The organism is Streptomyces axinellae, assembly GCF_039532135.1.
GTDB classification, from domain to species: domain Bacteria; phylum Actinomycetota; class Actinomycetes; order Streptomycetales; family Streptomycetaceae; genus Streptomyces; species Streptomyces axinellae.
In genome coordinates, this window is record NZ_BAAARJ010000012.1 from 1 (window position 1) to 55,860 (window position 55,860).

The 55,860-nt window shown below is 73.0% G+C and carries 54 protein-coding genes and 2 pseudogenes; 27 read left to right on the plus strand and 29 right to left on the minus strand.

Going from position 1 to position 55,860, the window contains the following annotated elements:
* Window positions 1–301: 301 nt before the first annotated feature.
* From ABD339_RS18690 to ABD339_RS18720, 7 genes are all read left to right on the plus strand, one after another.
* Window positions 302–1,432, plus strand: a complete 1,131-nt coding sequence (locus ABD339_RS18690; protein ID WP_344567503.1) for a DUF5954 family protein — start codon at window positions 302–304, stop codon at window positions 1,430–1,432.
* A gap of 756 nt (window positions 1,433–2,188) precedes the next feature.
* Window positions 2,189–3,007, plus strand: coding sequence for a HipA family kinase (locus tag ABD339_RS18695; protein WP_344567505.1), 819 nt, complete (start codon window positions 2,189–2,191; stop codon window positions 3,005–3,007).
* The gene (locus ABD339_RS18700; RefSeq protein ID WP_344567507.1) at window positions 3,007–3,417 is read left to right on the plus strand and encodes a DUF3037 domain-containing protein; all 411 of its coding nucleotides are present in this window, start codon (window positions 3,007–3,009) and stop codon (window positions 3,415–3,417) included. The genes ABD339_RS18695 and ABD339_RS18700 overlap by 1 nt, the downstream gene beginning before the upstream one ends.
* 181 nt (window positions 3,418–3,598) lie before the next feature.
* Window positions 3,599–4,360 carry a 3-oxoacyl-ACP reductase FabG gene (gene fabG, locus ABD339_RS18705; protein WP_344567509.1) on the plus strand — a complete coding sequence of 254 codons (762 nt, stop codon included), beginning with the start codon at window positions 3,599–3,601 and terminating at the stop codon, window positions 4,358–4,360.
* Between the two features lie 23 nt (window positions 4,361–4,383).
* Window positions 4,384–5,157 (plus strand): SDR family oxidoreductase, encoded by a 774-nt coding sequence (locus tag ABD339_RS18710; RefSeq protein ID WP_344567511.1) that lies wholly within the window; start codon window positions 4,384–4,386, stop codon window positions 5,155–5,157.
* A gap of 308 nt (window positions 5,158–5,465) precedes the next feature.
* Window positions 5,466–6,134, plus strand: a complete 669-nt coding sequence (locus ABD339_RS18715; RefSeq protein WP_344567722.1) for a uracil-DNA glycosylase — start codon at window positions 5,466–5,468, stop codon at window positions 6,132–6,134.
* A gap of 112 nt (window positions 6,135–6,246) precedes the next feature.
* Window positions 6,247–6,738, plus strand: coding sequence for a hypothetical protein (locus ABD339_RS18720; RefSeq protein WP_344567513.1), 492 nt, complete (start codon window positions 6,247–6,249; stop codon window positions 6,736–6,738).
* 301 nt (window positions 6,739–7,039) lie between these two features.
* Here ABD339_RS18720 and ABD339_RS18725 read toward each other — a convergent pair whose 3' ends face one another.
* On the minus strand, window positions 7,040–7,615 hold the full coding sequence (locus ABD339_RS18725; protein ID WP_344567515.1) for a hypothetical protein: 576 nt from the start codon (window positions 7,613–7,615) through the stop codon (window positions 7,040–7,042).
* Window positions 7,616–7,782: 167 nt separating this feature from the next.
* Entirely contained in the window at window positions 7,783–8,352 is a 570-nt protein-coding gene (locus ABD339_RS18730) for a DinB family protein (protein WP_344567517.1), read from the minus strand.
* 342 nt (window positions 8,353–8,694) lie between these two features.
* On the opposite strand from ABD339_RS18730, the gene ABD339_RS18735 reads away from it, so the two are divergent.
* The gene (locus tag ABD339_RS18735; RefSeq protein WP_344567519.1) at window positions 8,695–9,600 is read left to right on the plus strand and encodes a Gfo/Idh/MocA family protein; all 906 of its coding nucleotides are present in this window, start codon (window positions 8,695–8,697) and stop codon (window positions 9,598–9,600) included.
* 13 nt (window positions 9,601–9,613) lie between these two features.
* On the opposite strand, the gene lnt is transcribed toward ABD339_RS18735, so the two are convergent.
* The 4 genes from lnt to ABD339_RS18755 form a co-directional block, all read right to left on the minus strand.
* Window positions 9,614–11,140: an apolipoprotein N-acyltransferase gene (lnt, locus tag ABD339_RS18740; RefSeq protein WP_344567521.1), complete on the minus strand. Its 1,527-nt coding sequence runs from the start codon at window positions 11,138–11,140 to the stop codon at window positions 9,614–9,616.
* 158 nt (window positions 11,141–11,298) lie between these two features.
* Entirely contained in the window at window positions 11,299–12,303 is a 1,005-nt protein-coding gene (locus tag ABD339_RS18745; RefSeq protein WP_344567522.1) for a DMT family transporter, read from the minus strand.
* 341 nt (window positions 12,304–12,644) lie between these two features.
* Window positions 12,645–12,911: a hypothetical protein gene (locus tag ABD339_RS18750; protein WP_344567523.1), complete on the minus strand. Its 267-nt coding sequence runs from the start codon at window positions 12,909–12,911 to the stop codon at window positions 12,645–12,647.
* A gap of 149 nt (window positions 12,912–13,060) precedes the next feature.
* Window positions 13,061–13,294 carry a chaplin gene (locus ABD339_RS18755; protein WP_425576026.1) on the minus strand — a complete coding sequence of 78 codons (234 nt, stop codon included), beginning with the start codon at window positions 13,292–13,294 and terminating at the stop codon, window positions 13,061–13,063.
* A gap of 168 nt (window positions 13,295–13,462) precedes the next feature.
* On the opposite strand from ABD339_RS18755, the gene ABD339_RS18760 reads away from it, so the two are divergent.
* Both ABD339_RS18760 and ABD339_RS18765 read left to right on the plus strand, forming a co-directional pair.
* Window positions 13,463–13,720, plus strand: coding sequence for a DUF6011 domain-containing protein (locus ABD339_RS18760; protein WP_344567524.1), 258 nt, complete (start codon window positions 13,463–13,465; stop codon window positions 13,718–13,720).
* Window positions 13,721–13,835: 115 nt separating this feature from the next.
* Complete coding sequence (locus tag ABD339_RS18765; RefSeq protein ID WP_344567525.1) at window positions 13,836–14,180, plus strand: DUF6343 family protein; 345 nt, start codon at window positions 13,836–13,838, stop codon at window positions 14,178–14,180.
* Here ABD339_RS18765 and ABD339_RS18770 read toward each other — a convergent pair.
* Window positions 14,177–15,049 (minus strand): undecaprenyl-diphosphate phosphatase, encoded by an 873-nt coding sequence (locus ABD339_RS18770; protein ID WP_344567526.1) that lies wholly within the window; start codon window positions 15,047–15,049, stop codon window positions 14,177–14,179. The genes ABD339_RS18765 and ABD339_RS18770 overlap by 4 nt on opposite strands.
* 146 nt (window positions 15,050–15,195) lie before the next feature.
* Window positions 15,196–15,906 carry a TVP38/TMEM64 family protein gene (locus ABD339_RS18775; RefSeq protein WP_344567527.1) on the minus strand — a complete coding sequence of 237 codons (711 nt, stop codon included), beginning with the start codon at window positions 15,904–15,906 and terminating at the stop codon, window positions 15,196–15,198.
* Between the two features lie 456 nt (window positions 15,907–16,362).
* Here ABD339_RS18775 and ABD339_RS18780 point away from each other — a divergent pair, with 456 nt between their 5' ends.
* Window positions 16,363–17,601: a GTP-binding protein gene (locus ABD339_RS18780; RefSeq protein WP_344567528.1), complete on the plus strand. Its 1,239-nt coding sequence runs from the start codon at window positions 16,363–16,365 to the stop codon at window positions 17,599–17,601.
* Window positions 17,588–18,451 carry a spermidine synthase gene (locus ABD339_RS18785; RefSeq protein ID WP_344567529.1) on the plus strand — a complete coding sequence of 288 codons (864 nt, stop codon included), beginning with the start codon at window positions 17,588–17,590 and terminating at the stop codon, window positions 18,449–18,451. Before ABD339_RS18780 ends, ABD339_RS18785 begins: the two co-directional genes overlap by 14 nt.
* Window positions 18,452–18,546: 95 nt before the next feature.
* Here ABD339_RS18785 and ABD339_RS18790 read toward each other — a convergent pair whose 3' ends face one another.
* Window positions 18,547–19,662, minus strand: a complete 1,116-nt coding sequence (locus ABD339_RS18790) for a DUF8017 domain-containing protein (RefSeq protein WP_344567530.1) — start codon at window positions 19,660–19,662, stop codon at window positions 18,547–18,549.
* 136 nt (window positions 19,663–19,798) lie between these two features.
* Between ABD339_RS18790 and ABD339_RS18795 the strand changes: the two genes are divergently transcribed.
* From ABD339_RS18795 to ABD339_RS18810, 4 genes are all read left to right on the plus strand, one after another.
* Entirely contained in the window at window positions 19,799–20,257 is a 459-nt protein-coding gene (locus ABD339_RS18795; RefSeq protein ID WP_344567531.1) for a DUF4442 domain-containing protein, read from the plus strand.
* 108 nt (window positions 20,258–20,365) lie between these two features.
* Entirely contained in the window at window positions 20,366–21,181 is an 816-nt protein-coding gene (locus ABD339_RS18800; protein WP_344567532.1) for a DedA family protein, read from the plus strand.
* 35 nt (window positions 21,182–21,216) lie between these two features.
* Window positions 21,217–21,780 (plus strand): gamma carbonic anhydrase family protein, encoded by a 564-nt coding sequence (locus tag ABD339_RS18805; RefSeq protein ID WP_425576035.1) that lies wholly within the window; start codon window positions 21,217–21,219, stop codon window positions 21,778–21,780.
* Window positions 21,781–21,861: 81 nt separating this feature from the next.
* A complete protein-coding gene (locus ABD339_RS18810; RefSeq protein WP_425576027.1) occupies window positions 21,862–22,701 on the plus strand; it encodes an acyltransferase in 840 nt (279 codons plus the stop codon).
* A 151-nt stretch (window positions 22,702–22,852) separates the two neighbouring features.
* Here ABD339_RS18810 and ABD339_RS18815 read toward each other — a convergent pair whose 3' ends face one another.
* The gene (locus ABD339_RS18815) at window positions 22,853–23,734 is read right to left on the minus strand and encodes an EamA family transporter (RefSeq protein ID WP_344567534.1); all 882 of its coding nucleotides are present in this window, start codon (window positions 23,732–23,734) and stop codon (window positions 22,853–22,855) included.
* A gap of 106 nt (window positions 23,735–23,840) precedes the next feature.
* Between ABD339_RS18815 and ABD339_RS18820 the strand changes: the two genes are divergently transcribed.
* Both ABD339_RS18820 and ABD339_RS18825 read left to right on the plus strand, forming a co-directional pair.
* Window positions 23,841–24,413, plus strand: a complete 573-nt coding sequence (locus ABD339_RS18820) for a helix-turn-helix domain-containing protein (RefSeq protein ID WP_344567725.1) — start codon at window positions 23,841–23,843, stop codon at window positions 24,411–24,413.
* A gap of 33 nt (window positions 24,414–24,446) precedes the next feature.
* Window positions 24,447–25,010 (plus strand): YbaK/EbsC family protein, encoded by a 564-nt coding sequence (locus tag ABD339_RS18825; RefSeq protein ID WP_344567535.1) that lies wholly within the window; start codon window positions 24,447–24,449, stop codon window positions 25,008–25,010.
* A gap of 101 nt (window positions 25,011–25,111) precedes the next feature.
* Here the strand turns inward: ABD339_RS18825 and ABD339_RS18830 are convergent, their stop codons facing one another.
* Complete coding sequence (locus ABD339_RS18830; RefSeq protein ID WP_344567536.1) at window positions 25,112–25,612, minus strand: GNAT family N-acetyltransferase; 501 nt, start codon at window positions 25,610–25,612, stop codon at window positions 25,112–25,114.
* 292 nt (window positions 25,613–25,904) lie between these two features.
* A complete protein-coding gene (locus ABD339_RS18835) occupies window positions 25,905–26,312 on the minus strand; it encodes a CoA-binding protein (protein ID WP_344567537.1) in 408 nt (135 codons plus the stop codon).
* A 117-nt stretch (window positions 26,313–26,429) separates the two neighbouring features.
* Between ABD339_RS18835 and ABD339_RS18840 the strand changes: the two genes are divergently transcribed.
* The 4 genes from ABD339_RS18840 to ABD339_RS18855 all read left to right on the plus strand — a co-directional run bounded on the left by ABD339_RS18840 (window position 26,430) and on the right by ABD339_RS18855 (window position 32,210).
* Window positions 26,430–27,095: a YigZ family protein gene (locus ABD339_RS18840; protein ID WP_344567538.1), complete on the plus strand. Its 666-nt coding sequence runs from the start codon at window positions 26,430–26,432 to the stop codon at window positions 27,093–27,095.
* 82 nt (window positions 27,096–27,177) lie between these two features.
* Window positions 27,178–28,485: an exonuclease SbcCD subunit D gene (locus ABD339_RS18845; protein ID WP_344567539.1), complete on the plus strand. Its 1,308-nt coding sequence runs from the start codon at window positions 27,178–27,180 to the stop codon at window positions 28,483–28,485.
* Window positions 28,482–31,658 (plus strand): AAA family ATPase, encoded by a 3,177-nt coding sequence (locus ABD339_RS18850; RefSeq protein WP_344567540.1) that lies wholly within the window; start codon window positions 28,482–28,484, stop codon window positions 31,656–31,658. Before ABD339_RS18845 ends, ABD339_RS18850 begins: the two co-directional genes overlap by 4 nt.
* Before the next feature lie 90 nt (window positions 31,659–31,748).
* Entirely contained in the window at window positions 31,749–32,210 is a 462-nt protein-coding gene (locus ABD339_RS18855) for a hypothetical protein (RefSeq protein ID WP_344567541.1), read from the plus strand.
* Here the strand turns inward: ABD339_RS18855 and ABD339_RS18860 are convergent.
* From ABD339_RS18860 to ABD339_RS18875, 4 genes are all read right to left on the minus strand, one after another.
* Window positions 32,166–33,914, minus strand: coding sequence for a DUF885 domain-containing protein (locus ABD339_RS18860; protein WP_344567542.1), 1,749 nt, complete (start codon window positions 33,912–33,914; stop codon window positions 32,166–32,168). The genes ABD339_RS18855 and ABD339_RS18860 overlap by 45 nt on opposite strands.
* Window positions 33,915–33,979: 65 nt before the next feature.
* Window positions 33,980–35,452 (minus strand): GNAT family N-acetyltransferase, encoded by a 1,473-nt coding sequence (locus ABD339_RS18865; protein WP_344567543.1) that lies wholly within the window; start codon window positions 35,450–35,452, stop codon window positions 33,980–33,982.
* Between the two features lie 176 nt (window positions 35,453–35,628).
* Window positions 35,629–36,177, minus strand: coding sequence for a DUF1990 domain-containing protein (locus tag ABD339_RS18870; protein ID WP_344567544.1), 549 nt, complete (start codon window positions 36,175–36,177; stop codon window positions 35,629–35,631).
* Between the two features lie 38 nt (window positions 36,178–36,215).
* Window positions 36,216–37,823, minus strand: coding sequence for an alkaline phosphatase D family protein (locus ABD339_RS18875; protein ID WP_344567545.1), 1,608 nt, complete (start codon window positions 37,821–37,823; stop codon window positions 36,216–36,218).
* 348 nt (window positions 37,824–38,171) lie between these two features.
* Between ABD339_RS18875 and ABD339_RS18880 the strand changes: the two genes are divergently transcribed.
* A complete protein-coding gene (locus ABD339_RS18880) occupies window positions 38,172–41,474 on the plus strand; it encodes a hypothetical protein (protein WP_344567546.1) in 3,303 nt (1,100 codons plus the stop codon).
* A 107-nt stretch (window positions 41,475–41,581) separates the two neighbouring features.
* On the opposite strand, the pseudogene ABD339_RS18885 reads toward ABD339_RS18880, so the two are convergent.
* Window positions 41,582–42,374, minus strand: a pseudogene (locus ABD339_RS18885) (alpha/beta fold hydrolase).
* Here ABD339_RS18885 and ABD339_RS18890 point away from each other — a divergent pair.
* Both ABD339_RS18890 and sigJ read left to right on the plus strand, forming a co-directional pair.
* Entirely contained in the window at window positions 42,327–42,509 is a 183-nt protein-coding gene (locus tag ABD339_RS18890) for a hypothetical protein (protein ID WP_344567735.1), read from the plus strand. The pseudogene ABD339_RS18885 and the gene ABD339_RS18890 sit on opposite strands and share 48 nt — an antisense overlap.
* A 120-nt stretch (window positions 42,510–42,629) precedes the next feature.
* Complete coding sequence (sigJ, locus tag ABD339_RS18895; protein WP_344567547.1) at window positions 42,630–43,550, plus strand: RNA polymerase sigma factor SigJ; 921 nt, start codon at window positions 42,630–42,632, stop codon at window positions 43,548–43,550.
* 41 nt (window positions 43,551–43,591) lie between these two features.
* Here the strand turns inward: sigJ and ABD339_RS18900 are convergent, their stop codons facing one another.
* Entirely contained in the window at window positions 43,592–44,365 is a 774-nt protein-coding gene (locus ABD339_RS18900; protein WP_344567548.1) for an SDR family oxidoreductase, read from the minus strand.
* 193 nt (window positions 44,366–44,558) lie between these two features.
* On the opposite strand from ABD339_RS18900, the gene ABD339_RS18905 reads away from it, so the two are divergent.
* Window positions 44,559–45,314, plus strand: coding sequence for a GntR family transcriptional regulator (locus ABD339_RS18905; RefSeq protein WP_344567549.1), 756 nt, complete (start codon window positions 44,559–44,561; stop codon window positions 45,312–45,314).
* A 143-nt stretch (window positions 45,315–45,457) separates the two neighbouring features.
* Here ABD339_RS18905 and ABD339_RS18910 read toward each other — a convergent pair whose 3' ends face one another.
* The 5 genes from ABD339_RS18910 to ABD339_RS18930 all read right to left on the minus strand — a co-directional run bounded on the left by ABD339_RS18910 (window position 45,458) and on the right by ABD339_RS18930 (window position 49,005).
* Window positions 45,458–46,315: a class I SAM-dependent methyltransferase gene (locus ABD339_RS18910; protein ID WP_344567550.1), complete on the minus strand. Its 858-nt coding sequence runs from the start codon at window positions 46,313–46,315 to the stop codon at window positions 45,458–45,460.
* The gene (locus ABD339_RS18915; RefSeq protein WP_344567551.1) at window positions 46,312–46,746 is read right to left on the minus strand and encodes a VOC family protein; all 435 of its coding nucleotides are present in this window, start codon (window positions 46,744–46,746) and stop codon (window positions 46,312–46,314) included. The genes ABD339_RS18910 and ABD339_RS18915 overlap by 4 nt, the downstream gene beginning before the upstream one ends.
* Window position 46,747: 1 nt before the next feature.
* Window positions 46,748–46,927: a ribbon-helix-helix domain-containing protein gene (locus tag ABD339_RS18920; RefSeq protein WP_344567552.1), complete on the minus strand. Its 180-nt coding sequence runs from the start codon at window positions 46,925–46,927 to the stop codon at window positions 46,748–46,750.
* 159 nt (window positions 46,928–47,086) lie between these two features.
* Entirely contained in the window at window positions 47,087–48,256 is a 1,170-nt protein-coding gene (locus ABD339_RS18925) for an ROK family protein (protein ID WP_344567553.1), read from the minus strand.
* A 257-nt stretch (window positions 48,257–48,513) separates the two neighbouring features.
* Entirely contained in the window at window positions 48,514–49,005 is a 492-nt protein-coding gene (locus ABD339_RS18930; protein ID WP_344567554.1) for a hypothetical protein, read from the minus strand.
* 340 nt (window positions 49,006–49,345) lie between these two features.
* Here ABD339_RS18930 and ABD339_RS18935 point away from each other — a divergent pair, with 340 nt between their 5' ends.
* Window positions 49,346–49,795 carry a hypothetical protein gene (locus ABD339_RS18935; protein WP_344567555.1) on the plus strand — a complete coding sequence of 150 codons (450 nt, stop codon included), beginning with the start codon at window positions 49,346–49,348 and terminating at the stop codon, window positions 49,793–49,795.
* A gap of 18 nt (window positions 49,796–49,813) precedes the next feature.
* Here the strand turns inward: ABD339_RS18935 and mug are convergent.
* The 6 genes and pseudogenes from mug to ABD339_RS18965 all read right to left on the minus strand — a co-directional run bounded on the left by mug (window position 49,814) and on the right by ABD339_RS18965 (window position 55,798).
* A pseudogene (mug, locus tag ABD339_RS18940) lies at window positions 49,814–50,351 on the minus strand (G/U mismatch-specific DNA glycosylase).
* A 47-nt stretch (window positions 50,352–50,398) separates the two neighbouring features.
* Window positions 50,399–51,838: an adenylosuccinate lyase gene (gene purB / locus ABD339_RS18945; RefSeq protein ID WP_344567556.1), complete on the minus strand. Its 1,440-nt coding sequence runs from the start codon at window positions 51,836–51,838 to the stop codon at window positions 50,399–50,401.
* 24 nt (window positions 51,839–51,862) lie between these two features.
* Window positions 51,863–52,666 (minus strand): SGNH/GDSL hydrolase family protein, encoded by an 804-nt coding sequence (locus tag ABD339_RS18950; RefSeq protein ID WP_344567557.1) that lies wholly within the window; start codon window positions 52,664–52,666, stop codon window positions 51,863–51,865.
* Between the two features lie 69 nt (window positions 52,667–52,735).
* Entirely contained in the window at window positions 52,736–53,746 is a 1,011-nt protein-coding gene (locus ABD339_RS18955) for a hemolysin family protein (protein ID WP_344567558.1), read from the minus strand.
* Entirely contained in the window at window positions 53,743–55,203 is a 1,461-nt protein-coding gene (locus tag ABD339_RS18960; protein WP_344567559.1) for a hemolysin family protein, read from the minus strand. Before ABD339_RS18960 ends, ABD339_RS18955 begins: the two co-directional genes overlap by 4 nt.
* A gap of 247 nt (window positions 55,204–55,450) precedes the next feature.
* Window positions 55,451–55,798: a GNAT family N-acetyltransferase gene (locus ABD339_RS18965; protein WP_344567560.1), complete on the minus strand. Its 348-nt coding sequence runs from the start codon at window positions 55,796–55,798 to the stop codon at window positions 55,451–55,453.
* Window positions 55,799–55,860 lie beyond the last annotated feature (62 nt).

Here is a 55,860-nt window from a genome sequence, read left to right on the forward strand (position 1 = left end):
CTCCCACGGCACCCCACGGGCCCGGTGACACCACCCCCCAGGTCATCGACTTCGACAGGGGGCAAAAGTCATGCCGGGCCCGGAGGCCAGCGGCCCCATTGCGGAACCGCGAAAAACATAACGGGGCATCGACCCGCCGGCCGCCCCGCGGGAGGTCCCGTTCGCTGGGCGGCACGCGTTCCCCGGTGCCGGTCCCCATGGTGCCGGTCTCCATCTCACGGATGAGGTCCTCCACCACACGACCCGGTCTCTCTGCCGCAACCCCCTGCGCGCGCAGAGTGGTTGGTCGCACACTGAGAGCGTGCATTCATTTCACGAGAACGTTCCCGGCTACCGCATGATCCGTGTGGCTCCGTCCGACGAACCCCTCGCCGTGCTGGCCGAGGAAGAGGCGCGGGCGGCATCGGAGCGATACCCCCAGATCCGCGGCGCCGGTCTGGTGTTCGGGGTGGCCGAGGAGCGAGAAGCGGGCGGCTGGAGTCTGCACAGCTACTTCTCCAACGACTACCCGCAGCAGGCCCGCGAATCGCTCGGCTCACATCTGCGCCGCCTCGCCGCCCAGGCCGAGGAAGCGGGTGACGAGGCCGCCCGAGAGGAGTTGCAGCGCGCGGGCGAACGGCCGGATTGGGAAGCCGTGGACGAGATGACCGTGCGCGGTATCCGCTATCGCGTGGTGCGCGCCGAGCAGATCATCCGGTTCGGCCCCGACGGGCCCGAACCGCCTCGTACTTCGGACCCTGACCCGGCCGAGCCCGGCGAGGCGAGCACGTTGCCCGATCCGACCGATGGATTCGTCATCGACCCCATCCTGCCGACCGGGGTGGCCGCCGGCCTCCTCAAAGCCGAGCTGCTGGGCCTCTCTCACGTGGTCGATGCGAGTGTGGGCGCGCAGCGCGACGCGGCATCCGCCCGGCACAGCCACCCTGGCGCGGTGCTGCTGCCCACCGTGTACAGCGTCGCCGAGGAGGAGGCCGGTCACTGGCGGCCCCGGGCGAGCCCCTCGACCAGCCCGCAGGCCGCCCGCGACCATCTCGCGTACGCCCTTCGTGTCCTGTACCCGGTGCTGGAGGGTCTGGAGGAGGCCGAGCGCCTCGTCCACCGGGAGGCTGCGGACCGGCTGGACGAGGAGCGCCCCTCGGACTTCCAGTTCACCGGCCAGCACCTGCGGATCGTGCGGGTGGAGCGGTTCGTACGGATCGGCCCGGACGGCCCAGAAGGTCCCCGCCCCTCGGACCCCGATCCCTATCCTCCCGTGCACGTCCACGATCAGCAGCTGCGCGAGCGGGGAGAGCTGCCTGAGGAAGGCGACGAGGAGGCCCTGCCGGAGCTGTCGCCGGAGGCCATCGCGCGGCACGAGGAGCTGGAGCGACTGAACAAGGAGGAGATGAAGCGTCAGGAGAAGCGCAAGCAGTCACGGCGTCGGCGCACCTGAGACCTTTCTCCGGGGGCCTGATTCCGCCTCCGGCCCCGCCGGTTTGTACGGTCCGCCTTGCCCGCCAGTATGCCGCGCCCGTGCGCGGTTCCCACCCCTGAAAGCCTCGGGTTCTCAGCGCCCACGTGCTTCCACCGGGTGTTCAAGCGCACGCGGCCCCGAAGGCCGAAGCAGCACGCCGGTTGAGCACATCCCACGTTGTGGTGCGTGTGTTCGCCCCCCCCCAAGAGCGCCATTCCCCCGTGGACGGGACCGCGGATACCGACGATTCCCGCTCCGGCGTATCCCCCTGCACGCGCGGCGGGCAGCGGTGCCCCCTGGCACACCCGTGCCTCGACCGTGCCGGAAGCAGGGGCGAGGCACAGGCCCCGGGCCACCCCGCCCGGCGCGGGCGGGCGAGGGCCACGAAGCCCGGGTCGGCTCCCCAGGACGGCTTCCACGTGCTCGGGCACACCTGTGACTCGACCATGCTGGATGCCGGGGTATCCGGTGCCCCTGCTCGGTGGCTGGGGCACTCGTCGCCGACGATCACGCTGGATCACTAGGCGCACTTCGTGCCGGAGACCGGTAATAGGGGTCGCCTTGCCACCTGCGCGCTCCTCGACGGTGGGGAGAAGGGACCGGTGGCCGAGAGTCGAAACTCCCCAGAAACTCCCCAGGGGCGATCCGGACTGATCGTCGAGACCGGGCCCGAAAATCCGGGCCCGAAAATCCTGCCGTGGATCTTAAGGTCACGTCGCCGTATAGCCTGGCGGAATGCTTCCAGAAGTCACAGCCACCCGCTATGTCACACCCTTGCGGGAGGGTGGCTCGCTTCCCGGGCTCGTCGAGGCCGACGACCTGGGTACTTACGTCATGAAGTTCACCGGAGCCGGCCAGGGGCGCAAGTCTCTGATCGCCGAGGTCCTGTGCGGGCAGCTCGCACGACATCTCGGGCTTCGAGCGCCCGAATTGGTACGGATGTGGCTCGATCCTGTCATCGGGTTGTCCGAACCGGACGAGGAGGTGCAGGGACTGCTCAAGGCCAGTGGCGGCCTCAACCTGGGCATGGACTTCCTGCCCGGCTCGCTCGGGTTCGATCCGCTCGCCTACGAGGTGAGCCCGCAAGAGGCAGGGCGCGTGGTGTGGTTCGACGCGCTTGTCAACAACGTCGACCGCTCCTGGCGCAACCCCAACATGGTGGTGTGGCACGGCGACCTGTGGTTGATCGACCATGGCGCGACGCTCATCTTCCATCACAACTGGGCCGGTGCGCAGAAGGCGGCCGACCGCCCCTACGACGCCTCCGACCACGCCCTGGCGCCCTTCGCCCCGGATGTCGCGAGCGCCGCCGCCGACCTCGCCCCCGAGGTCACCGAGGAACTCCTCGACCGGTGTGCGGCGGATATTCCCGACGAATGGCTGACGGACGAGCCGGGCTTCACCGACCCGGACGAGGTACGCGCCGCGTACAGCCGGGCGCTGGCGCCGCGCGCCCGTACGATCCATGAGCGGATCACGCTCGGCGAGCCGAGCAAGGACCGGCCCTCGCAAGCACCGGGCTGGCTCACCGGGAAGGGCGGCGATGCCAAGTGATGCGAAGCCGAGTGGTTCCGGGATCGCGCGGCGACCTCGACGTGTTCGAGTACGCGTTGTTGCGCGTCGTGCCGCACATCGAGCGCGGGGAGCTGATCAACGCGGGAGTCCTCGTCTACTGCCGCGCGCGCACCTACCTCGCCGCGCGTACCCACCTCGACCGGGACCGGCTCTTCGCCCTGGATCCGTGCGCCGATGTGCGGGGCGTGCGCGCGGCGCTCCAGGCGGTCGAGGGCCTGTGCACGGGGGGTGCGCACGCCGGCCAGGCGGCGGGTGAGGAACCGGGCAGCCGCTTCAGGTGGCTGGTCGCGCCGCGCAGCACGATCGTTCAGCCGGGACCCGTGCACACGGGCCTCACCGCTGACCCCGAGGCGGAGAGCGAACGCCTGCTCGACCTGCTGGTTCGCTGACCGGGGAGCGGGGCCCGGTCGTCGGGAGGCGGGCCCGGGCCGGGGACGGTCCGGGGCCGGCTCCGGCGTGCGGCCACCGGCACCGGACACCGTTGACAGGGCGTTGCCCGCCTCATAGCGTCACGACTGCCATAGGTACTAAGCGGTTGCTCACCCATCTTCAGGCCGAGGAGACACCAGCATGTCCAGCACCGAGCAGCGAGTCGCGATCGTCACGGGGGCAGCCAGGGGGATCGGTGCGGCCACAGCCGTACGCCTGGCGGCGGAGGGACACGCCGTCGCGGTCCTCGACCTCGATGAGGCCGCATGTGCCCGGACCGTTGACACGATCACGGGGCAGGGCGGCAAGGCGCTCGCCGTCGGCTGCGACGTCTCCGACGCGGCGCAGGTCGAGGCCGCTGTCACCCGGGTTGCCGCGGAACTCGGCGCTCCTGTCGTCCTGGTGAACAATGCCGGAGTGCTGCGCGACAATCTGCTGTTCAAAATGAGCGACTCCGACTGGGACACGGTCATGAACGTGCACCTGCGCGGCGCCTTCCTGATGTCCCGGGCCTGCCAGAAGCACATGGTCGACACCGGCTTCGGCCGGATCGTCAACCTCTCCTCCTCCTCGGCGCTCGGCAACCGCGGCCAGGTCAACTACGCGGCGGCCAAGGCCGGCATGCAGGGCTTCACCAAGACGCTCGCCAAGGAGCTGGGCAAGTTCGGCATCACCGCGAACGCCGTGGCGCCGGGGTTCATCGCCACCGACATGACGGCGGCAACCGCCGAGCGGGTCGGCATGGGCTTCGACGACTTCAAGACGGCGGCGGCCGGCCAGATCCCCGTACAGCGGGTGGGCGAGCCGGAGGACATCGCCAACGCTGTGGCCTTCTTCGCCGACGACAAGGCCGGCTTCGTCTCCGGTCAGGTGCTGTACGTCGCCGGCGGGCCCCTCAACTGACGGCCGACGGGAAGCGGACGGACATGACTGAGCAGACGGCGCACAACAGGCCGGCCACCGGACAGGTCGCCCTGATCACCGGCGCCAGCCGGGGGATCGGGTACGCCATCGCCGAGTCGCTGGTGGCGCGCGGTGACCGGGTGTGCATCACAGGACGTAATGAGGAGGCGCTCAAGGAAGCCGTCGAACGGCTGGGCTCCGACCGGGCCATGGGCGTCGCCGGCAAGGCGCACGATCCGGAGCACCAGGCCGCCGCCGTCGAGCGCGTGATGGAGGCGTACGGGCGAGTCGATCACTTGGTCAACAACGCGGGTACCAACCCGGTGTTCGGACCGATGGCCGACCTCGACCTCGGCGTCGCGCGCAAGGTGTTCGAGACCAATGTGATCTCGGCACTCGGCTTCGCCCAGCGCACCTGGGCGGCCTGGCAGCGGGACAACGGCGGCTCCATCGTCAACGTCGCCTCCATCGCGGGCGTCTCGGCCTCGCCGTTCATCGGCGCCTACGGCATGAGCAAGGCGGCGATGGTCAACCTCACTCTCCAGCTCGCGCACGAGTTCGCCCCCAAGGTGCGCGTCAACGCGCTCGCGCCCGCCGTGGTGAAGACCAAGTTCGCCGCCGCGCTGTACGAGGGGCGCGAGGAGGAGGCCGCCGCCCGCTATCCGATGGGCCGGCTCGGCGCCCCCGAGGACATCGGCGGCGCCGCGCGGTTCCTCACCTCCGACGAGGCGCGCTGGATCACCGGTCAGACGCTCGTCGTGGACGGCGGGCTGTTCCTCAACGCGGGCGTCGAATAGCGCGGTAGAAGGGCGCGCGAGAGCGCGACAGGCACCGGATTCCGGATTCCGGACACCGAGGGCCGGACCTGGGCCGGGGGACGGACTCCGGCCGCGTCCGGCCTCCGCGCGTTCGGGGCTTCCGTGCAAGGGCGGGAGCCGCACGCACGGGGAGACGGCCAGGGCAACACGGTGCTGTCCGAGCGGCCGTGCCGGGTATCGGTCGGGATTCCCCGGGCGCGCTGTCAGTGGCTGCCGGTACCTTCGGGCACAGCGTTGAGCACAGATCCAGGAGCACCACCGCACCGGAGGTAGAGCGCGTGAAGGAAATGCTGCCCCAGTCCTGGCAGGGCGTCCTCGGCGAGGAGACCGAGAAGCCCTACTTCAAGGAGCTGGCGGAGTTCGTCGAGGAGGAGCGGGCAAGGGGGCCCGTCTACCCGCCGCGGGACGAGGTGTTCGCCGCCCTCGACGCCACGCCCTACGAGCAGGTCAAGGTGCTGATACTCGGTCAGGACCCGTATCACGGCGAGGGACAGGGACACGGCCTGTGCTTCTCGGTGCGCCCCGGGGTGAAGACCCCGCCCTCCCTGCGCAACATCTACAAGGAGATGCGCGCTGACCTGGGGCATCCGATTCCGGACAACGGATATCTGATGCCCTGGGCCGAGCAGGGCGTGCTGCTGCTGAACGCTGTGCTGACGGTGCGCGCCGGGGAGGCCAACTCGCACAAGGGGCGTGGCTGGGAGAAGTTCACCGACGCCGTGATCCGCGCCGTCGCCGACCGCCCCGACCCGGCCGTCTTCGTGCTGTGGGGCAACTACGCGAAGAAGAAGCTGCCGCTCATCGACGCCGACAGACACGCCGTGGTGCAGGGCGCGCACCCCTCCCCACTGTCCGCGAAGAAGTTCTTCGGCTCCCGCCCCTTCACTCAGATCGACGAGGCGGTGGCCGCCCAGGGGCACACCCCCATCGACTGGCGCATCCCCGACCTGGGCTGAGGCGCGCGAAGGGGGGGCGCGGGGTGAGCCCGATTGTCACAGGTGGCCGTTAGCGTCGTAGGCACGACGCGGCACACGGCGACGGCGAAACGGCGAACGGGAGGAGCCCCCGGTGGCGGAGCCCCAGCGAGAAGTGCCCGAGGGCGCTGAGGACGCGACAATGGTCAGGATCGGCCAGGCGGTCATGCTGCACCGCGGAGGCGACAGGGAGGAGGCCCGGAATCGCTTCGCCGCGCTGTGGGAGGAGTCCGAGGCAAGCGGCCACCTCTTCCACCGTTGCACGATCGCGCACTACATGGCCGACACGCAGGACGATCCGGCCGATGAGCTGCGGTGGGATCTGCGAGCCCTCTCCGCGGCCGACGCGCTGACCCAGGAGCAGGTCCGCTGGGGGACGCACCTCCTCGCGGTGCGCGCGCTGTATCCCTCGCTGTATCTCAACCTCGCGGCCGACCACGCCAAGCTCGGCAACGAGCTGGCGGCCCGGCGCGAGCTGGGGCGCGCCCGGGACAGACTCGGCGCGCTGGGGGAGGACTCCTACGGCGAGGGCATCCGGAGCGCGATCGACCGTCTGGAGCGACAACTGGCTGACGACATCCTCTGACGGGGTGGAAGGGGAGGAAGTCTGTCGCGAGGCCGGCTCCCTGGACCAGGCGGTAGGGAGGGAAGCGCCCCGCGACGAGAGGCTGGCCGGGCGGCATGGGGCGGCCGTGCGGGCGCGGGAGTGCGTGCGCGAGGTGAGGGCACGCGTGAGAGGAGCGGGGGCGGGAAGCGGCGAGGGGCGGGGTGAGTGGGTCGCGGGAGGGGAGTAGGGCGGGGCCGCACCAAGGACGGCCGAGCTCCGCCACCTGCCCGCGTCTCATATGCGTGGTGCCACCTGTCGCGGGTTGTGCCCGCCGCGGGTCTCACTTCCCGTAGGCGGCACGGCAGATGCGGGCCTGCGGACTGTCCTGGGCCCACCGGCCGTACGCCTCGCCCAGTGCGCAGACGGCTACGTCGGAGCCGCCGCCCCGGCCGCCTGGGCCGCCCCCTCCCTCCGAGCCGTCACTGCTGTCGGCCCGCTGGTGACGCTCGTTCTCCCGTGCGAATCCAGGTGCCTCCGGGCGCCGGGCGGGCGTGGGGGAGGGGTGCTTCCCGGCATCCGCCCCTGGCGCCGGAAGACTCTCCCGCACGCTGGGGGAGGGAGCGCGCATCGGGAGGGCCGCGCCGCCCGACCGCGCGAGGGCCGCTCCGACTCGCCTTCCGGGGAGCCGGTCGAGCCGCGAAAGCGCTTCTCGCGCGGGGGCCTCCCCCTCATGGGGCGCCGCGTCAGGGCCCAGGGCGCCCGGCGCCCCGGCCGTGGGCGTCGCCGGGGCGGGGGCGAGGCGGGGGGCCGGCTCGGAGCCGGACGGTCCGGAGCCTGCGCCCGGCACGGTCACACACCCCGTCGCGGCCGACAGCACCGCCCCCGCGAGCACCATGGTTTTTGTCATACGTGACATTCGGGCAACTCTTCACAGCCCTACGCCCTCCCGGAAGTCCCCGCAGGGGTGAGGCGGGGGCGCGCAGCCGTGGGCACCGCGTGCGCGGACCTCTGGGGCGCACCGTCCATGCCGTGCGCCCTGGCAGGGCGCACGGCGGGCGTGGGGCGAGTGCCAGGCGGCGGGCGTCAGTCGCCGGTCGCGCCGTCGATGCGTTCGCGCAGCAGGTCCGCGTGGCCGTTGTGCCGCGCGTATTCCTCGATCATGTGGAGGTGGATCCAGCGCAGTGAGACGACCGTGCCGCGCCTCGGGTGGGTGCCCAGTTCCTCCAGGGAGCGGCTCTGTGCCGACTTTCGCGCTCTGGCGACCTCCTCGCGCCACACGGCGAGCGCCCCGGGGCCCGTATCGCCCTCGCCGACCACGAAGTCGTCGTCCGGAGCCTCCTCGGTGAAGTAGAGCGGTTCCGCGTCCTCCTCGTCGAACACCCGCCGGAACCAGTGACGTTCGACGTCGGTCAGATGCCGCACCAAGCCCAGCAGCGTCAGTTCGGACGGCGGGGCCGAGGCCCGGCGCAGTTCTTCGTCGTCCAGCCCCGCGCACTTGGCCAGGAGTGTCGCCCGGTGGAAGTCCAGCCATTGCTCCAGCAGTTCGCGCTCGGTGCCGGTGCCCTCCGGGGTCGTCCGGGGAGAGGCCGCGCGCGTCTCCTGCGGGGACGCGGCCGGCTGCCCCTCGTGCCCGGCGTCGGTGTCAGTCGTCATGCCCGTCATCCTGGGCGTTTGTGCCCTCCGGTGCGACGGCATTTCCGGGGATCCGGCTTCCCGGGGGTCCGGGCGGCTGCGGACTTCCGGAGTGATAGGGGATCCCGGGAGCGCCGCGGGCCCCGCGAAGGGGGCGGGCTCATGTGGGACGGAGGTGTCGGGAGGGAGGGCCGTTCCGGCGGCAGCGAGGGCGAATGACGGGTGTCCGGCGTAGCGCACGTATGCTTCGCAGTCGCGGCCGTCCGCACACGTGTCCGGACTGCCGCGGCCACCCCCAGCAGTAGACGGCGGCCCCAGAGGTGCGGAGACGGCCGCCGCCGAGCAGCAGTCAGGGAGAACACCGTGAAGATCGGCGTGATCGGACTCGGCGACATCGCCAAGAAGGCATATCTGCCGGTGCTCACCTCTCAGCCGGGTCTGGAACCGCACCTGGTCACCCGGGACTCCGCCACCCTCGCCGCACTCGGCGACGCCTACCGCATCCCCGGCGAGCATCGGCACGCCGATCTTGACGGACTGCTCGCGTCGCGTCCCGACGCCGCGTTCGTCCACGCCGCGACAGCCGCGCACCCGGAACTGGTGCGCGGGTTGCTGGAAGCCCAAGTCCCCACCTACGTGGACAAGCCGCTCGCCTACGAACTCGCCGAGTCCCGGCGCCTCGTGGAACTCGCCGAGCGCGGCGGCACCTCCCTCGCCGTGGGCTTCAACCGCCGCTACGCACCCGGATACACGCAGTGCCTGGGGCACCCCCGGGACCTGATCCTCCTTCAGAAGCACCGGGTGGGGCTTCCGGAGGACCCGCGGCGGATGATCCTCGACGACTTCATCCATGTCGTGGACACCCTCCGCTTCCTCGCGCCCGGCGTGCCCGACCACATCGGCGTCCAGGCCAGGACCGAGGGCGGACGGCTGCACCACGTGGTGCTCCAGCTGGCGGGGGAGGGCTTCACCGCCCTCGGTGTGATGAACCGGCTTTCCGGCTCGGCCGAGGAGGTGCTGGAGGTTTCCGGTCAGGATGCCAAGCGCGAGGTGCGCAACCTCTCCGAGATCATCGACCACAAGGGCCAGCCCAGCGTCCGCCGCCGCGGCGACTGGGTGCCGGTGGCGCGCCAGCGCGGTATCGAGCAGGCGGTCCTCGCCTTCCTGGATGCCGTACGCGCCGGCACCACGCTCTCGGCCCAGGACGCCTTGCGGACCCACGAGTTGTGCGAACGCGTGGTCGATGCCGTACGGGAGCAGACACGGTGAGCGCGCGGGTGTGTCAGCGGCGTGCCGGAGCGGGGAGCGCGATCCCGTCACCGGAGCGGCGCGAGCGCAGCGAGCGCGTGGCCTCCACCGCGGCGAATGCCACGAGCGCCGTCACTGCCAGGCGCACCGTCCAGTCGCCGTAGCGCACATACAGTGTCTCGCCCGTCCCCAGTGGTACCTCGCTGACGGTCGCCGCGCTGCGCTCGGTTCCCAGCCGCTCACCGACCCGTTCGCCCTCGGGGCCGGCCACTACGCTCACGCCGGTGAGCGTCGCATGCACCACGGGACGGCCTGTCTCGGCCGCACGCAGGGCGGCCAGCGACGCGTGCTGTGCGGGTGCCCAACTGCGCTGGAACGAGGAGGTCGAGGACTGCGCCACCAGTACCTGCGCCCCCTCGGCCACCAGGTGTCTGCTCATGTCGGGGAAGGCCGTCTCGAAGCAGATCAGCGGGCCGAAGCGCAGCCCGTTCGCCCGCATGACGACCGCTTCCGTGCCGCGCTGCCGGTCCTCGCCGGCGGCCCGGCCGACCGAGGTGGCCCAGCCGAGCGCCGAGCGCGCCGGGATGTACTCGCCGAACGGCACCAGCCGCATCTTGTCGTAGCGCAGAGCGGTGAGACCGGTCCCGTCCACGAGCACCGAACTCTTGTAGATCCCGGGGCGGTCGCTGCGCTGCGCGTCCACGTTCACCAGCAGCGGCGCGCCCGTCAGCCGGGAGAGCCCGGCCAGCCTGCGCACCAGATCCGGGCGGCTCTTCAGGTCGTAGCCGACGCTGCTCTCGCCCCACACCACCAACTCGGCACCGCGCCCGGCCAGCTCGCGCGTCAGCCGCTCGCTCCGCGCGAACCGCTCCTGCCGCGAGGCGGCCTCCCCGGTCTGCACGACGGCGATCCGCCTCTCCCCGTGCTGCTCCGGCCCGGGCGCCCACGCCCACACGGCCCCCGTCAGCACGCCCGTGACCAGCAGTGCCGCCACAGCACCCAGACGGGCGCGCGGCACGGCGAGGAGCGCGGCCAGCGCGGTGTTCACCGCCACCACCACGAAGCTCACCAGCCACGCTCCGCCCACCGAGGCGAGCCGCAGCGCCGGACGCACCTCCCACTGGCTGGCCCCCAGCAGGCCCCATGGACCGCCCAGGTACTCCCAGGAACGCACCAGTTCGACCATCAGCCAGCCCGACGGGATCAGCACCACAGCAGCGGCGAGCCTGCCTCCACCCGCGCCGCCCCGCAGCATCCGGTGCGCGAGCCAGCCCCACGGCGCCCACAGCAGGCCCAGCAGAGCGGCGAGTACGACGATGAAGACGGTCAGGCTCGGCATCAGCCAGTGGTGCACGGACAGCATGAACCCGGTGCCGCCCAGCCAGCCGGACACCGCCGCCGCGCGCCCCGTCGGTGCTGCCCGCAGCATCAACAGCAGCGGAACCAGGGCCACATACGCCAGCCACCACAGCGAAGGCGCGGGGAATGCCAGTGCGGGCAGGGCGCCGGCCAGCAGGGGAAGCGCCGGACGTACCCAGCGCGACGCCACCAACGGACGCATGCCCCGCCTCCTTCATCCGGTGCTCCGGCCACCAGTGTGCGGGAGGGGTCTGACACACGCGATGCCGCGTTCGGTGACGGGCGCGGCGCGCGGCGCAGGAGAGGCAGGGGCAGGAGAGACCGGGGCGGGAGAGGGCCGACTGCGCGTGGTGGGCGGAGCTATGACGCGGGAACCGGGCGGCGGGAGGCGGGGCTTCCGCCTTCCTGACGAGGGATCACCACGGCTCTCAGCTGCGTGTCGGGCTCCTCACCGTCACCTCTGGGTGTGCCGGTCCGGCCGGTGGTGTCCGCGTCCGGGTCTCCTGTGCGGGCCTCTCCCGTGCTGTCAACTGTGAGCACCACCAGGCCCCAGGACGCGGCGGCGCCGGCGACCGCCGCCAGGAGCGCTCCCAGCAGGCCGTAACGGAAGCCCTCCTCCAGGAGGATGATGCCGGCCGCCGCCGCGACGACCGGATTGGAGACCGTTGTGGTCGCCAGCGGTGTCGCCAGGCCGGCGCCCCGGTAGGAAGCCTGCGAGGTCGCGAGCCCGGCGCAGGCCAGCACGACGACCAGCGCCAGCAGCGGCACCATGGTGGCCGACGGGGCCGAGCGCCAGTTGTCCGCGAGTGTCTTGACGAAGACCGAGGCCGCGCCGTAGGCCACTCCGGCGGCGAGAGCCAGCGAGACACTGCGCAGCACGAGGCGCTCCCTGCTGGGCGTCGAGGGGCCGCGCCGTGCTGTCGCGGCGAGGCCGACGAGGAGGACGAGCGTGCCCAGTACGGCTGCGGCCAGGGCGAGTTGGCCGACGCCGCCGAGCGAGTCGCCGCTGTGCGAGCCGGTGAGCATGAGAATTCCGGCCAGCCCCACCGAGACCAGCACGATCCCCCGCCAGGCCGCCATGGTCACCGGGCGCTTGACCAGGACGGCGGCCATCGGCGCGGCCAGCACGAGGGTGAGCACGCCCAGCGGCTGCACCACCGTCAGCGGCCCGAGCCCGAGCGCGACGACGTGCAACAGCGCGCCCGAGCCCTGTAGCACCGCCGCTGCCCACCACTTGCCCGAGCGCAGCAGGCCGAGCCGGCTCGGCGTGGTCGTCGCGGCGAGCCGCTCCTGCAAGATCGCGGCCAGCGCGTAGCTGACCGCCGAGACCAGTGACAGCAGCAGCGCCATGACCAGCGGGCTCATGTCCCGCTCCGTCGGTACCGTTCGGGCATCCCGTTCATGCCCTCAACGATGCTCCGAATGGAGCAGCATGTCGTCCCCTGACAGGCTCGTCTTCACGTACAGCTACGGGAGTACGGGGAGGGCGCGGCATCCACCTACCAGCGGATGAGTCGGTCTGCCGAAGGTGACATCGGCGCCACGACGAGCGTCAGTGCGCCCGGCCTCTGGCCCCCTGCAGGGGGAGGACCGCGGTACCGGGCCGCGTCCGGGCGTGCTGGACGCGGGAAACGGACGCGGTCCGCATACGTGCGCGAGCTACGTCGGCGAGACCACGGGTGGCTCACGCGGGAAGCGTGTCCGCTCTACGACGGTACCGGGCCCTCGCCGGAGACCTCGACCGGGCCCCAGCCGCTGCCCAGTACGGTGACGCGGCCCATGCGCCCGTCCGAGAGCCGCAGCCGGGCTGTGTCGCCCTCCAGTTCGACCCACAGCCGCCGCTCACCCATCGGCCTGACCGTGCCCGACCAGGCGGTCTCGGGGCCCGTGTCCTCCGTGAACAGCGCCGCGTCCACGGGGACCTCGGCCGCTCCGGTCAGCAGCGTCGCCGGGCCACGGTAGAAGTTCTCCATGGGGCCAGTGTGGCAGCGCGGGCCTGCCACGGCGCGGCGGTGCACCTGGAGGAGGGACGGCGGCTTCCCCGACGGGCCCGCCAGGGACACGGCAGAACCCCGGCGCCGTACGGAACGCGCGCCGGGGTTCTGCCGGAGGGCCTACCGCGTCACTTGTTGACGCAGGAGTCCTTCACCGTGGGGCTCAGCAGCCCGACGATGGGGTTGTTGCATACGTTCACCGGAACGTGCACGGGGATCTGGAAGTTGTCCCCGGAAAGGACGCCCGGAGAATGGCCGGTCTTGCCCTTCGGGCCTTCGTCGGCGACGGCGGCGCCCCCGGTCGCGCCGAGCAGTGCTGTGGCGCTCAGGGCGCCGGCGACGATGGCGGTACGAATTCGCATGTTCGCTCCCGTGAGGTAGCTGTCGTTGCACCCCCACCGTGTGCGGAGGCAGGTACGGCCCGCACGCCGGATTGGGCCGCACGAGTGCACCTCGTTGGTACGGTGCGCGGGTGGCGCCCCGGGCCGGTGCCCTGGGGCGGAGGTGCCGAACGGGCGGGAGAACAGCGGATGGACCGGGCGGGTCGGACGGGCAGTGTGGACCGGGTGGACCAGGACAGCGAAGGGGTGCCGCAGGCGCCGGCGCTGCCGGACAGCGAACCGGTGGCCGGCCGGCGGGTGCTGTGCCGAATGTGCGGCCAGCCGCTGCGCGACCGCGCCTCCCGCATCTGGGGCCTCGGCCCCGACTGCCGGCACAAGCTGGCCGTACGCACCGCTCCCACCCCTCCCGTGACCGAAGTCGAACAGGACACATTGCCGGGCCTGTGACGGCGGCCGGGCGCGTCCTCGTACCCCCGGCGCCCCGCGTGGTGATCATGGAGGGGGCCGCGGCCCCATTTCTTCTTTTCGTCCATCCCTGTCCGCTCCGGCGAAAGGCAGCCCCGTGTCCCAGCCACCTCAGCCAGGGCCGCCCCGGGACGAGGACCCCCGGCGCCGTCGCCGCTCCGGCACCGAACCGGTCACCGCACGCAGCGATCTGTGGCTGCGCACCCTGCTGGCAGGTGTGGGCCTGCCCTTCTTCGCCGCGGTGAGCGCGCTCTTCGCCTGGTGGGCGTCCTCCTCCGACGAGCACACCTCACCCAGCTCCACCGTGCTCAGCGTGCTGGCCGCGCTGTGCGGACTGCTGGCGCTGGGAGCGGGGGTGGATCTGCTGGTGCTGCGCCGCAGACGCGCCCAGGAGCGTGCGCTGTCCCGGCCCGGGTCCGACGACGGTCCTCCTTACATCTAGCCCGCCGCCTCGCCCGCGTGCGGGCTGAGGACGCCGGCCGCGACCAGCGCGAACAGGGCGAGGCCCAGGAGGATGCGGTAGATGACGAACGGCATGAAGCTGCGGGTGGAAATCCAGTTCATGAACCACGAGATGACGGCATAGGCGACCACGAAGGCCAGCACTGTCGCGAACGCCGTGGGTCCCCAGGAGACATGGCCCTCGCCGATGTCCTTCAGCTCGAACAGGCCAGAGGCCAGCACGGCCGGGATGGCCAGCAGGAAGGAATAGCGGGCCGCCGCCTCCCGCCGGTAGCCCATGAACAGGCCGCCGCTGATGGTCGCTCCGGAGCGGGAGACTCCGGGGATGAGGGCCAGCGCCTGCGCACAGCCGAAGAGCAGACCGTCCTTCACGTTCAATTGTTCGAGTGATTTGCGTTCGCGGCGGGCGCGGTGACGGCCGCCGCCGGAATCCCGGGCCGCCATGCGGTCGGCGATGCCGAGGATCACGCCGAGTACGACGAGCGTCGTCGCGATCAGCCGCAGATCCCGGAACGGGCCCTCGATCTGGTCCTTGAAGACCAGCCCGAGCACGCCGATCGGGATGGAACCGACGATGACCAGCCAGCCCGTCTTGGCGTCGTGCTCGTGCCGTGCCCCGGAACTGTAGAACGAGCGGAACCACGCGGAGAGGATCCGGCCGATGTCCTTGCGGAAGTAGATCAGCACGGCCGCCTCGGTGCCGATCTGAGTGACGGCGGTGAACGCGGCTCCGGGGTCCTCCCAGCCCGCGAAGGCAGCGGCGAGCCGCAGATGGGCGCTGGAGGAGATCGGGAGGAATTCGGTCAGTCCCTGAACAAGTCCCAGAACAAAGGATTCAAACCAAGACATCTGCGGCTGCGCTCGTCCCTTTGATGGTCGGGGCGGGAAGGGGCGGAAGGCCCGACATGACGCCGGTCACCGGGAGTGCGTGGCCTGCATGGCCTGCGGTATGCGGCGTCGGGAGTACGGTACGGGCCTTCGGAAGCGGGCGGCCGTCAGGGGGAGGCGGCGGCGCTCAGATGCGCCCGCTTGCGCCAGGCCACCACGCCCCCCACCAGCGCCGACAGGGCGATGAAGCCGAACGAGGCGAGGAAGACCGGCGAGGTCGGCTTCGCGGCGCTGCTGCCCGCGATCACGTACGCCGCCGTGTTGGGCACCGAACCCAGCGCCGTCGCGCCCAGAAAGGCCACCCAGCGCATCCTGGAGACCGCCGCCCCGTAGTTGGAGGCCGCGAACGGCACCCCGGGCAGCAGCCGCAGCACCAGCATCGAACGGAAGCCGTGCTTGCTCAGCAGGCGGTCGGCCGCCGCCATCCAGCGGGCGCGAAGCAGCGGGCGCAGCGCGTCCTGGCCCAGCATCCTGCCCAGCCCGAAGGCGATACCCGCGCCGATCACCGTGCCCGCCGTCGCCGAGAACGTGCCGGCGCCCGCGCCGAAGAGGGCACCCGCGGCGATGTTGAGCACCGGCCGGGGCACGAAGGCCGCCGTGCACAGGCCGTAGGCCGCGCCGAACAGGGCGAGGGCCGTACTGCCGCCGATCTGGGGAGGCCAGCCGTGGGCGAGAACGCGCTGTGGCTCGTAGAGCACCATCGCCGTGGCCGCCGCGCCCAGCAGCACGAGCAGCAGGGCGAATCGGGACCAGGGGGAGAGCAGCGTCTGAGCGAGACGGCAGGGGACACCGTCTGACTGCGAGGCGGGGTCGGGCACGTGGGGGAGCGTAACCGACGAAGCGGTTCTTCCGCCGTCCGGTGAGGTACCGAACGTCCGGAAAGCGTGCTTCTGCCCGGGTGTTCGCGTCCCGGACACCCCGCCTCCACCTGCGTGGAGAAGGGCCGGGGCCCGGGTGGCGGGGGACGCTGTGAAAACCGTTCGACGAGCGGTGGCCGTGCGGTACATCATCTGGGCGATGATCCGGCAGCTGACGCCTTTCGCCCGTACCGCCCCGGCGGCGGGGCGGAAGGCTGCCGTCCTGCGGACCCGGGGTGCGTGCGCCTGCCACGCCCTCCGCGGCATGTCTGCCGTCCGCGACTGCCGAAGCTGACCCTTCCCGGACAGGCCGAGGCCCCACAGGGGGAGGGTCGGTCCTCTTCCGGGGTCCCTCTCTCTTCCTCTCTTTTTCTCTTCTTCGCGCGGCGCGCATCCAGGTTCCAGGAAGGACCCGCTATGTCCGGCTCTGTCCGTCCGTACGTCAAGCCGCATCTGACCATCGGCACCCTGGGTCACGCGGGTCACGGCAAGAGCACCCTCGCCGCGGCCTTCACCCGGGCTCCGGGCGGTCCCGGCACGCCGCCCACAGGGCGATCCGGGCCGCCGCGACGCCGGTCCGAACCGCCCGAACCGCAGCCCCGACCACAGGCCAGGTCCCAGACCGAGGCATTGTGGGCCGAGTACGAGACCGACACCCGCCGCTACACCCACCTGGAGATGCCGAGCGGCCCCGGACTCCTTGCGACGGCGGGCGTCGGAGTGCTCGACGGCGCCGTCCTGGCCGTCTCCGTCCTCGACGGGGTGCGCCCGCAGACCACCGAACACGTCCTGCTGGCTCACCTGATGGGCGTCGAACACCTCGTCGTCGCCCTCACCAAATCCGACGAGGGTGAGGACGAGCTGACCGAACTGGTCGAACTCGACGTACGCGCGCTGCTGAACACCTATGGCTTCGCCGGGGACACCCTCCCGGTGCTGCGCGTCTCGGCCGAGCGCGCACTGGCGGGCGACCCGCTGTGGACCGGCTCCATCGAGGCGCTGCTGGACGCCGTTGACACCTATGTTCCGCAGCCCGAGCGTGATACCGCTGCCCCGCTGATACTGCCCGTGACGGCGGCGGCAGTGGCTGCCGGGCGCGGCGCGCGGGTCGCCGGCACCGTGGAACGCGGCACGGTCAAGATCGGCGACCGGCTGCGGGCCTACGCGCCGGACGGGCCGGTGGACGTGCGGGTGGCCGAGGTCGAGACCGGCGGGGCCCCGGCGGGAGCGGCGACGGCCGGGGAGGCCGTCACCCTGCTGCTGACCGGACCCGCCGCCGACCTGCGCGGCGCGGTGCTCGCCCCTGCGGGGAGCCTCACCAGCGGGCGATGTATGGAGGCCGGGCTCCGGCTGCTGACCGCGGCCGAGGGCGGCCGGGACACCCCGCTGCGGCCAGGAACGCGCGCCGGGTTCCAGCTGCGTACCGCCACGGTCCCGGGCGTGATCCTTCTCGGCGGGCGGGAGCCGGGACTGCCCGGCGGCGAGGTCGAGGCCAGAGTCAGGCTCGATACCGCCGTGCCGCTGGAGAGCGGACTGCGCTTCGCGGTGGGGGAGGGCGGCGCCACACTCGCCGTCGGCCGGGTCACCCGCATCGCTCCGGAGACCGGGGTGCTCCCCACGGGCGCGCCGCCATCACAATGGGATGGTGGAAGCTGATCCGGTCCAGGAGCCGATACCCGTCACCCGTGCCGTCGCGAGCGGCACCGCCAAGCTGATGCCGGACATCGACCGGGCGCATGCCTGGCTGCTGACCGTTGACGGGGCGCCCCAGTCCTACGTGGATCTGGACGATCCCGCGCACCTGGAGTTCGAGTACGCCCGCCGCATCGGGCACCTGCTCGATCTGGCCGCACCACCCGGCGCGCCCCTGGATGTGCTGCACCTCGGCGGCGGGGCGCTCACCCTGCCCCGCTATGTCGCGGCGACCCGCCCCGGCTCCCGGCAGCGGGTCGCCGACTCCGACGCCCGGCTGATGGAACTGGTGGCCGGCCACCTCCCGCTGCCTGCGGACAGCGGGGTCGCCGTGACGGCGGGCGACGGGCGCGCGGTGCTGGAAGAAGCCGCGGAGGACAGCGCCGATGTGCTGATCGCCGATGTCTACGGCGGCTCGCGGGTGCCTCCGCATCTGACGACGCTGCCCTACGCGCGCGAGGCGGCCCGTGTGCTGCGGCCAGGCGGCCGGTATGTGGCCAACCTCGCCGACGCCATCCCCTTCCGCTTCCTCGCCTCCCAACTGGCCACGTTCGCCGAGGTCTTCGCCTGCCTCGCGATCGTCGCCGAGCCCGCCGTGCTGCGCGGACGCCGCTTCGGGAACATCGTCCTGCTCGCCGCGCACGAGCAACAGCCGCTCTCCGAGCTGGCCCGGCGCTGCTCGGGCGACCCGTTTCCCGCGCGCGTCGAGCACGGCCCGGCACTTGCCCGCTTCGCCCAGGGCGCGCGCGCCGTCCAGGACGGGGACGCCGTGCCGTCGCCCGAACCGCCGGACGGCGCCTTCAGCATCGGCTGAAGGTGCCGTCCTGAGCTTGGGCCGGAACGCGCGGGCCGCCAGGGCCGTACCGCCCCATCGAGCCGGGCCGCTCGGGTGCCGGTGGATTCGTCCGGTCAGCCGCGCGGCTCGTCCTCGTCGCCGGATGCCTCGTAATTGCGCAGGCTGGAGAGCATCTTCTTGATCGTGGCGTCCGGCACCTCGTCCTTGACTCCGGCGTCCGTGTAGAGGACCCAGATCGCCAGGTCACCGTTGGTGTTGATCCAGGAGGCCGTGACGACTTTGGCGGCGCTGGTGGCGCACTTGTCCTCCTTCGGTGCCCCGGTCAACGTCACCATGGCGGTGTGGCCCTTGATGCCGTGCTTGTTCTTGAACGGCTTCGTCTTCGTCTGGCTGAGGTGTCCCTTCTGCTTCTGGTCGTAGCCGGCTATGGCGAAGTTCTCGGCCGCTATCTTGGCGGCTTCTTCGGTGTCCTTGGAGCCCTGCGCGCCCTTGGTGCCGACGGCGGCGCGGCTGCTGTCCTTGCACCACTTGTCCTTGTAGTAGGCGGGTGCCGACATGGCGACCATGACCTTGCCCTTGTCGTCCTCGAAGCCGGTGATGACACCGGGCTTCTGGACCGTCCAGTCCTTGGTCTTGGGCACGTCGAACGCCGAGTACCACTTGGGGTTGACGACGGTCTGCCAGCCGGAGATCACCGGCTTGGAGGGATCCTCCTCGGCCCCGCCGCCCCCGCCCGGTTCGGTGCTGCCGCCCGTTGACCCCTCGTCCTCGGACTTCCTCTCCTTCTGCTTCGCGCTCGCCGACGGTTTGCCGGACGCCTCGTCCTTGCCGTCGTCGCCCCCGAGGACCACGTAGCCGGTCACCGCGGCGGCCACCACCGCGACCGCGGCGACGATCGAGATGATCACGGTCTTCTGCTTGCCGCCGCCCCCGCCCTTGGGCGCCTGCGGGCCGCCCGGCACGCTCGCCGGACCCCACTGGCCCGGCTGGCCGGGGCCTGCCGGCTGCTGGGCATAGGGGCTCGGCTGCTGCCCGCCCGCGGGCTGGCCGTACCCGGGCTGCTGGCCCGTTCCTGGCTGCTGCCCGTAGCCGGGCTGTTGTCCCGTGCCCGGCTGCTGCCCGTAGCCGGGCTGCTGGTACGGATTCGGCTGCTGATATCCCGGCTGCTGGTACGGGTTGGGCTGCTGAGGGTTCTGCTCGCCCCCCGGCTGCTGCTGTCCTGGCCACATGGCCGACAACCTTATGGTGTGCGCGGAACGCCGACTACGTCCGCCCGCCGATCGGTACGGACCCGCTACACGAGCGAGCGGGGAGCGGGTGTGCGAAGACGCTGCCTGTCCTATTACTCGGTGGTAACGTGCGGGCATGTCAGCACAGTCGCACGAGCCTTCCATAGGCGAGTTGATGTCGGCCTCGGTCCCGATGGCCCGCACCCTGAACCTCCGGTACCTGGAGACCACGCCCGAGCGGGCCGTCGTCGCGCTGCCGGACCAGAGCGAATACCACAACCACGTCGGCGGCCCCCACGCCGGTGCGATGTTCACCCTCGCCGAATCGGCGAGTGGCGCCGTCGTGCTGGCGGCCTTCGCCGATCAGCTCTCGCGCGCCGTGCCGCTCCCGGTCCACGCCGAGGTCCGCTACAAGAAGCTGGCCAAGGGCGACCTGACCGCGACCGCCGAGCTGGGCCGGCCCGTCGCCGAGGTCCTGGCCGAGCTGGAGGGGGGCGAGCGCCCCGAGTTCCCGGTGACCGTCGCCGTCACCCGTGCCGACGGCGACGTGACCAGCGAGATGACGGTCGTGTGGACGCTGCGGCCCCACGACTGACCGGGCCGGTACGCGCCCTGCCCGCCCTGGCCGCCGGAGACGGCTCGCCCGTGTGATCGAGTAGGCTTCCTGGAACCGTGCTCCGAAACCCTTGAGAGGAACCCGTAGTTGCACATCCAGGAGTGGCTGGAGAGCATCCCGGCCGTGAGTGTCTACCTCCTGGTGGGGGTGGTCATCGGGCTGGAGAGCCTGGGGATCCCGCTCCCCGGGGAGATCGTGCTGGTCAGCTCCGCGCTGCTGGCCTCTCAGCAGGGGCATATCGATCCGGTGGTCCTGGGGGTGTGCGCCACCGCCGGCGCGATCATCGGGGACTCGATCGGGTACGGCATCGGACGCAAGGGCGGCAAGCCCCTGCTGGTCTGGCTGGGGGGCAGGTTCCCCAAGCACTTCGGGCCCGGACATGTGGCCACGGCCGAGCGTTCCTTCCAGCGCTGGGGCATGTGGGCGGTCTTCTTCGGACGCTTCATCGCCCTGTTGCGGATCTTCGCGGGGCCGCTGGCCGGGGTGCTGAAGATGCCGTACTGGAAGTTCCTGACGGCGAACGTGCTCGGCGGCGCCGTGTGGGCCGGCGGCACCACGGCCGTCATCTACTACGTCGGCATCGTCGCCGAGGCGTGGCTCAAGCGCTTCTCCTGGCTCGGCCTCGTGCTCGCGGTGCTGCTCGGGGCGGGCTCCATGCTGGTGGTCAAGCGCCGCGCGGCCAAGTCCCTCGCGGAACACGCGGAGAGCGGTGACGCGCGGGAGGGGGCCGTCCCCGGGCAGAGCCCGCTGGACGAGGACGCGGCAGGCGAGGGCGTCCCGGGTGGGAGCACCGGGGATGTGAGCACCGGTGAGGTGAGTGCGAAGAGCGCGGACCGGCACGGTACTCGGGACAGGACGGAGTCCGCCGGGGAGAGCCCCGGGGCCGTGCCCGCGGCGGACTGAGAACGGAGAACGCCGTGCCTGAGCGCGCACTGGTCATGGCCGTGGGAGGCCGTCAGCCCCGAATCGACCCCGGGGCTTTCGCCGCTCCGTCCGCCGTCGTGGTCGGTGAGGTGGTCATGGCCGCCGGATCGAGCCTGTGGTATGGCGCCGTGCTGCGCGCCGAGGCCGAGCCGATCGTGCTCGGCGAGCGCAGCAACATCCAGGACAACAGCACCGTGCACGTCGATGCCGGATTCCCCGTCACCCTCGGCAAGGGCGTCACGGTCGGCCACAACGCCGTGCTGCACGGCTGCACGATCGAGGACGACGTCCTGGTCGGCATGGGTGCAACCGTCCTCAACGGCGCGCACATCGGCGCGGGTTCGCTCATTGCCGCCCAGACGCTGGTGCCGCAGGGCATGACCGTACCGCCGGGCTCCCTGGTGGCCGGGGTCCCGGGCAAGGTCAGGCGTGAGCTGAGCGACGAGGAGCGCGAGGGCATCAAGCTGAACGCGCTCGTCTATGTGGACCTGGCACAGCAGCACCGCGGGGCCGTCGTCGCCCGAGTACCGGCCGACGCCCGGCGGCCTGCCCACGACCAGGAGCCCGCGGACTCCTGAGCGGTGGGCGGCGGTGTCCGCTCGCGGCCTCGTGAGGAAGGTCACCGGGGCTGCCCGGCGGCAGGGCAGTACGGTGACCGCGTGCCCTCGATCCAGAACACGTTCTCGTCCCTCACCTCCCGAGCCGTGCACGGAATCTGGCGCCGGATCCAGCGGGCGGGCGCCGTCACCGCCCAGCGCCCTGGGCCGTACGCGTTCCGCCGGATCGGCGCCGGCACCCGGCTCGCCTTCCCGCAGGGCACGATCTTCGGGGCGCCCTGGATCGAGATCGGGGACCACTGTGTCGTCGGCCAGGACGTGACGCTCACCGCCGGGATGATGCCCGACCTCGACCTGGGTCCGGATGCCGTGCTGCTGCTGGGCAACGGCGTGGTGCTGGGCAGGGGCAGCCATGTCATAGCGGACACCGGGGTCGTGGTCGGCGACGACGTCTTCTGCGGCCCGTATGTGTACATCACCTCCACCAACCACTCCTACGACGATCCCGCCCGTCCCGTCGGCAAGCAGTGGCCGCGCTCCGCGCCCGTCGAGATCGGCTCCGGAAGCTGGCTCGGCGCCGGTGCGGTGGTGCTGCCCGGCGCCCGGCTGGGCCGCAACGTGGTGGTGGCGGCGGGTGCTGTCGTGCGCGGTGAGGTGCCCGACCACGCGGTGGTGGCAGGCGCGCCCGCCAAGGTGGTACGCAGACTGGACCCGGAGGCCGGCTGGCTCCCTCCGCTGCGCACCCCGCCGCCGGTCCCGGTGCCCGAGGGCGTCACCCCCGAGGAACTGCTCGCGCTCGCCGAACTGCCGCAGCCACGCGCCGAGTACGAGGCGGAGGCGGGCGCCGGGACGGACGGCGCCGGGGGATCCGGGCGCCGGGGCGAGGGGAACGGTGCTTCGGCCCCCGGGCCGGGCACACTGGATACGGCACCCGATCGCTGACCACCTGCCCGCACGCGGAGGCGCCCTGTGAGCAACCGGACCCTGCGCCTCCTGCTGGCGCTCGCCGTGGCGGTCCAGGGCTTCGCGCTGCTGCTGTACGCACTGCGGCAGCTGTAGCGCGGCCTCTCACGCACTCCGCACTCGTGCCGTCTCAGCCCGAGGCCAGCAACACCGTGCCGAGCAGGGCCAGTCCCGCGCCCGCGGTCTGGAGTGCGCGCAGCCGCTCCTGGAGGACGCCCCGCGCCGCCAGCGCGGTGACGACGGGATAGAGCGAGGCGAGCACAGCGGCGACGGTCACCGGGCCGTGCTGTGCGGCCACCGCGTACGTGCCGTTGGCCGCGACGTCCGCGAGGCCCACGAAGCTCAGGGCCGGGAGCGCGCGCCAGATCGCGCGCACGCCGCCTTCGGGGCCTCCGGGGAGGGCGGGCGTGCCCCGCCGTACGGAAACGTACAACGCCCCGCCGCCCACCAGGACGTTGACCACCCGTTGGACGAGCAGCGTGAGGAAGAGCCCGGTGACGGTGGCGGACGCCTCGGCCACCAGGCTCATGGTCGCGCCGAAGCCGAGGGCGGCGACCAGGGTGAGCACGATGGTGCGCTGCCGCACCGGCGCTCCGCCGCCGCCCACCCCGCCGGCCAGCACCACGCCCGCCACGGCGATGAGGGTGCCCACCGCCTGGAGCGGTCCGGGCCGCTCGCCGTGCAGGGCCATCCCCACGCCGACCGGCACGGCCACGCTCCCCAGTGTGGCCACGGGCGAGACCACCCCCATCGGACCGACGGCCAGCGCGCGGTAGAAGCACAGCATGGAGACCGGCCCGATGGCGCCGGCCGCGACGGCGCATCCCAGCAGCCGTGCGTCCAGCTCGCTCCACGCGCCGGTCGCCAGCACCACGGTGGCCAGCACGAGGGCCGCGGTCCCCTGGGAGACCACGACCACCGTCAGTTCGCGCAGCCGTTTGCTGAGCAGTCCGCCGCCGAAGTCGGCCAGCCCCCACAGCAGGCTGGTGGCCAGGGCGAAGGCAGCTGTCATGGGGCGGGGCTCCTCGAAGTACGGTGGGATGAACGCTCAGGTACGGCACACCGTAGTTCAGTCGAGTGTACATTGCCATCTAGTATTTTGGACGGTGCGGACCACTGTGACGGACCTTGACCACCTCACGCAGGCCCTCGCCCGCAACCTCAAACGCTTCCGCACCGAACGCGGCTTCACCCTGGACGCGCTGGCCGCACGCGCCGGCGTCAGCCGCGGCATGCTCATCCAGATCGAACAGGCCCGCACCAACCCCAGCGTCGGCACCGTCGTCAAGGTCGCCGACGCGCTCGGCATCAGCATCACCTCGCTCCTCGACTTCGACAGCGCACCGCGGGTGCGCCTGGTGCCGCCGGAGCAGGCCATCCGGCTGTGGTCCACCGAGGCGGGCAGCCACGGCACCCTGCTGACGGGCACCGAGGCGCCGGGGCCGCTGGAGCTGTGGTCGTGGAAACTGATGCCCGGCGAGGGCCGTTCCTCCGACCCCCACCCGCAAGGCACCACCGAACTCCTCCACGTCACGGCCGGCACCCTCACCCTCACCGTGGACGGCGCCGACCACCGGGTCCCCGCGGGCACCTCCGCCTGCTTCGCCGCCCACCTCCCGCACGGATACCGCAACGAGGAGCGCGCCCCCGTCGAACTGTCGATGGCCGTCTCGGTCCCCGAACCACGCTGAGCGCGCCCCCGCGCAGCGGCTAAGGTGCCAGCCATGCGCTCGCCCATCGGAGACTTCGACCACGCCACTCCCGCACCCGAGGTGCTGGACCAGCTCATCGCGCCCGTCGCCGCCGCCGTACGCCAGTGGCAGGGTCCCGTCCCCGCCGACCAAGTGCTCTACGTCGACACCGACCCGGAGAAGGCGGACACAGTCGCCTTCGTGGAGACATACGGCCGGGACCTGCTGGCGAACTCGGCGAACTGCGTGGTCGTGGCCGCCAAGCAGGGCGGTGCGCGCGTCCTCGCCGCCTGCCTGGTGCTCTCCGCCGCCCGCGCCGACGTCAACGGAGTGGCGCGGCGGCAACTGGGCGCCCGCAAGGTCTCCTTCGCGCCCCACGAGACGGCCGTCGGTGAGACAGGCATGGAATTCGGCGGCATCACCCCGCTCGGCCTGCCCGCCGGGTGGCCGCTGCTGATCGACACCGAAGTGGCCGCCCTGCCCTGGGTGCTGGTCGGCAGCGGCAGGCGCCGGGGCAAGCTGATCGTGCCCGGGAAGGCGCTGGCCTCGCTCCCGGGCGCTGAACTGGTGGAGGGGCTGGGCCGGCACGCCGCCTGACCAGGGGCGCCCCGCGCCCCCGGCTCTCCCGGGCGGGCAGGCGGTCGAGAGCCGGGCCGGCCGAGTGCAGGACGCGGGTGTCCGGCTGTGGAGCGGCCGGTCTATACGCGCCGCTCGGCCAGGGTCAGGGAGAGCGCGGTGGCGCGCTCGGCGAAACCCAGGGCGCGGTAGATCCCCTCGGCCTCCGCGGTCGTGTGCAGGTCCACCCGGACGACGCCGCGCTCGGCGAAGCGCGCGAGCAGCGCCTCGGTGACGGCCTTCGCGTAGCCCCGGCCCCGGTAGGGCTCGTCGGTGCAGACGTTGAAGACGAAGCCGAAGCGCCCCGCCGGATTGCGCGGTCCCGGCAGCCGGTCCTCGATCCGCCCCATGGCGCTCGCCGCCAGCTGATGCTCGCCCGGCCCGTCCCCGTCCACCACGAACGCCATCAGCGACGGGTGCGGTTCGGCCAGGCCCCGGCGCACCATGAGCGCGGCATCCCGCTCCCAGGCGCCGGGCCGGTCCTCGCCGTCCATCGCGGCGAACATGATCCGGCGCAGCCGCACGATCTCCTCGGCATCCTGCGGCCCGGCGCACCTGACCGGGACGTTTCTTGTCGTGCTCATGCGCCGGACGTTAGCGCACGCCCGTACCCGCACATCCGTGCGCCCCGTGCACGGCCCACCTGGTGCCCCTCCCGGCAAGCTTTGCCCTGTCGCGCCGCCCGGCACGCACTCCCCCGAGCTCTACGAGCAGGGGGCGCCCCCAGCGGCGTTGGCCAAAAGCCCTGGTAGCTCTGCTACAAGGACCTCCGGCCGCCTGCGATCGCACGCTCGGCTCCGCTCGCGCGGGCGGTGCCCCCACGACGACGCTCCTCGACGGGCAAACATCGCCGGTCACGGCACTAGCCAGCGTCCTTCATGCGAGCCGGGGGATCTCGATCGCCGGACAGCGGTCCATGACCATCTCCAGCCCGGCCGCGCGGGTGCGCTCGTACGCCGCCTCATCGATGACGCCGAGCTGGAACCAGACCGCCTTGGCCCCGGCCGCCACCGCCTCGTCCGCGACCTGGCCCGCGAGCCGCGCGTTGACGAAGACGTCCACCACATCGACCGGGAAGGGGATGTCCGCCAGACTCCGGTAACCCGGCTCGCCGTGCACCGCCTCGGCCTTCGGATGGACGGGCACGATCCGCTTGCCGTACCGCTGGAGCACCTGGGCCACCCCGTAGGCCGCCCGCGACGCGTTGGCCGAGAGGCCCACCACCGCCCAGGTGTCGCCCAGCTCCGTGAGAATGCCGCGTACCGTCGCCTGGTCGCCGTACATCGTCTCTCCGCCCTCCGGTTCTCCGATCCGAGGCCCGCCTCACGACGGCGCCCCGCCTCCTGCGCAACGGACACCGCCGCCCGACGATTCCCGCTCGCCGGGCCATAGGCTGGATGGATGCAGCAGGAGCAGCGCGACCAGCCGGAGCGGCCCGGCGGGCCCTCGCAGTACCTCACCGTCGCCGCCGAAGGCGTGCACGAGACCGAGATCAGCCGCTCCCGCTTCCTGTGCGCCCTCGCGCCCGCCGCCACCGAGGCCGAGGCGCAGGAGTTCATCGCACGAATCCGCAAACAGCACCCGGCCGCCAACCACAACTGCTCGGCGTACGTCATCGGCGTGGACGCCGGCATCCAGAAGGCGAGCGACGACGGCGAGCCCGGCGGCACCGCCGGGGTGCCCATGCTGCAGATGCTGCTGCGGCGGGACGTGCGCTACGCCGTCGCCGTCGTCACCCGCTACTTCGGCGGCGTCAAACTCGGCGCCGGCGGGCTGATCCGCGCGTACGGCGGAGCTGTCGGCGAGGCGCTGGACGCCCTCGGCACCGTCACCCGCCGCCGCTTCCGGCTGGTGAGCATCACCGTCGGGCACGAGCGCGCCGGACGGCTGGAGAACGACCTGCGCGCCACGGGCCGCGAGGTGCGCGAGGTGCGCTACGGGGCGGAGGTCACCATCGAACTCGGCCTGCCCGAGGCCGACATCGACGCCTTCGGCACCTGGCTGGCCGACGCGACCTCGGGCACGGCGCGCCTGACGGCGGGCGGTGAGGCGTTCGGCACCGTCTGAGCAGGGGGCTGAACCCGATGCGCGGACGCCGGGGCCGAGGCCGTGCGGGCGCTGTCAGTGGCGGGCCTTATGGTCGTTGACCATGCGTCTGCTGCACACCTCGGACTGGCATCTGGGCCGGAGCTTCCACCGCGTGAACCTCCTGGACGCCCAGCGCGCCTTCCTCGATCATCTGGTCACCACGGTCGAGGAGCGTGCCGTGGACGCGGTGCTCGTCGCGGGGGACATCTACGACCGCGCCGTGCCACCGCTGCCCGCCGTCGAGATGTTCGACAGCGCGCTGCACCGTCTCGCGGAGCTGTCCGTGCCCACCGTCATGATCTCCGGGAACCACGACTCGGCCCGGCGGCTCGGCGTCGGCTCCGGCCTCATGGACCGCGCGGGCATTCACCTGCGCACCGACCCGGCCGCCTGCGCCAGCCCCGTCCTCCTCGACGACGACGGCGGACAGGTCGCCTTCTACGGGCTTCCCTACCTGGAGCCCTCCCTCGTCCGGCAGACGCTCGGGGCGGAGAAGAGCGGCCACCCGGCAGTGCTGCGTGCCGCGATGAACCGCGTCCGCGAGGACCTCGCAGCCCGGTCTCCGGGCACCCGCTCCGTCGTGCTGGCCCACGCGTTCGTCACCGGTGCCGAAGTCTCCGACAGCGAGCGGGACATCACGGTCGGCGGCGTCGCCTCTGTGCCCGCCTCGGCCTTCGACGGCATCGACTACGCGGCACTGGGCCACCTGCACACCTGCCAGACCATCACCGAACGGGTGCGCTACTCGGGCTCCCCGCTGGCCTACTCCTTCTCCGAGGCCGGACACTCCAAATCCATGTGGCTGGTGGACCTCGGCCCCGAGGGCCAGTTGGCCGCCGAGCGCCTGCCCTGCCCGGTGCCGCGCCCGCTGGCCCGGCTGCGCGGCACCCTCGAACAGCTGCTGGCCGACCCGGCGCACGAGCCGCACACCGGTTCCTGGGTGGAGGCCACCCTCACCGACGCCGCCCGACCCACCGAGCCCATGGCCCGCCTGGAGAAGCGCTTCCCGCACACCGTCAGCCTCGTCTTCGACCCCGCGCGCGACGAGGACGAGGACACGGTCTCCTACGCGTTGCGGCTCCGGGGCCGCAGCGACCGGCAGATCGCGGAGGACTTCGTCGGGCACGTACGCCCCGGCCGCCACGCGGAGCCGGAGGAGCGCGAGATGCTCGGCGCCGCTCTGGAGGCGGCGCGCCTCGCCGGGAGGGAGGAAGCGGCGGCCCAGGAAGAGCCGGCGGAGCGGGGAAGGGCGGCGGCAGCGCGGGACTCCTACCCGCCCGGCACCTTCGACCCACCCGAACGGCACACGGACGGGCCTGACGCGGACTCCCCGCGGGCCGCCTCCCGGCCGCGAGGGGAGGTCCGATGAGGCTGCACCGGCTCACGCTCACCGCGTTCGGCCCCTTCGGCGCCACCCACACCGTCGACTTCGACAGTCTTTCCTCAGCCGGCCTCTTCCTGCTCCACGGGCCCACCGGCGCGGGCAAGACCTCCGTGCTCGACGCTGTGTGCTTCGCCCTCTACGGCGGCGTCCCCGGTGCCCGCCAGCAGCCCGGCGGCAGCCTGCGCAGCGACCACGCCGAGCCGCGCCACCTCACCAAGGTCGTCCTCGATCTCACCGTCGCCGGGCGCAGGCTGGAGATCACCCGGTCTCCCGAACAGCTCCGGCCCAAGGCGCGCGGCAGCGGTCTCACCCGGGAGCGCGCCCACTGCGAGCTGCGCGCATGGGACGAGCACACCGGGGCGTGGCAGGCCCTGAGCCGCTCCCACCAGGAGATCGGCGAGGAGATCGGCCAGGCCCTCGGCATGAGCAGGGACCAGTTCTGCCAGGTGGTGCTGCTGCCCCAGGGCGAATTCGCACGGTTCCTGCGGGCCGGGGCCGAGGACCGCGCCAAACTGCTGGGACGGCTGTTCGACACCGGGCGGTTCGCCGCCGTCGAGGAAGAGCTGGCCCGCATGCGCAAGGGCGCCCAGCAGGATGTCGCGGCGGGCGACGAGGAGTTGCTGGCCCTCGCCCACCGCATGCGCCAGGCCGTAGGGGACCCGCCCGAGCTGGGCGAGGGCCCCACGGCCGAGGGCGCGCGCAGCTCTTCCAGCCGCGCGCTGCCCGCTCAACGCACCGGCACCGGCCACAGCGGCCCACCCGCCCCCGGCACCGCGCGGGGCGCCGGCGCGGGGCGCGGCACCAAGCCGGAGCGCGGCGCCGGCCGCCGCACCGAGCCGGGGCCCGCGCCGCTCGCGCCCGGCGACCCCGGCCTCGCGGACGCGGTGCTGTGCTGGGCCGCCCAGGCCCGCGCCTACGCGCGGGAGAGGCTCACCTCGCTCACCCTCGCCGCCGAGACGGCCGCACACCGGCACACCGAGGCGGCACAGGAACTGGAGCACACCCGCCAACTCGCCCGCGAACAGCAGCGTTTCACCCGAGCCCAGCAGCGTGCCGCCGAGCTGGCGGCCCGGGCCGAGGAGAGCGCCGCACTCCACCGCCGTCTGGAGCGCGCACGCTCGGCGGAGGCCGTCGCCCCCGCCCTCGGTCTGTGTGCCACAGCCCGCGACGCGCACGCACGGGCCGACGCCGCCGAACGGCACGCGCGCGGCGCGCTCCCCGCGGTGCTCGCCCAGGAGCCGCCGGAGCGGCTCGCGGCCCGGGAGCGCGAGATGCGCCAGGAACTGGGCGCGCTGGGCGCCGCACGCGAGGAAGAGCCCCGCGCCGCCGCGATCGGCGGCCAGCTGCGCCGCCTGGAGGAGGAATACCGCGCCGACGAGGAACTGCTGCGCGAGACGGGGGAGTGGCTCGCGGACTGGGACGAGCAGCGGCATGCCCTCCAGCAGCGCGCCGAGGCGGCACAGGAGGCCGCCACACGTGCCGAACGACTCGCCGGAGAGCTGCGCCCCGCCCGCACCCGGCTGGAGGCAGCCCGCCGCCGCGACCAGCTCGCCGACGAGGTGCGCGAAGCCGATCAACGGCTGCTGCGGGCCCGTGAGACGGCCGCCGCCAGGCACGAGCACTGGCTGGAGCTGCGCGAGCGCCGCCTGCGCGGAATCGCCGCCGAGCTGGCCGCCGGGCTCAAGGACGGCGACCCCTGCGCCGTCTGCGGCGCCGTCGAACACCCCGCGCCCGCCCGCGAGGAAGCCGGCCACGTCGATCGCGCCGCCGAGGAACAGGCACTGCGGGAGTCGCGCGAGGCGGGCGAGCGACGCGACGAGGCCGCGCTGCGCCTGGCCGCGCTCCGCGAGAGCCACGCGGCGGCCGAGGCCGGATCCGGCGGCGAGAGCGTGGCGGCACTCGCCTCCTCCGTCACCGCACTGGAGGCCGGGCACGCCGCCGCACACGCCGAGGCCGCCGGTACCCATGACGCGCGCGAGGCACTGGCCGCCGCCGAGCGCGAGCACGACGAACGCCTCGCCCAGCGCCAGGACGCCGAGCGCCGCGCCGCCTCCCGCGCCTCCAGTCGCGACGCACTGCTGCGCGAGCGGGCCGCCCTCACCGAACGGCTGGAGCGCGCCCGGGGCGGGGCGCCCAGCGTCGCCGCCCGCGCCGCCGAGCTGGAGCGCCGAGTGGCCCTGCTGGCCGAGGCGGCGGAGGCGGCCCGCGGCGCGCGCGGCACCGCCGAGCGCCTCGAAGAGGCGACAGACCGGCTCGCCGACGCGGCCCGGCAGGCCGGATTCGAAAGCGCCGACGAGGCCGAGCGCGCCGTGCTGCCCGAGGCGGACCGGCGCGCACTGCGCGAGCGCCTGGAGCGCCGGCAGGCCGAGGAGAGCGCCGTACGCGAGGAGTTGGCCGACCCCGCGCTGCTGGCCGCCGCCGAGCACCCCGCCGCCGATGTCGCCCTCGCCGAGACCGCCGCGCAGGAGGCCGAGCGGGGGCTGCGGCAGGCCGAAACCGCCCGCCATGCGGCACAGGAGCGCGTCACGGCGCTGGACAAGCTGAGCCGCACGGCAGCCGAACGGGCCAGCGGCCTGACACCGCTGCGCACGGCCTATGAACGCGTCGCCAGGCTGGCCGGGCTGGCGGCCGGCACCTCGGCCGAGAACGAACGCCGGATGCGCCTGGAGACCTATGTGCTGGCCGCCCGGCTCGAACAGGTCGCCGCCGCGGCCTCGGCGCGGCTGGCCAGGATGTCCGGTGGCCGCTACACGCTGGTGCACTCCGACGAACGGGCCTCCGGGCGCGGCAGATCCGGGCTCGGGCTGCATGTCGTCGATGCCTGGACGGGCGCCGAGCGGGACACCTCCACGCTCTCGGGCGGCGAGACCTTCTTCTCCTCCCTCGCCCTCGCCCTTGGTCTCGCCGACGTCGTCACCGAGGAGGCGGGCGGCACCCGGCTGGAGACCCTCTTCATCGACGAGGGCTTCGGCAGCCTGGACGAGCAGACTCTGGACGAAGTGCTGGACGTGCTCGACTCGCTGCGCGAGCGCGACCGCTGTGTCGGCATCGTCAGCCACGTCGCCGACCTGCGCCAGCGCATCCCCGCGCAGCTGGAGGTCACCAAGTCCCGTGCGGGATCGGGGCTTCGCCACCACTTCGCACCCGCGCGCGGGTAGGCCGCGTCCCCTTGCCGGTGGGTCCGGCTGCCCTTGACGTCCTGGCGGACACGCGAAGTTCACCTGTGAACGAATGCCGGGAGGTTCCCCATGAACCCGCTTCCCCGTGTGCGCCGTACCACGCTCGCGGTGACCGCCGCGGCGGGCTTCGCACTGGCCACCACGGCCTTGGCCGCCCCCGCTTCGGCGGCCTTCGCCCCGGCGGCGCCCGCCCGGCTCGCGGCGGCGCAGGCCGCGCCACCCGCCGCGCAGTCCCTCTACTGCGGCTACAACGACGCCAACTACCAGCCCTACTGGCTCAGTTGCAGCGACGAGGACCGCGAGATCAAGGTCCGGGACAACAAGCTCGGCGAACGCACCGTTTGCGCCCCGCCCGCAAGTTTGTGCGGATCGGCCCCGATGTGTACCAGACCACCCTCGCCTGGGAGACCGGCCGGGCCTGTCACGCCTGACCTGCCGGCCCCGGCCCGGGGCTTCCACGCGGGAAGACCCCGGACCGGCGGGCGTTCAGAGCGCCGACAGTTCGGCGACCAGGTCGTCCAGACCCAGTGAGCCCAGTGACAGTGCCGCCATGTGCCATGCCTTCGCGTCGAAGGCGTCACCGTGGGCCCGGCGTGCCGCGGCGCGGCCCTCCAGCCAGGCGCGCTCGCCGAGCTTGTAGCCGATCGCCTGGCCCGGCATGCCCAGGTAGCGGACCAGCTCGCTCTCCACGAAGTCGGCCGGCCGCCCGCTGTGCATACCGAAGAACTCCTGCGCCAGCTCGGGGGTCCACCGCTCGCCGGGGTGGAAGGGCGAGTCCGCCGGAATCTCCAGCTCCAGGTGCATGCCGATGTCCACGATGACCCGGGTGGAGCGCATCATCTGCGCGTCCAGATAGCCCAGCCGCCGCTCGGCCGTCGTCAGGAAGCCCAGCTCGTCCATCAGCCGCTCCGCGTACAGCGCCCAGCCCTCCGCGTTGGCGCTGACCATGCCCACGGTCGTCTGGTAGCGGGAGAGCCGGTCGGCGACGTACGCCCACTGTGCGAGCTGGAGGTGGTGGCCGGGAACGCCCTCGTGGTACCAGGTCGTGACCAGGTCGTAGACGGGAAAGCGGGTCTCACCCATGGTCGGGAGCCAGGTGCGGCCGGGACGGGAGAAGTCCAGCGACGGCTGGGTGTAATACGGGGCCGCCGCGCTGCCCGGGGGCGCGATGCGGGACTCCACCCGCCGCACCTCTTCGGCCAGTTCGAAGTGCGTGCCGTCCAGCTCCTCGATGGCCTGGTCCATCAGTCCCTGGAGCCAGTCGCGGATCTCGTCCACGCCTTCGATGGCCTCGCCGTGGGTGTCCAGGTGGCGCAGCGCCTCCCAGGGGGTCTTCGCGCTCGGGAGGATCTTCTCCGCCTCGGCGCGCATCTCGGCTAGCAGCCGGTGGAACTCCGACCAGCCGTAGGCGTACGCCTCCTCCAGGTCCAGGTCGGCTCCGTTCCAGTAGCGGGCCCAGCGCGCGTAGCGCTCCCGGCCCACGGTCTCGGGCGCCCCCGCGATGCCCGGCGCGTACACATCGCGCAGCCACTCGCGCAGCTCGGCGATGGCCCGGGTCGCCTCGCCCGCGGCACCGTCCAGTTCGCCGCGCAGCGCCTCGGGCCCGCCGGATGCGAAGTCCGCGAACCAGCCGCGTGCCTGGGCGGCGCCCTCGCTGCCCTCCTCGCCCAGCCATTCGGCCAGCTGCCCCAGCACCGTGGACACCTGGCGCGGCCCCGCGAACAGCCCGCGCGAGAGGCCCTCGGCGAGCGAGGCGCGGTAGCCCTCCAGCGCCACCGGCACCGCGCGCAGCCGCTGGGCGACCGCGGCCCAGTCCTCCTCGGTCTCGGACGGCATCACGGTGAGGATGCCGCGCACCGAGTGCAGCGGGGAGGAGAGGTTGCTGATGGCGCGCAGCCCCTCCTGGGACTCGTGGATGGCCAGCTCCGCCGTCAGCCGCTCCCTCAGCAGCCGCGCGCAGCGCCGCTCGGCGTCGCTGTCCCCGCCGGGCCGCGCCTCGGCCGCCGTCAGCTCCTCCAGCGTGGTCCGGCTCAGCACGGCCAGTGCCTCCTGGCCGGCGGGGGAGAAGTCGGGCAGCTTGCCGTGGCTTTCCGGGACGCCCAGGTAGGTGCCGGAGATCGGGTCGAGTTCGACAAGCGCGTCGACATAGGTGTCGGCGACCTGGCGGGGCAGCGGGGCCTGGCTCGCGGGGGCCGCCGGGCCTGCGGGGTTCGCTGAGTTCATTGCATCGGACATGGGCCCCATCCTCATACGGACCAGCCCTCGCCGTCAGCCCCATTGCGTGTCGGCGCCCCGCTGTCTCACCCGCGCACCGCCGCCGCGGGCGCCAGCGAGGCCGTCACCACCAGCGTCCCCTCCTCGACCTGGTAATCCAGCGGCAGCCCGAGCCCCCGCATCGCGGCGACCATGCCGGTGTTGGACGCCTGAGTGATCGCGTACACACTCTCGCAGCGCGCCTCGCGGGCCAGCCCGGCCAGGCGCCGCAGCAGCTCCCCGCCGATGCCGCGCCGCTGCCAGGCGTCCTCGACCAGCAGCGCCGTCTCCGTCTCGTCGCCGTCCCACAGCAGATGGCCGAGCGCGACCAGCTTGCCCGAGGCCGTCTCCACTGCGAGCGTGCGGCCGAAGCGGGGGGAGAGCAGATGGCGCAGATAGCTGTCCGCGTCCTTGACCGGGCCGTGGTAGCGCTGGGCGAGGGTCTGCTTCGAGCAGCGCCCGTGCATGGCCAGCGCCGCCTCCAGATCCTGGGCGTCCGCCCGCCTGATGGTGATCGCCTGCCCTTCCGGCAGTGTCAGCGCGTCCTTGCCCGGTGGGGTCCGGTGGCCCAGCCGTGCGTCCAGCTCCACCAGCGCGCGGGCGCGGGCGAATTCGGTCGGAGTGAAGGGAAGATGGTGCCGCTCCACGACGATTTCTCCTCCGGAGGGATCGGGCAGCCGTACGACCGTCCCTTCCAGGGTGCCCTCCGGGGGCGCCTGTCCGGGGACGGAACGGATAGTGCATCGTCCCAACAACTGCCGAAGGGCCAGAGGGAGTTCCGCGGCGTCGAGCGCCGTCCGGGTGGCCAGGCCCAGCACGCGGGCCGGGGTGTCCACCAGGTCGTGCGCGTCGGCCCGCTCCGTCCAGGTGTCGTGCCCGCCGGCGCCGGCCGCGAGCCGGATGAGGACCCGGGGCTCCAGTGTGGCGGGGGCGCGCAGCAGGAACTCATCCACGGTCGACTCGCCCAGCGGATGCGTCTGGAGAGCGAGGATGTCCACGCGCCCGGCCGCCAGTGCCGCGCACAGCGAAGCGAGAGAGCCGGGTTCCTCCCGCACTGTCGTCCGCATGCGCCACAGCGCCGTCCCGCCCGGCGTGGCGGGTCCGTTCTCCCCGTTCCGGACGCCATCGTTCCGGACATCCTCGTTCCGGAGGCCCCGGGCGCTCCGGCCGGATTCTGCGCCGGGAGCCATGCCGGGGCCGGTATCGAGGTCAGCGCCGGGGCCGTGCGTGGCCGTCGCTGCGTCGGCCGGGGCCGGGGCCGGGGCGGTCGGCGTGGAGGCGGCCGGGGCCGGGGTGTGCCGGCGTGCCCACCAGGTGTGCCATCCGGCCGTGGCCGCCAGGGCCACCGCACAGACCACCAGGGTCACGGGTCCGTCCGGTGCGTTCACCACGGTCTTCGCCACGGTGTCAGCGACGGTGACGGCGGTGAACAGCGCCGCGAGTTCGACCAGTTCGCGGCGCCAGTGGTGGGATCGGGACGCCTTCTGGGCGGTTTCGTCGGCGAAGGGGTCATCAGCCATGGCTCCACGCTGCCCGACGGGCGTTGCGTGATCACGAACGAGGTGTGACCGGTGCGTAAAAAGAGCAATCGGCGGCCAATCGTCCGTTTTCCGGAGTGGTCAGCGGTGAGCGGTCAGCGGGCCGGGGCCTCCAGGGCACCACCTTGCCCTGGGCGCCACCAGGCGGCCCGCCGTCCTCAGCGCCGCGCACCGCCTCGGGACAGCCGGCGCAGCACCTGCCCGCAGCGGTGCGCGTACGCCCCCTGGAAGACCCGGACGAGGGGCAGGAGCGCGCGGGTCCACCAGGCGTGCGGCTTGCTGAAGGCGGAGACCGTCAGCCATACGGAGCCGTCCTCGTGGCGCTCCACCACGAACGCCTCCTCGCCGCGCACCGGATGCCCGGGCAGGGTGCCGTACGCCCACCCGGCGCGGCGCTCCTCCTCGACCGCCCACACCACCCGGCACGGCCCGTACACCCGCACCCGTCCCACGCCCAGACCGACCGTCACCGCCACGCCGGGCGCCGCGCGCCCCGCGTCCGCCGCGACCCGCACCCCCATGGCGCGGTGCATCCGCCACTCCATGACCGCATCGCACGCCGCGCGGAAGACCGCCTCGCCGCCGCCCAGCCGAGTACGCACCCGCAAGCCCGGCCGACCGGGGGGAAGTCCGCCGTGCACGGTCCCGCCCACCGGGGCATAGGTGAAAGGGGATGATGGTGGAGGCCCGTCGCGCTCATCGCTCACACCCGCCGAGTATCGCGCAGGCGCTCCCGCACCGCGCGTTACTGGCCGACCCGGCCGGGCTGGAGCACCTGTGTGAACAGCACGGCGCCGCCTTCCTCGCGCAGCCGCACCGTCAGCTCGCCGGTGCCGCCGTCGATGTCCACCTGGCCGAAATACTGGCCGCCCTCGGTGGGCGGGGTGTTCGCGCGAGCCGGGGCCTTGATGAACTTCTGGGCCGGCCCGAAGGTGCCGTCCAGCTTGAGCGCGGCGAAGCCGCCCGCGTTCATCGGCCCGGACACGAACTCCCAGAACGGCGCGAAGTCCTTGAAGGCGGCCTTCTCCGGGTCGTAGTGCTGTGCGCAGGTGTAGTGCACATCCGTGGTGAACCACACCGTGCCGGTGATCTTGTGGTGCTTGATGTGCCGCAGCAGCTCCGCGATCTGCAGCTCGCGCCCCAGCGGCTTGCCCGGGTCGCCCTGTGCGACCGCCTCCACGTCCGTCTTACCGTCGGGGACGACGAGTCCCAGCGGCATGTCCGAGGCGATGACCTTCCATACCGCGCGCGAGCGCGACAGCTCCCGCTTGAGCCAGGCCAGCTGGCCCGAGCCCAGGATGCCCTGGGTGTCGTCGGACTGGCGCCCCGGCGAGTTGGGGTTGCGGTAGGCGCGCATGTCCAGCACGAAGACGTCCAGCAGCGGGCCGTGCCGCACCACGCGGTAGACCCTGCCGTCCTCGTCCTTCGGGGGCAGCGTGCTCACGGGGAAGTATTCGCTGAAGGCCCGCAGCGAGCGTGCCGCGAGCGTGCTCACGTCCTTGACCGTGTACCGCTCGTCGTCCAGGATCTCGCCCGGATACCAGTTGTTGAGGACCTCGTGGTCGTCCCACTGCACGATCCACGGGATCTGCGCGTTGAACCGGCGCAGCTTCTCATCCAGCAGGTTGTAGCGGAAGTTGCCCCGGAACTCCGCCAGCGTCTCGGCGACCTTGGACTTCTCCTCGGTGACGACGTTGCGCCATGTTCCGCCGTCCGGCAGCTGGACCTTCTCGGTTATGGGGGAGTCGGCGTAGATGGTGTCGCCGCTGTTGAGGAAGAAGTCCGGGTCCAGGCGCCGCATCTCCTCGAATATCGGATAGCCGCCCCGGTCCGGGTTGATGCCCCAGCCCTGCCCCGCCAGGTCGCCCGACCACAGGAACCGCACCCCGCGCCGCCGCTCGGGGGCCGTACGGAAGGTGCCGTAGACGGGCTCACCCCTCCGTCTGGGATCCTCCGGGTCTTCGAGGGTGACCCGGTAGTGGATCTGCTCGCCGGGCGGCAGACCGTGCACGGGCACGCGCCCCGTGAAGTCGGTGCCCCGCCCGATGACCGGGCTGCCCCATCGCTTCGGGTTGCGGAACGCCTCCGTCGCCGCCGTCTCCACCACCATCCGGGCCCTGCGGTCGGCACGTACCCACACCAGCCCGGAGGAAGTGGTCACATCCCCCGCCTGGACACCCCATTTCGCCGACGGCCGCCCGCGCAGGGCCTGCGCGGGCGCCGCCGAGGCCAGCAGCGGCAGCGACAGCGCGGCACTCGCGCCGAGCGTGCCGCGCAGCACGGCGCGCCGTGCGGGACTGGTGCCGTTCCGCGGAACGGGACCGGTCCCGTTTCTCGGACCGCCATGTGCCATGGGGGGCCTCCTCGAAGCATCGGGGCGTGCGCTGTTACCTGTATCCCGCCTGTGTGCCGTGCACACGAAGCCACGGTGAATGCCGGTGTCATGGACACGAATCCACTGTGAACAGCGACGTCATACGGGACAGCAGGGTTCCAGAGCGACCGCATGGTGTCACCAGGAGCCCCGCCTCTAGGATGCCGCCGGACGGAGCGGGTACGGACAGCCGTACGAAATCAAGGCGCGACCGGTTCACGACCCGGGGCCCGGCCGCGCCCCGTGGCCCGCGCGCTCGCACCCGCCGTCGCCGTAGCCGGCCGTCAGCCAGTCCCCAGTCCGTCCGCCCGCCCTCCAGGAGGCCCGATGTCCAGCACTCCCGCCCGATCGCCCGAACAGATCCGCGAGGACATACGGGCCCAGGGCGGAGTGGCACACGGCCCCGGCCGGCTCGCGCGCGCCGAGGAACTGCTCGCCGAGGCGGAGCGGTCGGCGGATCCGGCGGCCCTGGCCGAGGCGCTGCTCCAGTTGGCCGCCGCACGCCGCTTCGGCACACCGGCCCGGACCACCGCCGGGCCGGTCGGGCGGGCGCTGCGCCTGTGGGACGAGCAGCCGGACGCCTTCGCCCCGGAAGCCGTACGCGAGCTGCTGTGGTCACTGCGCTGGGCCGCCGAGGACGCCATCGAGGATCCGGATGTGCCCGCGGCAGCCGTGGCGGAGCTGCTGGCCGAGCTGTCCCGGCGCCACGCCACCGCGAGCCTGTCCCAGCGTCCCGTACACGCACGCGAGTTCCTCGCGGCTGTGCGCCTCGGGGATGAGGAACGCGCCGCGCCCGCGCTCGCCTCCTGGCACGCCGCACCGAGGGACGAGGCCGCCGACTGCCGGGGCTGCGAGCTGGCCTGGGAGGGCGCGGCCCACGCGCGCCGCGCGACCCTGGCGGAGGCGGCGGACCGGACGGCGGGGGCGGCGGGGGCGAGCGCGGCCGGCGCCGCCGAGGACGCGGAGGCACTGCGCCTGTGGGAGCCCGTGCTGCGCGGCGAACACGACTGCCGGAGCCGGCCCTCCCTTCTCGCCGCCGCCCTCCTCCCGCTGCTGCGCCTCGGCCGGGCCGACGAGGCACGCCGCCACCACCTCGCGGGCTACCCCGCCGTGCGGGAGGACCCGGCCGAACGGACCGCCGTCGCGCACCACCTGGAGTTCTGTGCCCGTACGGGGAACGAGCCGCGCGGTCTTCGCCTGCTGGCCGAGCAGGACCCGCACCGCTGGGAGGCGGCCGAAGACCCCGCGAGCCACGGCGACTGGATGGCCGCCGTGGCCGTGCTCATGCGCCGGCTCGTCGCCCTCGGCCATGGCGCCATGCCCGTACCGGGCCCGCCGGAACGCCGGTGGACGGCAGCCGCGCTGCGGGAGCACGCCACGCGCGAGGCCCTGGCGGTGGCCGCGCGCTTCGACCGGCGTATCTGGAGCAAGAACCTCCGGAACGAGAACCCCCGGGACGAGCACGGCGAAGAGGGTCGCGAGGGGGAGGAGCGGAGCCCAGGCGAGCGGAGCCGGGCCGAGAGCAACCGCCGGGCGGCGCTGGCCCGCATCGAGGCCGGACCGCTGAGCGGACACCTGCCGCTCGGCCTGGGGACCGGGCCGCTCGCGCCCCGTACCGGCGAGCGGGCCGCGGCGGAAGCCGGGGACAGCGACCCGCGGGCCCTGCTGGTCCGGGCCCGCGCGCTGAGCGTGGCAGGCCGCCCCGGGGCGCTCGCCGTGTGGGCGGAGCTGGCCGAGGCCGTCGCCCGCACGGGCGTGCGGCTCACGGAGGGGGAGCAGGCCGAACTCCTCGACCACCGCGCCATGGAGCTGACCCGTACCGACCCGGAAGCCGGCGCCGCCGCCTTCACCGAGGCGGCCGGCCGCTACGCGGGGGCCGGTATGCCCGGCGAAGCCCTCGCCTGCCGGGCCCGGGCCCTCCAGGCGTCGAGCTTCGCCCCCGACCCCGACCCTGGCCACGGCCCCGCCCGGTCCCGCTCCGCCCGGCACACGCGCCCGGCACAGGAACAACCGGGACGGCGGGCCGGAGCGCTGCTCGCCGAGGCGGAGACCCTGTGCGCCGAGGCCGAGGCCCAGCACGCCGCGGGCCAGATCAGCACGCGGCACGCCACCGCTGTGCTGCTGACCCGCGCCCGGCTGCGCGCCGCTCAACTGGGCGCGGCACGGCGCGCGGGCGAGAGCGAGCGCGGGGACGGAAGCGCGAGCAGGGACGGGGGCGGGGCAGCGGGTGCGGAGCGGGACGCCGCGTCGGACATCGACGCCGAGACGCTCGGCGCCGAGACCCTTGACGCCCAGGCGCTCGACGCCGAACTGGAACGTCTCATCGCCTTCGCCGAGCCCGACGCCGACGAGCCCGCCGTTCTCGCCCGGATCGCCGAGGCCACCGAGACCCGGGGGCGCCTGGCCGCGCAGTACGGCGACCCGGCGCACGCCGAGCGGCTGCTGACCGAGGCGGCGGCACTCTGCCACCGCGCCGAGCGGCCCTGGGCGGCCACCGGGCCCGAACTCGCCCTCGGCAGGCTGCTGCTGGAGAACGGCAGGCACACCCGGGCGGCGGAAGTCCTCGACGCCGCGCTGGCCGACCCGGAGCGCACCGGCACCGCCGGGGTGCCCGCCGACCTCGCCCGCCTGCACTCCCTCCTCGCGGAGGCGTACGCGGCCGCCGGCCGGCCGGAGGAGGAGGCCGAGGCGCTGTGGCATGCCGCCCGGTGGTGGGCGGAGGCGGACGGCGCGGCCCAGGGGGCGCGGGTCGGACTGCGGCTCGGCGGCTGTCTGCTGGGCCTCGAACGTACCGACGAGGCCGCGGCCGTCCTCGAAGCCGCGCTCCCCGGCCTGTTCGACGCGGGGGACGAGCCCGGGACCGTACAGGCGTGCGTCTGGCTCACCCAGACCTGTCGCGGCCCCGGACAGCTGCTGGCCGCCTCCCGACTGCTCCGGCGGACGGCCGGGGCACCGCACCCCTGGCAGGACCCGCACGGGCATGCCGTCATCGCCCACCTCGCCGCCGACACCCTGCGCGGGTCCGGCGAATACGACGAGGCGCGGGCCGCGTACGCCAGGGCCGAGGAACTGTGGCGCGCTCTGGAGGACACCCACGGAGTCGTCCGGACCCTGCACGCCCGCGCCTGGCTGGCCGCCGAGGCAGGCGGCCCGCCGGTGCGGTCACTCGCGCTCATGGACGCCGCCCAGCGGGAGATCGAGGCCGCACTGCGCGACGGGCCCGACGCGGACCGGCCCGCAGCGCCGGGGGCGGATGACGAACAGCGGCGTCTCCAACTGCGGCTGGAGACCGGTCACACCCACCGCCAGACGGCCGAGTTGCTGGCCGAGTACGACCACGCCCCGGAGAACCCCGAGCACGCCCACACCGCGCGCGTCCTGGCCCATGTGGATCTGGCCGTCGGCGCGTTCCGCGCCTGCGGGGAGGCCGGGCTGCACGACGCCACCGGGGCCGAGCTGCGCGCCGCGGGCCTGGAGGCCGATCTGGGCCGCTACGAGGAGGCCGTCGAACGGCTCACCCGGGTGCGCGCCGCCTATCCGGCCGGTACCCCGGATCCGTACGGCACCGTCGCCGAACGCCTGGCCGAGGCGGGCCAGATCGAGCTACGGATCGAGAACGCCCTGCGCTGAGCGGGCAGCGGGAGGCGAACGGCCTGCATTCCGCGGCCCGTTGCCCGTGCCCGGGGGTGCTCGCCCGGGGCCCGAGCCCGCCCGGGCGCCCGCCTCGGACGCCGGCCTCAGAGGCTCGCCGACCGCGCCGTGTCCAGGACTGTCCGGGCGACCGCCGCCGGGTCGTCGTTCATCGGCACATGCCCGCAGCCATGCAGCCGCACCAGCCGGGCACCAGGTATGACCCGTTTCGCCCGTACCCCCTGGCTCCGGGAGAGCAGCCGGTCGCGGTCGCCCCAGCCGATGGTCACCGGCACGCGCGTGATGTCCTCGCGGAACTCCGAGCCCGGCCGCTGCCCCTCGGCCAGTACCGGGGCGAATCCCGCGGCCCGTGCCGGCGCCCGGGTCTCGGCGACCACGGCGGCCGGGGAACGACGCTCAGGACGCGCGTAGATGGTGCTGGTCAGCGCGGCCCGCCCGGCCGCGGTGTGCGACAGCAGCCGGAGGGCGGAGGAGGGCAGCGCCCGCGCTCCCAGGCGCATGGCCCGCAGTACGGCGAAGGAGTAGCGGCGCTCGGCGCTGCTCCAGAACCCGGCGGGGGAGAGAGCGGTGACCGAACGCGCGTACCCGTGCAGTCCCATCTCCAGCGCCAGCAGCCCGCCGAGCGAGTTGCCGGCCACGTGCGGTCGCTCGACCCCCAGCGCCGCGCAGACCTCCGCCAGCAGCGGCACCACGCTCCGGATCCCGTAGGACACTCCCTCGGGCAGCGCGGGCGAGGCGCCGAAGCCGGGCAGGTCCACAGCGATGACGTTCGTACCGCGCGGACAGCACCGTCAACACCGGCTCCCACGCCTGCCAGTGGTGTCCTATGCCGTGCAGCAGCAGCATCGGCTCGCCGCTCCCGCGACGCTCGTACGCCACGTCGAAGGCGGGCCGGTCGGGCGGCTCGACGCGGACGACGGCGGTGGAGACGGGCACGGGCGCCTGCGGGGTGAAGACGGCGGACATGGCGGCTCCTGCGGTTCCGGTCGGCGCGGTGGCGGGGACTGCGCGTAGCCGGATCACGGACTGCGCGCGAATGCCCGCTCCCAGGGCTCGTTGACACCATGTCAGCAAGCCTGCCCCGGAGAGAAGGCTGCTGCGGCCACCTTCGACGCCGGCTGGCATCATGGCGGCGTGAGCGCGGATGGCGGCCCGAATTCAGATGCGACCGAGGTCTTCGAGGAGCACCGGACGGTGCTCCTCGGCGTGGCCTACCGGATGCTCGGCCGCGTGGCCGATGCCGAGGACGTGGTGCAAGAAGCGTGGCTGCGCTGGTCGGCGGCCGACCGCGGGCAGGTGCGCGAACCGCGCGGCTACCTGGTACGCGTCACCACCCGCCTGGCCATCGACCGGCTGCGCCAACTGCGATCGCGGCGGGAGACGTACGTCGGCACCTGGCTGCCCGAACCCCTGGTCACCGACTTGGCGCCGTCCGCGGCGCGGGACGAGCGGGACGGCGCGGAGCGCGCGGTGCTCGCCGAGTCGGTGTCGCTGGCCGTGATGGTGGTCCTGGAGTCCCTCTCGCCGCTGGAGCGCGCGGTGTTCGTGCTGCGCGAGGCATTCGGCTTCCCCTATGCCCAGATCGCGGAGACGCTGGAGCGCGGCGAGCCCGCCGTACGGCAGATGGCGTCGCGCGCGCGGCGTCACGTGGAGGAGCGCAGGACCCGCTTCGAGGTGGACCCCAAACTCCAGCGGGACCTGACGGAGCGCTTCTTGAAGGCGTCGGTCGAGGGCGACCTGGAAGGGCTGCTCTCCTTGCTGGCACCGGATGCCCGCCTGCTCTCGGACAGCGCGGGCAAGGCCAAGGCGCCTCGCCGCACCATCCTGGGCGCGGACAAGGTGGCCCGCTTCCTGGCCGCGATCGCCCCCCAGGCCCGGGACGCCGCCTTCGGCTTCCGCTTCCTGGAGCTGAACGGCGGCCCGGCGCTGCTGATCACCTTCGGCGGCGCGCCCGACACGCTCTTCGCCGCCGAGGTGGCCGAGGGGCGCATCCAGTCCCTCTACCTGATCCGGAACCCGGACAAGCTGGCCCATCTCGCCTCCGAGGGAGACTGAACCCGCGCCACGGGGGAACGGCCCCCGGCGGCTCCGCGGCCTCAGAGCCCGCCGGTGACCCGCAATACCGCGCCGGAGGTGTAGGACGCCTCGTCCGAGAGCAGCCAGGCCACCGCGTCGGCGATCTCCTCCGGCTCGCCGGGGCGCCGGGCCGGGGTGATCTCCGCCTTCTTCCATGCCCGGTCCGGGTCCCCCATCCGCGCGTGCATCCCGGTCAGCACGGAACCGGGCTGGACACAGTTGACGCGCACACCCTCTCCGGTGAACTCCTTGGCCAGCCCCACCGTCATGGCATCGACGGCGGCCTTGGACGCGGCGTAGTGCACGTACTCGCCGGGAGAGCCCAAGGTGGCGGCGGCGGAGGAGATGTTCACGATGGAGCCGCCGAGCCCGCCGTGCACCGTTGACATCTCCCGCAGGGCGCGCCGGGCACACAGCAGCGTGCCCACCACATTGACGTCCACCACGCGCCGCATCACGTGAGGGGAGGTCTCGGTGAAGCGGCCGAGCGGCCCGGAGACGCCCGCGTTGTTGACCAGGCCCGTGAGGGGGCCGAACGCGTCCCGGACCGTGTCGAAGAGCCGGTCGACCGACTGTTCGTCGCTGGTGTCCGCGCGCACGGTCACCGCTTCGGCGCCCGCCTCGCGCACCGCGTCCGCCGTGCGCCGCGCCGCGACCGCGTCCTGCTCGTAGCAGATGCCCACCCGGTGGCCGTCCCGCGCGAGCCGCAGCGCGGTGGCCGCGCCGATGCCACGGCTTCCGCCGGTGATGACGGTGACGCGCTGCCGGGTGGAGGGAGTGACAGGACGGGGCATAGGATCCTCCAGTTTTGATCGATGATCGATCATTACAGTGCGACCGCCGCCCGGCAAGGGTGCGGGGCCGCCCGATTGGTCTTGACCAAGGGTGGGGGCCGCCCTATCGTCGGGGAGGCATACGCAAGGACCTTTAAAAAACAAGCACACATAAACACCGCCCGCTGGGCGAACGGGGATTGCGGAGGCAAGGGTGGGGACCACGCGACTGGAGACGGTGCCGGAGCCGAAGTACTGGCACCTGAAGACCGTGCTGTCCGACGCGCTCGACTCCGAGTTCGCGGTCGGCGAGATCCTTCCGAACGAGCGCGAGCTGGCGGCCCGCTTCGGAGTCGCCCGCGCCACGCTCCGCCAGGCCCTCGAACAGCTGGAGCTGGAGGGCCGTCTCCAGCGCCGCCGCGGCGTGGGCACCACGGTGGCCCCGCCCAGGGTCGGCGTCGGTGTCGGCCCCGAAGGCGGCCCGTACGTATGGCCCGGCGCGCCCGGCGACGCCTGGCACACCGAGGACCACGAGGAAACAGTGCCGCCGGCGCCGGTCGCCCGGCTGCTGGACACGGGCGGCGACGCCGTCCACGCCCTGCGCCGCAGTCGCACGACCAGCGGCCAGCCCGTGGCCACCGAGGTGCTCTACATCCCCGCCCACGTCGTCTGCCCGCCCCCCGCCGAACAGGACGGACACAGCGCCACGGGAGCCGCGCGCGCCCGCGCCGTCCTCCGCGAGCTGCACCGGATGCCGCTGGCCGGCCAGGACCGCACGGTCGAGCTGGGCTCGGCCCGCGCCGAGGACGCCCGCCGGCTGGACCGGCTGCCCGGTGCCCCCGTGCTCGTCGTCACCACCCGCTACCTCATCGACAGCGGCACCTCGGCGGTGGCGGTCTCCACCTTCCGGGCCGACACCTGCCGGCTGTCCTTCAGCGACTCGGACGCGGCCCCGCTGCTCGCGGGCTGAAGCCGCCCGCAGACTTTGTCGGCCGCCTGACCTTCGACGGCTGAACGGCACCTGCACGTCCGGGCAGGTGCCGTCGTGCGCGGGTGCGGGGCCCGGCCCTCGGCCCCGGTCCCGCGCCGGACTGCCGCGCGGCGTGGGGGAGATCAGGTGGTGGCCAGCAGCAGGTCCTCTCCGCTCGACGGGCGCAGACCATCGGCGCGGGCCGCGAAGTAGCGGTCGGCCAAGGCGCTGCCCGGCACGTGCCGGGCGTCCTGGAAGCCGGCCTCGCGGGCCAGCGCCAGCATCTCCTCCGGGGTGTAGAAGCTGATGAACGGCGTTCCCGACGAGCGTGCCCCCTCCTCGCTGTCGCGCAGCCCCGGGCGGTCGGCGTCCTCGACACGTTCGGCCGGCAGCAGGAAGGTCATGGCGAGGGTGGAGCCGGCGGCCAGCCCGGCGATGCGGCGCAAAGTGGCGGCGGTGGTCTCCTTGGTGAGGTACATGCTGACGCCGCTGGAGGCGAAGACCGCCGGTCGCCCGGGATCGAAGCCGGCGTCGGTCAGCGGCTCCAGCCAGGAGTCGCCCGCCTCGAAGTCGACGGGCACCAGGCGCAGCCCGTCGGGGACGCCGTAGCCGAGCTCGATCAGCCGTTGGCGCTTCCAGGACTGGTGGCCGGGCCGGTCGATCTCGAAGATCCGCAGCCGGGCGGCGACCTCCGGTCTGTGCTGGGCGAAGGTGTCGAGTCCGGACCCCAGGACGACGTACTGGGCGACGCCGTGCCGGGCCTGCTCGACGACCAGGTCCTCGACACAGCGGGCGCGCGCTACGACGGCCGCCCGGAAGCCGCTGGTGGCCTGCGGGTCCATGTCGGGGCGGCTGTGCCAGTCATCGTCCGGGCCTGCCAGCCGCAGCCCGACCTCGTCCGCCAGCACATGCGGTGGCGGATCGACCCGGACGTGCATCGCCCGCCAGAGGGCCACCCGCATCGCGGTACTGTCCGGCGCGCCGGCCGCTCGCTCCGTCATGATCGCTCCTCGCCTTCGCCTTCGCCTCCGCCTTCGCCTCCGCCTTCGCCTCCGCCTTCGCCTTCGCCTTCGCGTTCGCGTTCGCGTTCGGCGGCCGGTGGCGCCTGAAGGCTCCACAGGCGCCCGTCGGGGTCGCGGACGGTCATCTCCCTCGTCCCGTAATGAGTCTCCTCGAACGGGCTGACCACCTCGACGCCGGAACCGGGGTCGAACGCCTCCGCGTCCGGCGCCTTCAACGCCAGCTGCATCCCGGGCTTCCGGTCCTCGGGGACCTCGGCGATGAAGACGTACGGGCCGTCGCCGTTGCGCAGTTGGCCGGAATTGTGGTCGGTGGTGAACTCCAGTTCGAACCCCAGTGACTGGAAGAACTTCGCCGCTTTCCCCCAGTTGTGGGTTTCCAGGAACACGGCCTCGATTCCCTCGGTCGTCATCTCAGCTCTCCTTCTCCGTCGGCGGCTGCTCTTCCCTCTCGGGGGCGTCGAGGTAGGCGCGCAACGCGTCGGCGACCAGCGCCGACAGTGACATGCCCGACTCGATGGCGCGGAACTTGACCTGCTTGATCAGTGCTATCGGCAGGTACACGTTGAACTGCTTGACTCCCTCGTCGCTCACCTGGGCGATGCTAGCATCCTAGGAAACTAGGTGGCTGGGCGGCGGGGCGGCTACCGCTTTCCGCGGACAGGAGAGGCCGGAGCAGGACCGGAGCGACGCGGCCACCCGTAGTCCTGGGCGGCAGGCGGCAGGCGGCAGGCGGATCGCGGGAGCGGTGGCTCAGACCGCGGCGGCGGTCTCGACGGTGAACAGCTCGCCCTCCACATGGTCCAGGGCCAGCCGCAGCGCGCCCGTCGCCACCGCCGTATCGCCCAGCAGGGAGAGCGCGACCCTCGGCGGGCGCAGGCAGTAGCGCTCCAGTTCGCCGCGCAGCGGGTCGAGGACTCCGTCCAGGCCCGAGGCCCAGCCGCCCACGACCAGCAGTTCCGGGTCCAGTGCCAGCACGAGCGCGGCCACATCGTGCACCAAGCGGGCCACGAAGCGGTCCATCGCCCGCCGTGCCCGCTCGTCGCCGCCCTTGGCCTGCGCGAACACCCGGGCCACGGCGGCCTCGTCGAGCGGGTGCAGGGGCTCATCCGTCGTCGAGAGCAGCCGCTCCGGGGTCGCCTCCCGGCCCAGCAGATGCAGCGCCCCGATCTCCCCGGCGGCCCCGCCGAACCCGCGGTGCAGCCGCCCGCCGATCAGCGAACCGGCGCCGGGGCTCAGCCCGGCCAGCACCATGACCACATCGTCCACGCCGCGCGCCGCGCCTTTCCAGTGCTCGGCCAGGACCCCGGCGTTGGCGTCGTTCTCCACCAGTACCGGGCAGCGGAACGAGCGCCGCAGCCGTTCGCCCAGCGGCAGCCCCGTCCAGCCCGGCAGCGCGGTACCCAGCCGCACCGTCCCGTCGGCCTCCACGATGCCCGGTGTGCCCACGCCGACCGCGCGCAGCGCGTCCCGGGCGACATCGGTCCTGCGCAGCAGCTCGGCCACCGTCCCCCGGGCCCGGTCCAGCCGCTCCTCGGCCGTGGCCGTCTCCTGGACCTCCCGCGCCACCGACCCCGTGATACGGCCCGTCAGATCCGAGAGCACGGCGGCCACCCGGTGCGGGCCGATCTCCACGCCCAGCAGGTGGCCCGCCTCGGCGCGGAAGCGGAAGCGCCTGGCCGGGCGGCCCCGCCGGGCCGAGCCGCGTATGTGCGCGGGCTCGTCCTCCGCCTCGGCGACCAGGCCCGATTCGATGAGTCCCTCGACCACACCCTCGACCGTCGGCCGGGACAGCTCGGTGGCGTGCACCAACTCGGTCAAGGTCAGCGGCGAGGAGGTGGCGGAACCGCGCAACGTCCGCAGCACGACCGTGGAATTGATCCGCCGCAGCAAGGACGGGTCCCTTCCGGTGAGCCTCCCCAACGTCCGCCTCCCTCCGTATCGCGTGGGCGGATCGTAACCGCTCCCGGCGATCACGGCGAGTGTCCTTCAGGGGCAGGCCCGGCAGCCGTCGCGACCGCCCGGCTGTGAGTGAGCGCCGTAGTCGGCGAGTGAGCGCTTCAGTTGGCGGGTCCTGAGCGTTGTACTTGGCGGGCGTGCGGGTGCGGCTTCGGCCTGGCCAACCGACGAAATTAGCTGACCTGGAGCTTCGCCGACGGTCGGGTGTGCGGATCCCCTGCTTACCCGCCCCCTCGCCCGCCAGAAGTAGCTCGCCGCCCGCGGTAGCCACGAAAGCCGCGGCGCAGCGCAAGGGCGCACCATATGAACACTGCCGTCAGTGCGGCTGCGGCCGAGGCACCCAGCACCGGCGGCTCCGGCCGAAAGCCCAGTGAGAGCCGGGTGCCCATGAAGGTGAGTATGAGTACGAGCACATCCGGCCCGATGAGCGGAACCCTGGCGGCGACAGCCCGCAGCGCGGCTGCCGCCGTCAGACCGGTCACGCTCCAGGCCACCAGGTACAGCCGCACCTGCCCCGAAACGGCGAGCGGCATCCCGTACTCGTCGGGGCCGAAACGGTACGACGCGTCTGCCCAGCCCAGGCCGACCCCGAGGATGGTGAGGCCCGCCGCCCACAAGGCATGGCGCCATAGTGGACCAGGCCGCAGGGACTCTTCGTCGCCGTCGAAGCTCGCGCAGTTGTCAGGGCGGGAGAGGCCGGGCGATTCCGTCACGCCCAGAAAAACGCGGCCCGGAGGCCGCCGGTTCCCACCCGAGTCGCCAACCGATGCTTTCGCGTCGGCCGAGAAGCACCGCCCCTCCGGTGACCACGGTGTACCGCCAGCCAACAGCCGCTGCTCGACCTCGCAGGTACTGACTGACGGCCCCATGCACCCAGCACAGCGCTCACGAAACACGCGATTGCCGATTTCGCCCGAATCCAGAGCAGGGCCATGGTCCTGGCGCTGCCCTGCCCGCCAACTACGGCGCTCAGACTCGCCAACTACGGCGCTAAGTCACACCGGCGGGCCCCCGCGCCAACCCGCTGTCAGTGCTGGGAGGTTGACTGGTGGCATGTTCCTCACGCACCACCTCGCCGCTCTCGACCGCCTGCGCGCACAGTCCGGGCCGGGCGTCGCGGAATTACGCACGAGCCATACCGGCCCCGACGACGACGCGGCCGACGTGCTGGGGACCGAGCGGGAATTCCAGGCCGAGTACGAAGCGCTCGCCGCGCTGCTGTCCCGGCGCTGGGGCCCGGCGGAGACGGTGGACCTCACCGGGCACCTGGTCGCCACGGCCGAGGGCCGCGAAGTGCCGGAGCCGGAGCGTGCCTTGTGCGGGCATGTCGCCGAACTGAGCGTCTGGAGCGTCCAAGGCCGCTGGACGGGCATAGGCGTGGCCCGCTGGGGAGAGGGCGGACCGCTGCAACTGCTCGCCGGAGCAGGGGAGGAGGGCAGGCCCTGGCCCTGGTCACCCTCGTCCGGATCCCGCCCGGGGGGCGTCTCGGGGGCGGGGCTGTGACGGCACCGCAGGGCCCGCTCACTCCTGTTGCTCCGCGTCCGAGACGGCCTCCCGCAGCCGGGCGAACTCCTCGGCCAGCCGGGGCGGCGGAAAGTGCGCGTTGAGCCCGCTGGGGTTGGGCAGCAGCCACACCCGGAAGCCGCCTATCAGCCGCTCCTGCGGGCCCACCGCCGCCTTCCGCTCGCCGAATGCCGCCCGGTAGGCCGTGATCCCCAGCACCGCGAGCCGCCTCGGACGCAGCCGCGCCACCTTTTCCTCCAGCAGCCGGCCGCCCTCGGTGAACTCCCCGGGCGACAGCTCATCAGCGCGCGCCGTGGCCCGTGCGACGACGTTGGTGATGCCCAGTCCGTAGGACAGCAGCTCCCGCTCCTCCTCGGGCGCCGGCTTGCGGGGAGTGAAGCCGGAGGCGTGCAGCGCGGGCCTGGGGCACCTCCCGGACGAAGTCTGGGGGACTGTTGCCCGGCCGGGCGAAGTGGTGGCCGCCGGCGGCGGAAAGGAGCCCCGGGTTGATGCCGCAGAACAGGACCCGCAGCCCCGGGGCCGCCACGTCCGGCACCAGCCGGTCGCGCGCCGCCGCCAGTTCCTCCCCGGTGAAGCGCCGCGTCAGAGGATCGCCCCCGGCGCGTACGCCGCGGCCTTCGGATGGGTCTTGGCGACCTCCTCGACGCGCGCCACGACCTCGGCCGTCTGCGCCGCGGCGGCGCCGGTGAAGGACAGCCGGTCGTCCATCAGCGCGCCCAGCGCCTCCCGGTCCAGCGGGATGCGGATATCGGCGGCCAGCCGGTCCAGCAGTTCGTTGTGCTCAGCGCCCTGGCGCATGGCCAGCGCCGAGGCCACCGCGTGCTCCTTGATCGTCTCGTGCGCCGTCTCGCGGCCCACCCCGGCCCGCACGGCGGCCATCAAGACCTTCGTCGTGGCCAGGAACGGCAGATAGCGGTCCAGCTCGCGGGAGACCACGGCGGGGAAGGCGCCGAACTCGTCCAGCACCGTCAAGAACGTCTCCAGCATCCCGTCGAAGGCGAAGAACGCGTCCGGCAGCGCGACCCGGCGCACCACCGAGCAGGACACATCGCCCTCGTTCCACTGGTCGCCCGCCAGCTCGGAGGCCATCGAGGCGTAGCCGCGCAGGATCACCATCAGCCCGTTGACCCGCTCGCAGGAGCGGGTGTTCATCTTGTGCGGCATCGCGGAGGAGCCGACCTGGCCCTCCTTGAACCCCTCGGTCACCAGCTCCTGCCCGGCCATCAGCCGGATCGTCTTGGCCAGCGACGCGGGCGCCCCGCCCAGCTGCACCAGGGCCCCGAGGACCTCGTGGTCCAGCGAGCGCGGGTAGACCTGGCCCACGGAGGTGAACACCTGGCCGAAGCCGAGGTGTTCGGCGACCCTGCGCTCCAGGTCGGCGAGCTTCTCCGCGCCCTGGGGCCCGCCGCCCAGCAGGTCCAGCATGTCCTGCGCCGTGCCGACCGGACCCTTGACGCCGCGCAGCGGATAGCGGCGCAGCAGCTCCTCCAGCCGGGCGAAGGCGACCAGCAGCTCGTCGGCGCCGGTCGCGAAGCGCTTGCCGAGGGTGGTGGCCTGCGCCGCGACATTGTGCGAACGGCCCGCCATCACCAACTCGGCGTGCTCGCCCGCCAGCTTGCCCAGCCGCACCAGCAGCGCGACCGTGCGATCGCGGGCCAGCTCCAGGGACAGCCGGATCTGCAGCTGCTCGACGTTCTCCGTCAGGTCCCGGGAGGTCATTCCCTTGTGCACGTGCTCGTGTCCGGCCAGCGCGTTGAATTCCTCGATGCGGGCCTTCACATCGTGCCGGGTGACCTTCTCGCGCTCCGCGATCGAGGACAGGTCCACGTCCTCGGCCACGCGCTCGTAGTCGGCCACCGCCTCGTCGGGCACCGCGATGCCCAGGTCCCGCTGCGCTTTCAGTACGGCGAGCCACAGCCGCCGCTCCAGCACGATCTTCGACTCGGGAGACCAGATACGGACCAGTTCGGGGGAGGCGTAGCGGGACGCCAGGACGTTCGGGATACGCGGCTTGTCAGTCACGCCGCCCGAGTCTACGGGGCCGCGCTAAGGGGTGTCGCCGCAGGCCAGCGGGGCCAGCTCGGGCCGCTTGCAGGCCCGCCCGTCCCCCGTGGACCGGCCCGTGAGCCGACGGCCTATCCAGGGCAGCAGATGGGTCCTGGCGAAGCGCGCGTCCGCCGCCCGCCTGGCCGCCCAGGACGGCGGCTCGGACGGCGGGAGCGGCGCGTTCCAGTCCGCTTCCGCCGGCAGTCCCAGTCGCTGCCAGACCGCCTCGGCGACCCTGCGGTGCCCCTCGTCGGTCAGATGCAGCCGGTCGTCCGCCCACATCCTCGGGTCGCTCAGCGCCTCGGAGGCGTACAGGTCGACGACGAGGGCGCCATGCCGCTCGGCCAACTCGTCGATGAAGTCGAAGAGCTGTTCCATCCGCGGCCGGTAGCGCTCCAGCACCGGGCCGTTGCGCCCCGGGCTGCGCATCAGGACGAGTGTCCCGGCCGACGGCGCGAGCTTGCCCGCGGCCTCCTCCAGCAGCGCGCACACCCGCCGGGTGTCGCAGTTGGGCCGCAGCACGTCGTTGAGGCCGCCGACCAGCGTCACCAGGTCGGCACCCATCGCGGCAGCGGGCGCGACCTGGTCCTGGACGATCTGCCCGATGAGCTTGCCGCGCACGGCGAGGTTCGCGTAGCGGAAATCCGGCTCCGAGGTCGGCAGACGGGCCGCCAGGCGGGCCGCCAGCAGGTCGGCCCAGCCGCGGTAGACGCCGTCGGGGAGGAGATCCGACATCCCCTCGGTGAACGAGTCACCCAAAGCGACGAAGGAACGGATGGGTCCGGTGGAAGCTGCGCTGGTCACGAAACACCAGAATAGCCCTGTGCCCGGAACGGCCGATGGCCGCCCCGGGCACGGGAACACGAGCGCGGATCAGGTCTGGCCGACCAACTCCCGCAACACATCCTCCATGGTCACCACGCCCGTGGCCCGGCCGTCGGCGCCGGTCACCGCCGCCAGGTGCGTGCCGCTGGAGCGCATCGCGCCCAGTACATCGTCCAGGGGCAGCGAGGCGCGCACCCGGGCGATCGGCCGCATCGCGGTGACCGGGAAGGGCTGCTCGCGCGGTGAGGCGTCCAGCGCGTCCTTGACGTGGAGATAGCCCAGCACCCGACCGTCGTCGTCCACGACGGGGAAGCGGGAGTAGCCCGAGTCGGCCGACAGCCGCTCCAGGCTCTCCGGGGTGGCCCCCCAGCGGGCCGTGACCAGTTTCTCCAGCGGCTGCGCCACATCGCCCACCGGGCGTCTGCCCAGCTCCAGCGCGTCCCGCAGCCGCTCGGTCGAGCGGTCGTCCAGCAGCCCGGCCTCGCTGGAGTCGGCCACCATCTGTGCCAGATCGTCGTCCGAGAACGCGGCCTCGACCTCGTTCTTGGGCTCGACCCGCAACAGCTTCAGCAGCGCGTTCGCCACCGCGTTGATCGAGAAGATCACCGGACGCAGGGCCCGGGTGAGCGCCACCAGCGGCGGGCCCAGCACCAGCGCCGCCCGCTCGGGGCCGGCCAGCGCGATGTTCTTGGGCACCATCTCGCCCAGCAGCATGTGCAGGTACGTCGAGACCGCCAGCGCGATCACGAACGAGATGGGGTGGATGGCGCCCTCGGGCACGCTCAGCGCGTGGAAGACCGGCTCCAGCAGGTGCGCGATCGCCGGCTCGGCGACCACACCCAGCACCAGCGTGCACAGTGTGATGCCCAGCTGTGCCGCCGCCAGCAGCGCCGCCACGTGCTCCAGGCCCCACAGCACCTTGCGGGCCCGCTTGTCACCGGCCTCCGCGAGCGGCTCGACCTGCGCGCGCCGCACCGAGATGAGCGCGAACTCGGCGCCGACGAAGAAGGCGTTGACCACCAGGGTCAGCAGCCCGATCAAGAGCTGTACCGCGGTCATCGGCGCGCCTCCCTGTTGTCTGCGTGCCCTGCGTGCCCTGCGTGCCCTGCGCCCTCGTCCCCGGCGTGGCCGGAGTCCCCGACCTCGCTCGCGCCCCTGGCGCTTCTGGTGCCCTCGGCCGCGGGCCCGTCCTCAGCGGGGTCGTCCCCCGGCGCCGGGCCGGTGAGCAGCACGTGGGCCGCTCTTCTGCCGCTCGCGTCGGCCACCTCGATCCGCCAGCCCGCGACATCCAGCGTGTCGCCCTCGGCCGGGATACGGCCCAGCTCGGTGGCGATCAGCCCGGCGAGCGTCTCGTAGGGGCCCTCGGGCGCGCGCAGGCCGATGGCTTCCAGCTGGTCGGTGCGCGCGGCGCCGTCGGCGTCGTAGCGCCGCCTGCCTCGCGCGTCCTCGCCCGCCGGTGCCAGGTCCGGCGTCTCCAGCGGGTCGTGCTCGTCGCGGACCTCGCCGACGACCTCCTCGATGATGTCTTCCAGGGTGACGACACCCGCCGTGCCGCCGTACTCGTCGATGACGACCGCGATGCTGCGGTCCCCGCCCGAGAGCTGGTCCAGCAGCCGGTCCACGGTCAACGACTCGGGCACCAGCAGCGCCTCGCGCATCAGATCCGTCACCGGCCGCAGCCGCCGCTCGTCGGCGGGGACCGCCAGCACGTCCTTGATCCGGACGATGCCGACGACCGTGTCCAGGCTGCCCCGGTAGACCGGGAAGCGGGACAGGCCGGTGGCGCGGGTCGCGTTCGCCACATCCTCCGCCGTGGCCTGTACCTCCAGCGAGGTGACCTGGACGCGCGGGGTCATCACGTTCTCCGCGGTCAGCTCGGCCAGGTGCAAGGTGCGCACGAACAAGTCCGCGGTGTCCTCCTCCAGCGCGCCCTCCTTCGCCGAGTGCCGCGCCAGCGCCACCAGCTCCTGCGGCGAGCGGGCCGAGGCCAGCTCCTCGGTGGGCTCCAGTCCCATCCGCAGCAGGATCCGGTTGGCGGTGTTGTTCAGGTGGCGGATCAGCGGGCGGAAGGCCGCGGAGAAGACGCGCTGCGGCGTCGCCACGGCCTTGGCCACCGGGAGCGGCTTGGAGATCGCCCAGTTCTTGGGCACCAGCTCGCCCACGACCATCAGCACCACGGTGGACAGCGCCGTGCCGAGCACCAGTGCGACGGTGGTGGAGGCCGAGGACGGCACCCCGACGGCACGCAGCGGTCCGGCGATCAGCCGCGAGATGGACGGCTCGGCGAGCATGCCGACGACCAGATTGGTGACGGTGATGCCCAGCTGCGCGCCGGAGAGCTGGAAGGTGAGAGAGCGTACGGCCGCCAGCGCGCTGCGCGCACCGCGCTCGCCGCGCTGCTCGGCCCGCTCCAACTCGCTGCGCTCGACCGTGGTCAAGGAGAACTCCGCCGCGACGAACGCGCCACAGGCCAGCGCGAGCAGCAGCGACACCAGCAGCAGGAGCACTTCCGTCATCGGTCCTTCACCTCCCCACCATGATCGGGCAGGGAGCGCGAGCACGCGCGGTGTCGGGGGCTGATACTAGGAGGGTCGCCCATGGGCGGACGCTCACACCTTTCGGTTCCGATGACGGCGCCGGGCCTGCTCTGGCAGGTCCGGCGCGGGGTGGTTCATCGTAAACGGCCAGGGCACACCGCTTGTTCCCGGCGCTTGTGCGCTCTTGTGCCCCGTGCGCCCCCCGGCGGCCCCGGGAGAGCCGCCGTCAGGTGTTGGCCACAGGTTTGACCCAGCGGCTCCACTCCGGCCGGGGAGCGTGGCCCGCCGCCTCCCGGATCCGGTGCGCCCGCTCGTCGTGGTCCAGCGCCATCGCGTCACCGCGCCGGCCGCCCAGCGCCGCGAACCGCTCCTCGGCCGCCGCCGGCAGCGCCCGCGCGATGCCCCGGTGGCGCTCCGCGGGCAGCACCGCCAGCCGGTGGAGCGAGCACCGCCACCCTCCCTTGGACTTCGTCCGGGAGGTACCCCCAAAGCCGACGATCACGGTGCCCACCATCCGCCCCGCACGTTCCGCCAAGAGCAGCGCATGCGGATCGCGCGCGATCAGCCGGGCCACCCCCTTCCGGTCGGCGCTGACGCTCGTCCTCTCCGCCGCCCGGCTCCAGAAAGGCCGCCCGG

Coding starts and splice junctions, on each gene's coding strand:
- ABD339_RS18845 (WP_344567539.1), top strand. CDS start 27,178: ATGCGTCTGCTGCACACCTCGGACTGGCATCTGGGCCGGAGCTTCCAC.
- ABD339_RS18835 (WP_344567537.1), bottom strand. CDS start 26,312: ATGTACGGCGACCAGGCGACGGTACGCGGCATTCTCACGGAGCTGGGC.
- ABD339_RS18695 (WP_344567505.1), top strand. CDS start 2,189: ATGCTTCCAGAAGTCACAGCCACCCGCTATGTCACACCCTTGCGGGAG.
- ABD339_RS18715 (WP_344567722.1), top strand. CDS start 5,466: ATGCTGCCCCAGTCCTGGCAGGGCGTCCTCGGCGAGGAGACCGAGAAG.
- ABD339_RS18745 (WP_344567522.1), bottom strand. CDS start 12,303: ATGAGCCCGCTGGTCATGGCGCTGCTGCTGTCACTGGTCTCGGCGGTC.
- ABD339_RS18850 (WP_344567540.1), top strand. CDS start 28,482: ATGAGGCTGCACCGGCTCACGCTCACCGCGTTCGGCCCCTTCGGCGCC.
- ABD339_RS18710 (WP_344567511.1), top strand. CDS start 4,384: ATGACTGAGCAGACGGCGCACAACAGGCCGGCCACCGGACAGGTCGCC.
- ABD339_RS18790 (WP_344567530.1), bottom strand. CDS start 19,662: ATGTGGCCAGGACAGCAGCAGCCGGGGGGCGAGCAGAACCCTCAGCAG.
- ABD339_RS18815 (WP_344567534.1), bottom strand. CDS start 23,734: ATGACAGCTGCCTTCGCCCTGGCCACCAGCCTGCTGTGGGGGCTGGCC.
- ABD339_RS18825 (WP_344567535.1), top strand. CDS start 24,447: ATGCGCTCGCCCATCGGAGACTTCGACCACGCCACTCCCGCACCCGAG.
- ABD339_RS18855 (WP_344567541.1), top strand. CDS start 31,749: ATGAACCCGCTTCCCCGTGTGCGCCGTACCACGCTCGCGGTGACCGCC.
- ABD339_RS18900 (WP_344567548.1), bottom strand. CDS start 44,365: ATGCCCCGTCCTGTCACTCCCTCCACCCGGCAGCGCGTCACCGTCATC.
- ABD339_RS18880 (WP_344567546.1), top strand. CDS start 38,172: ATGTCCAGCACTCCCGCCCGATCGCCCGAACAGATCCGCGAGGACATA.
- ABD339_RS18785 (WP_344567529.1), top strand. CDS start 17,588: ATGGTGGAAGCTGATCCGGTCCAGGAGCCGATACCCGTCACCCGTGCC.
- ABD339_RS18805 (WP_425576035.1), top strand. CDS start 21,217: ATGGCCGTGGGAGGCCGTCAGCCCCGAATCGACCCCGGGGCTTTCGCC.
- ABD339_RS18840 (WP_344567538.1), top strand. CDS start 26,430: ATGCAGCAGGAGCAGCGCGACCAGCCGGAGCGGCCCGGCGGGCCCTCG.
- ABD339_RS18960 (WP_344567559.1), bottom strand. CDS start 55,203: ATGACGGAAGTGCTCCTGCTGCTGGTGTCGCTGCTGCTCGCGCTGGCC.
- ABD339_RS18860 (WP_344567542.1), bottom strand. CDS start 33,914: ATGTCCGATGCAATGAACTCAGCGAACCCCGCAGGCCCGGCGGCCCCC.
- ABD339_RS18910 (WP_344567550.1), bottom strand. CDS start 46,315: ATGACGGAGCGAGCGGCCGGCGCGCCGGACAGTACCGCGATGCGGGTG.
- ABD339_RS18830 (WP_344567536.1), bottom strand. CDS start 25,612: ATGAGCACGACAAGAAACGTCCCGGTCAGGTGCGCCGGGCCGCAGGAT.
- ABD339_RS18760 (WP_344567524.1), top strand. CDS start 13,463: ATGGACCGGGCGGGTCGGACGGGCAGTGTGGACCGGGTGGACCAGGAC.
- ABD339_RS18795 (WP_344567531.1), top strand. CDS start 19,799: ATGTCAGCACAGTCGCACGAGCCTTCCATAGGCGAGTTGATGTCGGCC.
- ABD339_RS18780 (WP_344567528.1), top strand. CDS start 16,363: ATGTCCGGCTCTGTCCGTCCGTACGTCAAGCCGCATCTGACCATCGGC.
- ABD339_RS18935 (WP_344567555.1), top strand. CDS start 49,346: ATGTTCCTCACGCACCACCTCGCCGCTCTCGACCGCCTGCGCGCACAG.
- ABD339_RS18875 (WP_344567545.1), bottom strand. CDS start 37,823: ATGGCACATGGCGGTCCGAGAAACGGGACCGGTCCCGTTCCGCGGAAC.
- ABD339_RS18865 (WP_344567543.1), bottom strand. CDS start 35,452: ATGGCTGATGACCCCTTCGCCGACGAAACCGCCCAGAAGGCGTCCCGA.
- ABD339_RS18770 (WP_344567526.1), bottom strand. CDS start 15,049: ATGTCTTGGTTTGAATCCTTTGTTCTGGGACTTGTTCAGGGACTGACC.
- ABD339_RS18750 (WP_344567523.1), bottom strand. CDS start 12,911: ATGGAGAACTTCTACCGTGGCCCGGCGACGCTGCTGACCGGAGCGGCC.
- ABD339_RS18955 (WP_344567558.1), bottom strand. CDS start 53,746: ATGACCGCGGTACAGCTCTTGATCGGGCTGCTGACCCTGGTGGTCAAC.
- ABD339_RS18915 (WP_344567551.1), bottom strand. CDS start 46,746: ATGACGACCGAGGGAATCGAGGCCGTGTTCCTGGAAACCCACAACTGG.
- lnt (WP_344567521.1), bottom strand. CDS start 11,140: ATGCGTCCGTTGGTGGCGTCGCGCTGGGTACGTCCGGCGCTTCCCCTG.
- ABD339_RS18725 (WP_344567515.1), bottom strand. CDS start 7,615: ATGTCACGTATGACAAAAACCATGGTGCTCGCGGGGGCGGTGCTGTCG.
- ABD339_RS18730 (WP_344567517.1), bottom strand. CDS start 8,352: ATGACGACTGACACCGACGCCGGGCACGAGGGGCAGCCGGCCGCGTCC.
- ABD339_RS18700 (WP_344567507.1), top strand. CDS start 3,007: ATGCGAAGCCGAGTGGTTCCGGGATCGCGCGGCGACCTCGACGTGTTC.
- ABD339_RS18755 (WP_425576026.1), bottom strand. CDS start 13,294: ATGCGAATTCGTACCGCCATCGTCGCCGGCGCCCTGAGCGCCACAGCA.
- fabG (WP_344567509.1), top strand. CDS start 3,599: ATGTCCAGCACCGAGCAGCGAGTCGCGATCGTCACGGGGGCAGCCAGG.